We start from the raw sequence: 41,664 nt of genomic DNA on the forward strand, positions 1-41,664 counted from the left end.
GCGGTTCGCCGAGCCGGGTCCGGTGACCTGCTCGACCAATCGCACCTCGTCCACCCGCCGCGGGGGGCGGCGGCGGCGCCCCCCCCCCCCGAGGCCCCCCGGGGGGCCACCCCCGGGCGCCCCCGGGGCGGGGGGCCGCCCCCGCGCCCCCGCCGCGGGTGGACGAGGTGCGATTGGTCGAGCAGGTCACCGGACCCGGCTCGGCGAACCGCACCGATATGCGCTGGCAGGTCGACGGCACCGATCTGGGACTGATGTGGGAGACCGAGCCCGGCAAGGTCGCCGTGGTGTTCGGCGATACCTTCGGCAAGGGCTGGGTGCCCGGCGGGGCCGGTAGCGCCGACGCCGATTGGCGCAGCAATATCCTGGCCTACAGCACCGACCGCGACCTGTCCGACGGCCTGCGCCTGGACACCATGGTGCAGGACAGCCGCTGCCACGCCGCGGAACTGCTGGGTAGCCGCAAGATCAAGAACTGGGAGACCACCACCATCCCGACCTCCGGTTTCGCCCTCGGCGACCGGCAGTATCTGAGCTATATGTCGGTGAATCGCTGGAGCCGGATACCGGGCCTGTGGTGGACCAACTACGGCGGTATCGCCTACTCCGACGACAACGGCAGCACCTGGGTCAAGGATCAGCACGCCAAATGGGAGAACCTGTTCGGGCTGGGCCGGTTCCAGGTCGCGGCGATGGTCCCGCACGGCGACTATGTGTACATGTTCGGCACACCCAACGGCCGGATCGGCGTGATCGGGCTGGCCCGGGTGCCGAAGGACGAGGTGCTGAACAAATCCGCGTACCAATACTGGGTGAACGGCAGCTGGGCACCGGCCGCGGAGAACATTGCCACGCCACTGGTGCCGGGGATCGCCAGTGAGCTCTCCGTGCGGTTCGATACCGAAACGGGGTTGTGGCAGATGTCGTATCTGGATCCGGCGCGGGGAGCGATCGTCCTGCGGACCGCGGCGGTAGCGCAGGGCGTCTGGTCGGAGCCGGTACAGCTGGTGTCCACCGCCGATTATCCGAAGGCGTACGGCGGGTTCCTTCATCCCTGGTCCACGGCGCGGGACCTGTATTTCACGATATCGGAATGGGATTCCTACAACGTGTACCTGATGCACGCCCGGCTGTCACCGGCTCGGCCGGAGATCAAATGAGGCGGCCGCGGCGGAACCGGATCCGCTGACCGGGCCGGGCCTGTGCCATCAGGTCGATATCGGCGTCGAGCACGACGGCGATCACCGGGTAGCCACCGGTGATCGGATGGTCGGCGAGGAAGACCACGGGTTGCCCGCTGGGCGGGACCTGCACCGAGCCGAGCGCCATCCCCTCGGCCGGCAGTTCCGCCGCGCCGGCGCGGCGCAACGGGGGGCCGGCCGCGCGGTCGAGCCGGGCGCCGACGCGGTCGGTGTCCTGGCCGACCGTCCAGTGCCCGGTGAACAGGGCGGCGGGGTCGGTGAACCAATCGGCACGCGGTCCGGGCAGGGCGCGGATCTGGAGGAGCTCCGGGAGATCCGGCTGCGGGGCCTGATCGACGGCCGGCCACGTTCCCGGCGAAGGCCCGACGGGAAGCCGGGTTCCTGCCCGCAGTGGTGGCGGACCGATCCCGGAGAGGGTGTCGTAGCTGCGGGAACCCAGGACCGGCGGGATATCCAGGCCACCGCGGACACCGATATAACTCCGCAGACCGGTGCGGGTGTAACCCAGTCGCAGCACTTGGCCCGGGTCGAGACACAACAGCCCGGCATGCCCGACCGGGGTGCCGTCCACGGTGGCCGGTGCGGGTGCCCCGGTCACCGCCACCAGCACCAATTCCTCGGCTCGCAACGTCAGACCGCCGAGCAGCACCTCGATTCCCGCGTGGGTTTCCGGATTGCCCACCAGCCGATTGGCCAGCCGCAGCGCGGCCCGGTCGGCGGCTCCGGCCGGGCCGACCCCGGAATCGAACCAGCCCGGCCGGCCGAGATCCTGCACGGTGGCCAGTGGCCCGGCCGCTTCGATCACGATCATCGTCCGGCCGCCGCATCGTAGAACCGCACATACGCGCCGGCCCGGATGAGCGCCGGCGGATCGCGGCCGGTATCCCACAGGTCGAGTTCGGTACGCCCGATGAGTTGCCAGCCGCCGGGGCTCTCCCGCGGGTACACCGCCGAATAGCCGCCGGCCAGGGCGACCGAACCGGCCGGGATCCGGGTGCGCGCGCTCGGCCGCCGGGGCACGTCGAGCCGGCCGTCCGGCGACCGCAGGTAACCGAATCCGGGTGCGAATCCGACGAAGGCGCACCGCCACACCGTGCCGGTATGCGCCGCGACGACCGCTTCCGGCGTCGAGTCCACTGCGCGGGCGACCTCGGCGAGATCGGGTCCGTTGTAGTGGACCGGAATCCGCACCGGATCGCCGGAAGGCGATGTTCCACGGGAAACATTGCCGTTTTCGGCCTCGTTCACCGCGGTGACCAACTGCTCCAGCTCGGAATGCAGCCGGGTGGCGGAAGTCGCCGAATCCAGGGTCACCAGAACGGTTTCCGCGGCCGGAAGCAGATCGACCACGCCGGGCAGCGAGCGGGCGGCCAATTCCGTGGCCAGGGCGGCGACCCGATCCGGATGCGGACAGCACAGCAGCGCGCGGTCACCGGCGCGCCGCACCGCCGCCCGGTCCCCTGGCGTTCGCGACAAGCTCACTCACCCCGTTCCGCGCTCGCTCAGGTGAACGACGCTACCGCGATTCCCGCGTCTTCGAGGGCGGTCCGGATCCGCCGGGCCATCTGGACCGCGGCCGGGGTATCGCCGTGCACACAGATACTGTCCGGCGACACCGCGACGGTTCCGCCGCCGCCCGCGACCCGGGCCGTCCCGGTTTCCGCCAGGGTCACCGCCTGGGCCAGTGCCGCGTCCGGGTCCAGTACCGCGCCGGCAGTGTCCCGCGGGGCCAGCCCGCCGGTGGCGGTGTACGCCCGGTCCGCGAAGCCCTCACTCACGAAACGAATACCCGCCAGCGCCGCCGATTCCTGCAGATGGGTGCCGGCCGGGCCGAGTAGCGCCAGCGCCGAATCGAATTCGCGCAGCGCGGCGACCACGGCATCGGCGAGGGCGGGCCGGGCCGCGGCGGCATGGTAGAGCGCTCCGTGCGGTTTCACATAGCGCACCCTGTCCCCCGCCGCTCGCGCGAAACCGTCGAGGGCGCCGATCTGGTAGAGCGTTTCGTCGCGCAGCTCGGCCGGTGCGATATCGAGCGCCCGGCGGCCGAATCCGGCCAGGTCCCGGTAGCCGATATGGGCGCCGATCCGGACGCCCTTCGCGACCGCCAGCGAGCAGGTGCGGCGCATGATCACCGGATCGCCGGCATGGAAGCCGCAGGCGATATTCGCGCTGGTGACGATATCGAGCATGGCGGCATCGTCGCCCATCCGCCACGCCCCGAAACCCTCACCGAGATCGCTGTTCAGATCGAGTCCCACGCCGGCCTCCTTCCGCCTGTCTCCATTGTCCCCGGCCGGCGCCCGGCCGAAACCGGAGGCGTCACGACCGCCGGTTGTTCAGCAGTACCCCGACGGCGCCCGCCCCGTAGCAGACGGCACCCACCAGCACCACCACGATCGAGCGGCCGTCCGCCGGGACCACCACCGCGGTGAGCGCGACCGCCAGCACGAACGCGATATTGAACACCGTGTCCTGCAGGGCGAACACCTGGCCGCGCCGGTCGTCGGCGATATCGATCTGCATGGCGGCGTCGCCGGTGAGTTTGATGGTCTGCCCGGCCAGGCCGAACAGGAAGGCGCCGGCGAGCAGCAGCTGATGGGCGCGCTGGGTCGCGTCGGCCGAATCGGCCAGCGCGGTGGGCGCGACCAATGCGAGCTGGACGAATATCGCGCAGGACAAGGCCAGCAGAACCGTGCGCGCCCGCCCCAGCCGGGGGATCAGGAACGGGGTGATCAACGCAGCGCCGAGCATCCCGGACGCTGTCGCGGTGATCGCGACCCCGAAGCCGATGAGTCCGCTGTCGACGGTGGTGGCGTCCGCGGGCGATTCGCGCAGCACCAGCACCATGATCAGGGTGTTGGCGCCGAAAACGATCCGGTGGGTGCCGATCCCGATCATCGCGGTGGAGACGTCCACCGAATGCCGCACCGCCCGCGCGCCCACCACCAGGCCGGCGAGCACCGCGCGCAGTGCGCCGGCGGTGGCACCGGATATCGTTTCCGGCCCGAGAACCCGCGGCCGGAAGCCCGCGGCCAGCAGCGCACCGGCCACCGACCCGGCCGCGCTCACCGCGACCGCCACCGCCGAGCCCGTATCCCCGGCTCCGATGAGGCCGATCACGGCCACGCCGGCCGCCGCACCCACCGCCGCGCAGGCCGAACCCGCGGTGGCCAGCACCGAGTTCGCCGGCACCAGCCACCGCTGTGCCAGCACCCGCGGCAGCGCCGCGGAGACCCCGGCCGCGGTGAACCGGCTGATCCCGACCACCGCGAGGGCCAGTAGTAGCAGCGGGCTTGCATCGATCCCGGTGAGCAGGCCGGCCGTCACGGCGAGGATGAGCAGCCCGCGCAGGAGATTGGCGATCAGCAGGACCAGCCGCCGATCCCACCGGTCCAGCAGGGCGCCGGCATAGGGGCCGATCACCGAATACGGCAGCAGTAACACCGCGAACCCCGCCGCGACGGCGAGTGGATCGGTTTCCCGTTCCGGGTTGAACAGGATCGCCCCCGAAAGGGCTGCTTGGAACATGCCGTCGCCGAACTGGCTGCTGAATCGCACCAGCGTCAACCGGAGCGCGCCGGGGCTGGTCCGGACCGCGTCGCGGACGGCGCGCAAATCGTGTTTCCGCTCGTCCGGGCCGGCCGCGGGGCCCGGTGCGATGGGTTCGGGCGCGACGCTGGACACGGCCGCGACGCTACCCGTTCGGCGGGCCCGAGCGTATTCCGGCCGGTCCGCGCTCTTCGGTGATCAGCAGGTCGACGGCCTCGCGCATATCCGGGGCCATCGGCAGCGTGCCCAGGGCATCGGCGTCGATCCAGGCGTAGGCATCGTGTTCGTCGGGTTCCAGGGTTATCTCACCGGGTTCGGCCTCGGCCAGGAAACTGAATTTGCGCACCTTGGCCTTGGTGCGGGTCGCGTAGTCGAACCAGCCGAGGAACTCGGTGATCCGGCGGGCCACCAGCCCGGTCTCCTCGTACAGTTCGCGGACCGCGCTCTCGGTGAGCGTTTCGCCGTCCTCGACGCCCCCGCCCGGCAGTTCGTACATTCCGCCGAGATCGGCACCGGGGACGCGACGTACCACCAGCAGTTTGCCGGCTCGGAACACCGCCACGCCGACCACGAGGTCGGTGACACCGTCGCGGCGGGCACCGGCACGTAGCCGCTGCTCGATTCGCGCGAGCGCTTCGGGGCGCATCTGTCACCTCCCGGTCCGGTTTCTCCATTTTCGACGACCGCGTGCCGTACCGCTATGACCGCCCGCCGCTGCTCACCGGGCGTTCACCCCCAGGTCGCTCGCGTAAAATGCCGAGAGCGGACAATCGACGACACGGGGCGCCGGGGTGGCCCCACGGGAAAGGTCATTGTGCCCGAGCCGGAAAGGAGCCGTGTGATGCCCACACCGCCCACGCCGCATATCGACCTCCACCGCGGTGGTGATCGGATGAAGACCCGGGTTTCCTGGCTCGATTCCAAACATTCGTTCTCCTTCGGCGCGCACTACGACCCCGAGAACACCCACCACGGCCTGCTGCTGGTGAACAACGACGATATCGTGCTACCCGGCCAGGGCTTCGATACTCATCCGCACCGGGATATGGAGATCGTGACCTGGGTGCTGGAGGGGTCGCTGGTCCATCAGGATTCGCTGGGCCACAGTGGGGTCATCTATCCGGGTCTCGCGCAGCGGATGAGCGCCGGCACCGGGATCCGGCATTCGGAGAAGAACGACTCCTGGCGGGTCGATCCGGGCCGGGCCGAACACGAACAACCGGTGCATTTCGTGCAGATGTGGGTGCTGCCCGACGAACCCGGCATCGAACCGGGCTACCAGCAGCTCGAGATCGACGACGAACTCGCCGCGGGCGGGCTGGTGACGGTGGCCTCGGGGTTACCGCGGTACCGGGACCGCACCGCGATCGCCATCAACAGCAGTCATTCGGCGCTGCATGTGGCGAAACTGTCTCCCGAAGAGCCGGCCGTGAATCTGCCCGACGCGCCCTACGTCCATGTTTTCGTGGCCCGCGGCGCGGTCGAGATGGAGGGCGTGGGCCGGCTCGATACCGGCGACGCGGTCCGCCTGACCCACTCCGGCGGGCAGCGGTTGTCCGCGGCCGAACCGGCGGAAGTGCTGATCTGGGAAATGCACGCCCGGCTCGGCGGTGCCGCGTAGTCTGCCCCCACCTGGCCGAATCCGGTGCCGCGCGCCGGGACTCGACCCGGACGCCCACCACCCCCGACAATGGTGACGAACTCCGGGTCGCGCTCGAGCGATTCCGCCGATGGTCGTGACCGGCCCAGCCGAGGAGGAACGTATGACCTACCCACCGCCCCCGGGTTATCCCCCGCCGGACCCGTACCCGGGGCACGGTGGTCCGCCGCAGTACTGGCAGGAGTCGTCCCGCAGCCGGGGTATGGCGGTCGCCGCGCTGGTCTTCGCGGTGCTGGCGGTGCTGAGTTTCTGCACCGTGTTCGGCGGGTTGTTCTTCGGGCTCATCGCCGTGGTCCTCGGTGTGATCGCCGCGGTGAAAGCCCGGCGCGGTACCGCCGGCGGTGGGGTCATGGCGGTGATCGCCCTGATCCTCGGGGTCGTCTCGATCGCCGCCGCGGCGGTGTTCGGGGTGATCGGCTGGGGGTTCTGGCAGGATACCGGCGGCCAGGATTTCGTCGACTGCCTCGAACGTGCGGGCAGCGACCAGCAGGCGGTCTCGCAGTGTGAGGATCAGTTCAATCAGCGGATCGAGGACCAGTTCGGGGTGACCATCGCCCCGCCGCCCCCGACCAACTGACCGGACACTCCCCGCTCGAACGTGCCGCGGCGCCGCGCCGGGCACCGGCATACTGGGTTGTGTGACTTCTGACGTGACCAGCCCCTCCGGTATCGATCTGACCCATCTCGCCCCGGCCGTCCGGGTGCAGGACGACCTGTTCACGCATGTCAACGGCGCCTGGCTGGCGGAGTACGAGATACCCGCCGACCGGGCGGTCGACGGCGCCTTCCGCACGCTGTACGACCGGGCGGAACTGGACGTTCAGGAGATCATCCGCAACGCCACGGGCGAACCGGGTAGCGATGCGCGCAAGATCGCCGATCTGTACGCGTCCTTCATGGACACCGCGACCGTCGAGGCGGCGGGTCTGGCACCTGTCGCCGAGGAACTGGCCGCGGTGGCCGGGACCACCGATCGCGGCGAGTTCGCGGCGCTGATCGGCCGGTTGCAGCGGACCGGTGTCTCCGGCGCCGTCGCGATCTATGTCGACACCGACGACAAGAACTCCCAGCGGTATCTGGTCTACGCCACCCAATCCGGGATCGGTCTGCCCGACGAGTCCTACTACCGCTCCGACGACTACGCCGAGATCCGGGAACGCTATATCGCCCATATCGACCGGATGTTCGCCCTGGCCGCCGCCGACCCCGCTCTCGCCGAGGTACTGGACACCGAATCGGCGGGTGCGCGGGTGTTCGAACTGGAACGTACCCTCGCCGCCGGCCACTGGGATGTGGTGCGCCGCCGGGATGCCGAACTGAGCTACAACCTCACGACCTTCACCGAACTCGCCGAGCAGAACCCGGAATTCGATTGGGCTGCCTGGGCCGACGGCCTGGCCGCGGGTGTGCCGGCCGACGGTTCGCTGCTGCTGTCCGAACTGGTCGTCCGGCAGCCCGACTACCTGCGCACCTTCGCGCAGGCCTGGGAATCGGTGCCGCTGTCCGAATGGCGGCTGTGGGCGCAGTGGCGGGTACTGCGAGCCCGCGCGGCCTATCTCACCGAGGCCCTGGTCGAGGAGAGTTTCGATTTCTACGGTCGCACCCTGACCGGTGCCCAGGAGAACCGGGAGCGCTGGAAGCGCGGAGTTTCGCTGGTGCAGGAACTGCTCGGCGAGGCCGTGGGCAAACTCTATGTGGCCGAGCACTTCCCGCCCGAGGCGAAGGCCGCGATGGTGCAGCTGGTGGAGAATCTGCGCGAGGCCTACCGCCGCAATATCGCGAACCTCGACTGGATGACCCCGGCCACCCGGCAGGCAGCGCTGGCCAAACTCGAGAAGTTCACGCCCAAGATCGGGTACCCGGACCGCTGGCGCGACTATTCGGCGGTCATCGTGGATCCGGCCGATCTGGTGGGTAATTACCGCCGCGGCTACGCCGCCGAACACGACCGGGACCTGAACAAACTCGGCGGCCCGGTGGACCGTGACGAATGGTTCATGACCCCGCAGACCGTGAACGCCTACTACAACCCCGGAATGAACGAGATCGTTTTCCCGGCCGCGATCCTGCAGCCCCCGTTCTTCGATATGAACGCCGACGACGCCGCCAACTACGGCGGTATCGGCGCGGTGATCGGACACGAGATCGGGCACGGGTTCGACGATCAGGGCGCGAAATACGACGGCGACGGCAATATGGTCGATTGGTGGACCGATGCCGACCGTGCCGAGTTCGGCAAACGCACCCGCGCCCTGATCGACCAGTACGACGTACTCTCCCCCGCCGATCTGCCCGACGACCACACCGTGAACGGTGAGTTCACCATCGGCGAGAACATCGGTGACCTGGGTGGCCTGTCGATCGCGCTGGAGGCCTACCGGATTTCGCTGAACGGCCAGGAGCCGCCGGTTATCGACGGGCTCACCGGCCTGCAGCGCGTCTTCTTCGGCTGGGCGCAGGTCTGGCGCACCAAGACCCGTCCGGAGGAGGCGATCCGCCGGCTGGCCGTGGACCCGCATTCCCCGCCGGAGTTCCGCTGCAACGCCGTCGTCCGCAATATCGACGCCTTCCACGAGGCCTTCGAACTGAAACCCGAGGACGCCCTCTACCTCGCCCCCGAGGAGCGGGTCAAGATCTGGTGAGTCTCACCCCTGAACAGAAAAGCGGCGATGCACCTGGAACGGTGCACCGCCGTAGTTTGCTGCGCTCTGGCCCAACTCCCGGAGGCGGGGCCCGCCCCTGGTCTGGAGCGACGGAGCGGGGGAGCGAAGCGGAGGAGCGGAGGAGTGAAGACCAGGGGTTAATAGGGCCCCGCCCTCTCGAGGCGCGGAGCGCCTCCGACTACACAGCGTTCCAGTCCCCCAGCCCGTCGCCCGCGTTCAGAGTTCCGCCCTGGGTGTTCTGCACGATCACCGCGTCGCCCTTGCCCACGTTCTCGTAGAACCATTTGGCGTCTTCGGTGCTCACGTTCAGACAGCCGTGGCTGGTGTTCGCATAGCCCTGCGATCCGACCGACCACGGGGCGGCGTGGACGAAGATCCCGCTGTTGGAGATGCGGGTCGCGTACTCGACGTCCAGTTTGTAGCCCTCGGGGGCGTCGATCGGCACACCGTAGGTCGAGGAGTCCATGACCATCTGGCGCCGCTGTTCGCCGACGATGTAGGTGCCGTTCGGGGTTTCGTGGTCGACCTTGCCCATCGAGGTCGGCATCGTGCGCACGACCTCGCCGTTGCGGGTCACGGTGATCATCTTGGTGTTGTCGTCGGCCGTGGCGATCACGGCGTCGCCGATACGGAAGGCGCTGCGGCTACCGCCGGCCTCCACCACCACGTCGGTCTGCGCGGGCCAGAACGCATCCGGCCGCCAGCGCACCTGCTTATCGCTCCACCAATAGAAATGCCCGGGAACCTCGGTCGACGGGGTGATCTTGATGGCCCGTTCGGCGGCGGCCCGGTCCGAGATCGGTTCCTTGAAATTGATGATGATCGGCTGCGCGATCCCGACCTGCTCACCCTCGGCGGGGTTGATGGCCGGTGGCGCGAAATTCGCCTTCGGCGGGGCGGGCTCGGGCGCGGTGATCCCGGCCGATCCGGTGGGGAGATCCGGTAGTGCCGCGGCGGGCGCGGTGGCCACGGTGGTGGCGGTGGCGATCGCGGCCGTCAGCAGGACACCCTGCCGAAGCCGGCGGGCGGCCCGCCGTGCGGCCGGCAGCGACCCGGTGTTCTCGGTGACATACATAAGGTGTTCGTCCGTCCCATCGACTCTGGAGCGTGCGGCGGCCGGTGGGCCACCGGTACGTCCGGCGGAGCACCCCGGCGAGTGTTCCCGGAGTTGTCGAGCGCCTCCACGTCGCCGCGGTCCGCGATGATCCGGCGCGGAGCGCCGCGGTACCGCGCGCGGGTCGTGGAGTTGTGGAGCGGCCCCGACGGGCGTGGTACAGCGCGGCCCGCGTGCCGTCCGCGCTGGCGCGCCTTCCGCTCCGTGTTCATTCCTACTGCCTTCATCTGTTCGTGACCACTCACAGTTTCCGTTACATAGCCGTGATGCATGACCGGTGGCATGGGGCACAGCTGTAGTGCTGCCTGAACTGCCGTGCCCTCGATACCCCCGCCAGCCGCGCGTTTCCACCCTTTCGCCGGGGGACCGCCGATAAATCGATCCGCCGGCGTTCAAACCTCCCGATGACATATGTCACCGGTCACTCGCCGCGGCAGCGCCGGGCACGATCAGGCGGGGCCCTCCCCGCCCGTGTGAGGTCTCACCGAGTCGACGCTCGCGTCGCCATGGTGTATTCATGGCGTGTTGTTCCGAATAAAGCTGTAGTGAGGTACGGATTCGATGGCGGGGGAAGAGTTCGGCGTCGCAGCGGGAGGACTGTGCGTGTCTGGATGGACTTCGTCTCGATGGATGGTGGCGGTGGCGGGTGCCGCAGCCGCATTGGTGATGACCGGGTGCGGTGCCACGATCGACGGCCGGGCGCTGCCGGTGACCGAAACCGGGACAGTGAACGCGGTGGATGTGACGGCCACGCCCGATTCCGGTCCCGGATCGGCGCCCACCACGACGACCGCCGCGCCGACGACCACCGAGGAGAGCGGGATCGTGGGCTTCGAGGCCGAGGTCGGCGACTGCGTACAACTCGGTGGTACGACCACCGACGCCAGTATCGAGGAGGCACCCTGCGGGACCGGCGCGTCGAATTACCGGGTGATCGGGAAGGCCGCTCGCAGCGACGAATGCGTCGGTGACGCCGACAATTACTACGCCGAGAGCCGCAACGGGGTGGAGATGGGCGCGTTGTGCCTGGATATCGACTGGGTGGTCGGCGGCTGTATGGATGTCGGCACCGGGACCACGGGTCCGGAACGTATCGATTGCGGCGACACCACGGCCGTGGACGGCGTGAAAGTGGTCGCGATCGAGCAGAATGCCGACGATGTGAACGCCTGCGGGGCCGGAAGCAGCGGGTATGTGTACTCGGAACGCCGCTTCGTGGTCTGCGTGGAGGAACTCTGAGACCGATCCGGAAACGAAAAACGAGCGGGCCGCAAGTGCCCGCTCGTTTTTCCTTCTGCCCGATGGGCCGGGATCAGATGGGCCGGAAGCCCGCGCCCACGCCGCCCCGGTGGTCGATATCGCCCATGATGGTGGACATATTCGTCCCCACCTCCGGGCCGAAGCAGGCGATGGCGAGGTAGGCGTTCACCATGCCCACCAGCGTCGAGCCCACAACGACCGGCGCACCGGAATCGCCTTCCATCACGCACATCTGGGACCAGGTCTCGATACTGCTGGCAAAGATATCGCCATAGGCGATACCGCAGGTGTTGCCGGTGGTCCGGCCTTCTTTGCAGACGATGTTCGGGAACTGCGCCGGTGCCCCGACGCCGGTGATGCTGAGATTGCCGACCCGGTTGACCGGGGTGACCCGCCCGGCATCGAATTCCAGCACCGCGTAGTCGAGTTCGGAGTTCGAGTAGACGAACCGGCCCAGCGCGCCGGCGCCCGGGTCCTGCTCGGAATACACCTCGTGCCCAGGGGTGCCGCAGTGTCCGGCGGTGAGGCCGACGAGCCTGCCGGAGCGGTCGTGGCCGATCGTGGTGAGCGTGCACTGGATCGCCATATCCGACATATGACCGGGCTCCGAGGAGACGATCAGCCCCGATCCGCCGCCGAGTACGGGCCGGCCGGGATCGGCGGTGGCCGCCGGGGAGCCGAGCAATGCCGCACTCAGTACGACGGTGAAGACGGCACCGGCCGCCTGGGCGATTTTGGTGAACATATCCCTCCAGACCTCGAAGCCCGCACGATATCAATGTGTGGCACCCCATCGTGGCAGCAACGGCCGCGACGCGCGCCCCGAGTCGCCGTTACTCGCGGGTGCCGTTGCGGCACTTGCGAGTTCGGCTTCCCGGTCGAGCATTCGGCCGGATGCGCCACGGGCGGCGCCGGACTGCGCGAAACTCCGGCCACGATACCTTCGAAAGAATAGCCGGACGCTATTAATAATCGCGGATTCGGCGACGCGGGTCGCGTAACAGTCGAATCTCCATGTCGCCGCGAATCGGTAATTTTCAGGAAAATCCTCCGTTATTTAAGTGAACGGCGGTTCTGTCACGATCTCGGCTCGGAACGGGCTTAATCCCCCGGTCAGCTGTAGGTTCTTCCAGAATCGCGGAACTCCCATTGGGATATGCACCAAGACAAGTGCGATAACTCGATGGTCACGCCACGGAGTGATGAACGTCTATGACAGCCCTCACCCGTCTATGGTGTGTTTCGCACTACTACGTAGTAAGGTGCCTCAAGCAAACCAGCCGTCGGGGTAGGTAACCGACGTCGAGAGGGGTTAGTCAGTGCAGTCGACCAAGAGTCCACCAACAGGTTCTCGGTTGAGCGGAGCGGTCGAGTGGACGCGGGACTACTGGCGCGACCACCCCAGACGTTCCCTCGAGACTCTCGGCCGCCAGATGACGATGGCTGTCGAGGCGGTCACCGAGCTCGTGGTCAGTATCTTCCGCGGCCGATTCCCGCTCGACGAGTTCATCCGGCAGTGCGCGTTCATGGCCAGCGTGGCCGCGGCCCCCACACTGCTGGTCGCCATCCCGATCGGTGTCATCGTATCGATCCAGGTCGGGGCCGTCGCACAGCAGGTCGGCGCCACCTCGTTCATCGGCGCGGCAAACGGTCTCGGCATCATCCAGCAGGGCGCGCCACTGGTCACCGTGCTGATGATCGCCGGTGCCGTCGGCTCGGCCATCTGCGCCGATCTCGGCTCCCGCACCATTCGCGAAGAAATCGACGCCATGAAGGTGATGGGTGTCGATCCGCTGCGCCGGCTCGTCGCGCCGCGACTCGGCGCGGCAATGCTGGTCAGCGTGTTGCTCTGCGGATTCGTTGTCTTCGTCGGATTTCTGACCGGCTATATTTTCAATATCTTTGTCCAGGGCGGCACTCCGGGTTCGTATATCTCGACCTTCGCATCGTTCGCAATTTCGCTCGATCTGTTTGTCGCTCTGTTGAAATCGCTGCTGTTCGGTCTGCTCGCGGCGATCATCGCCTGTGATACCGGATTGAACACCCGCGGCGGTCCCGGTGGTGTCGCCAACTCGGTGAATACCGCCGTTGTCATGTCCGCGGTGATGTTGTTCGGAGCTAATGTGATCTTCACCCAGGTGTACAACACCTTGTTCCCGCCCCAGGTGGTGTGAGCAGGTGTCCGCAACCTATGTACCTCCGCTGCTGAAACCGTTTCAGCAGCTGCGTAATGTGGCCGGTGCGCCGGTCGATATGCTCGCCCGGCTCGGGCACCAGGTCTTCTTCTTCCTGCGGTCCATCGGTTCCATGCCGCTGGCATTCAAGCAGTACCCCAAGGAAGTGTGGCGGCTGCTGTCCGACGTCACCTGGGGCAACGGCAATCTCATCGTCGGTGGCGGAACCATCGGCGTCGTACTCATCCTGAGCGCCTTCGGCGGAATCACGGTCGGTCTGCAGGGACATACCTCGCTCGACCTGCTCGGTCTGAGCCCACTGACCGGCGCCATCTCGGCGTTCGCCACCACCCGCGAATTGGGGCCGCTGCTCGCCGCCCTGGCATTCGCGGCGCAGGCCGGTTGCCGTTTCACCGCGCAACTCGGCGCGATGCGTATCTCCGAAGAGATCGACGCGCTGGAATCGATCGCGATCCGGCCGCTGCCCTACCTGGTCAGCACGCGGATGATCGCCGCGATGATCACCATCCTGCCGCTGTACTGCCTGGGCCTCGCGATGGCCTATATCTCCTGCTCGGTCACCGTGCAGCTGATCGGTGGTACGGCCAGCGGAACCTATCAGCACTACTTCTACCAGTTCCTCATTCCGACGGACGTGCTGTATTCGCTGCTCAAAGCAATAATTTTCGTTGCGATCACCACGTTCATCCAGTGCTACTACGGCTTTTTCGCCTCCGGTGGCCCGGAGGGCGTGGGTGTGGCGGCCGGTCGCGCGATCAAGATGTGCATCATCGTGGTCGTTTTCGTCGACCTCTTCATGACCTTGGCCATCTGGGGTGTCGACCCCGGCATCAGGATCTCGGGGTAGCGCAATGATCATCGATCCGAGTGGGCGCGGGCCCACGATGAAGCAATTGCTCATCGCCGGCGTATGCGGCCTGGTCGTTTTCGCCGTGGTACTCACTTTCCTGATGGCCCGCTACCAGGGTTATTTCGTGGACAAGGTGCGGGTGACCGCCAACCTGACCACAACCGGTGACGGCCTGCCGGAGAAGGCGGATGTGAAATTCCGCGGAGTGCTGGTCGGCGCGGTCGAGAAAGTGTCGGTGGCCGCGCAGGGCGAACTCCAGCAGGTGAACATCGAGCTGAAGCCGGAGTTCGTCGAGCAGATCCCGGCGAACGTCACGGCCCGCGTGGTACCCAGCAACCTGTTCGCCGTCACCTCCGTGGAGCTGCTCTACAACGGCCCCACCGAGGGCCACCTCGAAGAGGGCTCGCAGATCGCGGAGGACAAGAGCCAGGGCACCATCGCCCTGCAGGACACGCTGACCACGGTTCAGAACATTCTCGACAAGATCGACCCGATGCAGTTCGGCCGCGTCCTGGGCACCCTGTCCTACGCGCTCGACGGCAGCGGCCGGGCGCCCGGTTCGACCATCGAACGGCTCGACCACTGGCTGACCGCGGTCGACGAATCCATCCCGGACCTCGGCGTCTTCCTGCAGGACTTCGCGGATTCGGCGCACGCGCTGAACGAATCGGCGCCCGAGCTGATGGACGTGCTGGCCTCCTCGGTGCAGACGGCGAGCACCATCGCCGACCGGCGCGAGCAGCTGGTGAACCTGATCAGCGGCGCCGGCAGCACAGTCGATCAGGTCAACGATCTGTTCGCGCGGAACCCGAATATCGGCAAAGAGCTCACTGTCGGCACGAACCAGACCTTCGGCGCGCTGGCCTCGAACCCGGCTGCCATCACCAATGCCATCTCCAACCTGAACAACTCGGCCCGCGCCCTGCGCACGACGTTCAGCTGGGGGCCGCAGCAGCAGATGGTGTGGAACGCCGGTGTCTCGTTCACGCCGTTCAATCCGAACACCGTCGCGGACTGCCCGCGCTACGGCGATCTGGCCGGCCCGAGTTGTTTCACGGCACCCGCCGTGGCCGACCCGGGATACCTCCCCGAGCAGATGAAACCGCGCCGGCTCACCGCGGCCGACGGCCTGCCGGTGCTGCCGCCGATCCCGGGTCTGCCGCCGATCCCCGGTATCACCGCCGAGGCCGGCGCGCCTGCACCGGCGCCCGCGCCGGTGAACAACCCGTTCGCCGGAACCCCGCTGGAAGGTTTGTTCCCGCAGGGCCTGCCGCAGCTTCCGGGTCTGCCCGGTGCTCCGGCGCCCGCGCCGGCCGCGCAGCCCGGTGAACAGCCGGCGGCCCCGCCGGCCGTACCCGGTGCCGCCGCGCCCGCCGCGGACAACGGCACCGCCGGCGCCGCACCCGCGGCCCGGCCGATCAGCTACGAGGGCGACGCTGCCGTGGCGGCTCTGCTCGGCCGGCAGCCGACCTCGGTGGAGTATCTGATGTTGAGTTCGATCCTCGAAGGCGGAACCTTGCGAGTGACCGAGGAGGCCGCGTGAGGAAGGTCCGCAAACCGCTGATCGGGTTCGGCCTGTTCGCAGTGGTATCGGTGCTGGTCACCGTGCTGGTGTGGAATACCCTGGCCCGCACCGTCGACGGCGGGACGAAATCGTATTCCGCGGTGTTCACCGATGTCCTGGGCCTGCGTGAGGGCGACGATGTCCGGATGGCGGGGGTCCGCGTCGGGAAGGTCGAGGACATCGAACTGACCGACGATGCCAACGCCAAGGTCACCTTCATCGTGCAGGACGATCAGACCCTGTTCGGTAACACGAAGGCGCTGGTCCGATACCAGAACCTCATCGGTCAGCGCTATGTGGCGCTGGCGCCGGGCTCCGGCGGGGATACCTCCCAGCTGCCGGAGGACGCCACCATCCCTGTTGATCGCACCGAGCCGTCCTTCGATATCTCGGCGCTGCTCAACGGTTTCCAGCCGCTGTTCGAGGTGCTCGAACCCGAGCAGGTGAACCGGCTCTCGGAGACCTTCATTCTCGCCCTGCAGGGCGACCGGGTCTCGCTGAGTTCGTTCATCACCCAGGCCGCGAGTATGGCCACCGATTTCCAGCGGCGTGACGCCATCCTCAGTGATGTGATCACCAACCTCAGTGGCGTGATGGCCGGCCTGGCCAAACGAGGGGACGAATTGGAGACGCTGATAACCCAGACGAGGGCGCTGATCGGCGGCCTGTACGAGCAGGGGCAATCGCTGCTCGGCTCCACCGAGCAGATCGCCGGCGCCACCACCGCGCTCGTCGGGATGGTCGGCAATATCCAGCCGAAGCTGGAGGCCGTCCAGAATTCGACACGTGACGCTTTGACCCTGTTCCTCGCCAACGGCGCCAAACTCGATCAGGCGGCGATCGACCTGCCCGCCATCCTCGCCGACGCGGGACGATTCACCTCCGAAGGCGCGTACGCGAACGCGTATATCTGCCGGCTGGATGTCTCGCTGTACGGAGTCCTGTTCCCCCGCGGTCTGTTCTCGCAGATCGGCGGCAATTCGCAATCGGCGGTGTGCCGGCCATGATGACCTCACTCAAAACCTGGTTCAACAACAATCGCTATTTCGGCCTCGGCATCATCGGTGTCGTCGCCATCGCTGCGCTGGTGATCGGCTCGTCGGTGTTCAGCAACTTCGGCATCGGACAGCAGTCGATCAAGGCGGAGTTCGTCCAGTCCGCGGGAATCTCCGTCGGCGACAAGGTCGATGTGGCCGGGGTGCCGGTCGGCACGGTGTCGGCCGCCGAACTCGAGGGCGACCACGTCCTGGTGACCCTGCGGGTCAACCGCGATGTGGAACTCGGCCCGGATGCCCGCGCATCCATCAAGATGGCCACCCTGCTCGGCGCGCGCTACGTCGATCTGGAGCCGGGCGACGGCTCCGGACTGCCGGACAACCGGATCCCGAAAACCAATACCGCGGTCCCCTACGATCTCGCCGATGTGATCGACAAGGGCACCCCGGAGTTCCAGGAACTCGATCCCGGCAAGCTCGCCGAATCGCTGAACCTGTTCAACGAACAGTTGAACGGCTCGCCGGAACTGGTCGTCCAGTCGCTGGACAGTATCGGCGCGCTGGCCAAGGTGATCGACAGCCGCAAGGGCGATGTCGAACAGCTGATCAAGGATCTCGACCGGGTGACCACCATCCTGGCCGACAACCGCAACAGCGCCCTGCTGATCATCACCCAGGGTGAGGCCATCGCCTCGCGGGTGGTGGAACGCCAGCAACTGCTGCGCACCCTGCTCGACAATGTGGCCACCCTGACCGCCCAGCTGCAGGCGATCGGCGCGCAGAACAACAACCAGTTCAGCGGCACGCTCGACCAGCTGAACACCATGGCGGCGGGCCTGCAGAAGAACAAGGACAACCTGGACCGGCTGCTGTCGATCATGCCGCCGTCGGTGCGTTACCTCGCCAACGCGTGGGGTAACGGCAACTACGCCGAGGTCGGTATCCCGTGGCTGTTCCCGGACAACTGGTTGTGCTTCGCCCAAGTCGCCGAGGGGTGCCAGGGATGAGGAAACCGGTGAATATCGACCTCGTGAAGAAAACCGCGAAAGCCCTGGTCATCGGTGCGTCCGCGCTGGCGCTCGGCAGCTGTTCGATGGTGAACAGCGCGGTCGGCGGCGATATGTCGATCACCGCGGATTTCGAGAACATCGCCGGTATGTACGAGGGCAATCCGGTCACCGTGCTCGGTCTCGAGGTCGGCAAGGTCGAAAAGATCATCCCGCACGGGGATCTGGTGGAAGTCCATATGAGCATCGACGGCGACGTGGAGATCCCGAAATCGGCCATGGCCGTGGTGGTGTCGCCGTCGATCGTCACCAATCGGCATATCGAGTTCACGCCCCGCTATGTCGAGGGTGAAACGCTCGAGGACGGCGACCACCTCCCGCTGGAGAAAACCGACGTTCCGGTCGAGCTGGACACCATGCTCAAAACCATCGACCAGTTCGCCGACGCGCTCAAACCGCAGGAGGGTCAGGAAGGGGTCGGCCCACTCTCGGGCCGGGTGCTCTATCCGATGCTCAACGGTCAGGGTGAGAAGATGCGCGACACCCTCAACGCGCTGTCCAGCGCGCTGAAGGTCGGTGTCGACAACAAGGGCGCCATCGCCAACATCATCACCAAGCTCAACGAGCTGACCACGATGCTGGCCGAGAACGACCAGGCCGTCCGCGATTTCAGCAACCAGGCCACCCAGATGACGACCATGCTGGCCGAGCAGGCGCCCGGCCTGCAGGCCACGCTGCAACAGCTCTACGACTTCCTCAACAACACCAGTTCGATCTTCGCGCAGCATCAGGATCAGCTCGTGGACACCTTGACCAGGATGAACACGGTGATCGACCAACTGCGGCAGAACGCGCGCGGTGTCACCGAGGTGGTCGATGTCGCGCCGATGCTGCTGCAGAACATCCACCGCTCGATGAACTACGAGCAGGGTTACGTCCGGCTGCACGCGCTGATCGGCACCAATCTCGCGGGCGGTGAGATCGTGAGCCTGTTCTGCGAACGGATTCAGATGCGATCCGACGGCTGCCGGACCGGCCGGCCCGAAGATTTCGGACCGGATTTCGGACTCACCGCCGCACTGCTGGGACTGACGAAATGATGCGAACAATCCGACGCGCCCGCCGCACCGTGGGCGCCCGGGTGGCGGCCGGGTAGGTGGTGGTGGCCTCCGGCGGCGGGCTGACAGTGGAGGACATTCCGCTGCCGAAACCCGGCGCCAGCGGTGAGACCTTCCGCCTACAGGCGGTTTTCGAGAATGCGCTGAACCTGCCCGATCAGGCGAAGGTGAAGGTCGGCGGCTCCGATGTCGGTGTGGTCACCAATATCGAGACCCGGAATTTCCAGGCCATCGTCGATATGGAGATCCGTAAGGATATCGAGCTCCCGGTCGGGACCACCGCCGAACTGCGCCAGGCGACCCCGCTCGGTGATGTGTTCATCGCGGTGGCGAAACCGCAGACCGAACCCGGAACGGCCTTGCTCGAAGACGGGGACACCCTGCCCATCGAGCAGACCTCGGCCGGCGCCACGGTCGAGGAACTGCTGCTCTCGGTCTCGCTGATGTTCAACGGCGGCGGTATCGCCCACCTCACCCGTCTCGGCACCGAACTCGATTCGATCGTCGGCGGGCGCAGCGATCAGGTCGTGCACCTGGTCAACGAGATCACCGGCGTCGTCTCCAGTATCAATGCGAACTCGGCACGAATCGACAGTGTGCTCGGCGAATTCAATGTGCTGGCCGATACGCTCGACGCCCGGCGCAACGAACTCGGCCAGGTCGCCGATACGCTGCCGGATATGATCGGCGCCGTCGCCGAGAACAACCGCGCGCTGGGCGATCTGCTGAGCAAGATCGCCACCACCAGCGCCGCGCTCGGCGACTACGCGAACACCACCGGCGGCGATCTGGCGGGCACCCTCGACAACCTGAACAACCTGATGGCGGCACTCGCGGCCACCGGAGACAAGTTCGGCGCGCTGATGGATATCCTGCACGAACTGCGCGGTCCGGTGGATGCCACCTTCCGTGGCAGCAGCCTGGCCGCCCAGGTCAATGTCACCAATCTCGATATCGCGATGCTGACGGCCCCGGGCACCAGCCACTTCTTCGACGTGCGCGATCTCCAGGATTTCGCGGGCAGCCTGATCCAGATTCTCCAGGTCGTCCAGCAGCGCGTGGGAGGCCAGTGATGTTCAGAAACAAGATCCTGTGGTCGAATCTCGGCATCGTCCTGGCGCTACTCATCGGCGGAACGTATCTGCTGGTCAACGTTATGCGGGTGAATCCGCTGCGCAGCACCTACACGGTGGTCGTGAACCTGGACCGTTCCGGCGGCCTGCAACCCGGTAACGATGTCACCCTGCGCGGCTACCGGGTCGGCGAGGTGAGCAATCTCGAACTGGTCGACAACGGCGCCGGAATCCAGGCCGAGGCCGAGATCGATTCCCGCTGGAATATCCCGGTGGACACCAAGATCGCCGTGCAGGCCCTGTCCGGCGCGGGCGAGCAGTACATCGATTTCCGGCCCGCGGGCAATCAGGGTCCGTATCTGACCGACGGTTCGGAGATCACCTTCGACCCCGAGCGGGTCAGCACGCCGGTACCCATCTCGGCGGTCCTGGAGAACTCCAGTGATCTGATCGCGCAGGTGAACCCGGATCAGTTCTCGGTGATCCTGAACGAGCTCGATATCGCGCTCAGCGGTGGCCCGGATCAGCTGCGTTCGCTGATCGAAGGCGTCAGTCTGGTGACGGCGGGTCTGGAGACCCTGCTGCCGCAGACCACGAACCTGATCGCGAATCTGCGCACCATCGCCGCGACCACCTCCCAGGCCCAGCCGGATCTGGGGACCCTGACCGCGAACTCCCAGGTGCTGTTCGACCAGTTCAACAAGGCGAACGCCGAACTGGTGAATGTGCTGGATCAAGCCCCCGGTCAGTTCGCGAGTGTCACCGCCACCCTGGATGCCACCAGCGACCCGATCACCGCGCTGGTGAACAACTTCGTCGCGGTGACCCGGGCGGCGCAATTGCGTCAACCTGCGCTCGCGGCGCTGTTCCCCGCGCTGGAACTCGGCGGCGCGGCGCTGGGCGTGCCGGCCCACGACAACGAGTTCCACGCGATCCTCGATATCTGGTTCCGGCCGTACTGCCAGTACGCGTCCACACCGGTCAAGACGCAGGTCGTCCAGGACGGCACGCTGCCGAAGTGGAACTACTGCGATAATCCCGGCCCCGGCCAGCAGATCCGTGGCGCGGCCAACGCGCCCCGGCCGAATATCCCGGACAACGGTGCGCAGATGCCGCCCGGGGTGGATCCGAACGAACGAACGCTGCCGCCCGTGCGGTAGTACAGACCGGTCGTCCGGCGCCGGGTGCGACGGTGCATACTCTCGCAGAGATGCCCGCCACACCCGGCGGTCGTTTTCCGGCCGGAATATTACGGCGCGTCCGATGAGGCGCCGGGAAGGTGTGAACAGTACAGATGTCCACAGAAAAACCCGTCTCCGACCCTTTGGAGCCGGAAGGCACTGGTGTGCCAGCGGACGCCGCGGCTGAGCACACCACCTCCGACACCACATCGAGCAGCGATACCGGCAGCACGGCGAAAGCCGAACCGGAGGGCTCCGCCGACACCGCCGACGCCGGGTCGGCGAAATCGGCCGACCCGGACGCGACGGTGCAGGCAGAGAAGTCCGGGGACCCCGACGCGACCGTGAAGGTCGAGAAATCCGCGGACCCGGATACGACGGTGAAGACCGAGAAGTCCGGGGACGCGGAGGCGACCGTGAAGGTCGACAAACCCGCCGACCCGGACGCGACGGTAAAGGTGGAGAAATCCGCTGATCCCGAGGCGACGGTAAAGGTCGGGAAATCTGCCGCCACCGAAAAAGCCGCGAAAGCCGATACGACCGGGGACGAAACGGTAGTGCTCGGCAAAACCGCGGCCGGGAAGGCGGACGGGGCGGATAGCGAAGCGACCGGCTCCGCCGCGGCGAAGAAATCCTCCGGCCTCCGCAAGCGATTCCCGCTGCCCGTGCTGGCCGGTGCCGCGGTGCTGCTGATCGCGGCACTCGTGGCCGTCGGGGTGTTCTTCTTCCTCGCCGGCGAGCGCCAGGACGAACTCGACCGCCGCGCCGCGGCCACCAAGGCCGCCTGCGATTTCGGGAACAGCTTCGCCACCTACACCGGCGACAAGGCCGACGATTACGTGCAGCGGCTCGCACAGACCGCCACCGGGAAGTGGAAGGATCTGGTCTCGCAGATCGGTCCCGATCTGAAGGCCCGGTTCGCCGAAACCAAGGTCAATTCGACCGCCGCCGAGGTGCAGTGCGGTTACGAGTCCGGGTCCGGTGACAAGGCGCGGGTGGTCCTCGTGATCGACCAGCAGTTCACCACCGTGGGTGGCCCGCAGCAGCAGGCGCCCGGCCGGGTCAAGGTTGCGGCCAATGTGGATATGGAAAAGGTCGACGGCACCTGGCTCGTCGCCAATTTCGATACGCCGATGATGCAGCAGTAGCGGCAGCCGCGAGACGAACTCCGAAGTTAGGACTCGAAGCTATGGCGAAGAACGAGACCGCGGCAGCGCAGCGCAGCGACGACAACGGCGGGATGCTTCCCGTGCTGATCGCTTTCGTCACCGGCGTGGTGCTGGTGGCGCTGGTGACCGCGGGCGTGATCTATTTCCGTGCCTTCCAGCAGAATCAGGGCGAGCTGTCCGCCCAGGACGAATCGACCAGGGCGGCCTGCGATTTCGCCCGGTCCACCAACACCTACGACTATCAGGGCGACCTCGACGGTTTCCTGACGGCCATGAAGGACGGTGCCACCGACAATGTGGTGTCGTCGCTGGAACAGAACTGGGATGTCTTGCGCCAGTTGCTCACCGAATCGAAGGTGAAATCCTGGGTCGACGACGCGACCTGCGGTTTCCAGTCCGGTGACGAGAAGAGCGCCAAGGTTCTGGTCAATATCGGCCTGATGAAGACGAATGCCGTGACGCCCGAACCGAAACGGCAGGATATCGCTGTGGTCGCGGGTCTGGAGAAGGACGGCGACCGCTGGATCGTGAACCAATGGGATCTGGCCATGCTGCAGGGCGCGGGCGGCGCCCCGGCCCAGCCGGCCCCGGGTGGCCCCGCTCCGGCGGCTCCCGAGGGCGAGCCGGCGCCGGCTCCGGGCAACTGATTCGGAGCGCTTGCGACGGATGATCCCGGGCGCCTCCGGCGGTGGGTCGAGCCACCACCGCCGGAGGCTATTCGGGTGGTATCCACATATCGGTACTACGGCGACAACAGCGCGGGCGCCGCGCCTGTCTCAGAACAGGTGCAGGGCCTGCGCTGTTGTCGCGTAGTCGGCGGACGCGGCCGCCGGTTCCGCAGCCTTCCCTGCTGCTGCGGAGGTTTCGGGAGCCTGGCGTGCGCCGGCCGGGGATATGCCGGTGGTACCGCGGTGCTCGCGCGAGGCAGTGGCGGCGGCCTTCCGGGCGGCCGCGCCCGCCAGGGCATCGGCCTGTTCGTTGAAGTAGTTGCCGACATGCCCCCGGACCCAGCGGAATCGGACCGGGCCCGGGCGCGCGGCGATGGCATGGTCGATATCCCGGATGAGCTCGACATTCTTCACCGCGCCGCCGCTGGACGTACGCCAGCCGTTGTTACGCCAGTTGGGCAGCCATTCCGAGGCGCATTTGATCGCGTAGAGCGAATCGCTCTCGATCAGCAGGGGATCCGCGCCGGGGTGCGAGCGGATCGCTTCGAGTACCGCGCGTAGTTCGGCGATCTGATTGGTACCCGTTGCCGCGCCGCCGCTTTCGGCACCGCCCGCGTGATCGACCCACGCCCAGCCGATGGCTCCGCCCGGGTTCCGCAGGCATGAACCGTCGGTACTCACGATGATCATGGCAGTACCCTACGCAAGGCGGCCGACAAGATCGGTACCGTGCACTTCTTCGATAGCCTCGCGCAATCGTGACTCGGTGCGGCGCAGTGCGGCGCGCAGCGCAGCGTTACGCGGCCGGTCGCGTAGGAGGGCCGCGAAACCACGTGAGCCCGTGTAGTCGAGTTCGGTGGTGAGCACCGAACGTCCACGGCCCAGCGGATCGAAACGCAGTGTGAGACAAGCATTGAGCGGGCTGCCGCTCAGTGTGTAGGCGATGACGGCGTCCTGCCGGTGCTCGGTGATCTCGCAGTTCAGTACGGGCCGCCAGGGCCCGAGCCGGAACCGGATCGCGTACCGGGCGCCCAGACCGCGATCGGTTTCGCCACGAAGCGTGACCTGTTCCGCGCCGGCGAGCCACTCCGGTACCGCCCGGGGATTGTCAGCGTAAGCGAAGGCCACGGTGACCGGCGCCGAAACATCGCTTGCGTACTTGATGAAGCCCACGGGCCCTCCCTCCACGGCTGCCCGACAAAAATACTATAGCCTTCCGCTTTATTTCCGGCAGTCCGGGATTCGATAGCCGCACCGGCGTAGTTGTGATTTACGACCGAGTCGTGGCGAGATCGTATCACCGCGGTTCGGCCTCCGAGCTGGGACGAAAGGCGATCCGAGCGGTCCGAGACGAGCGTCACAATTGGGCCGTTTCTCGCTCCGCCGGGCTGTCGAGGCGCAGGTTTCCGCGGTGGGTGTCAGGGGTACTCAACGGCAGCCGGCGAGCGCCGTACTCGACTGTCGTGCGCGGGTAGCCCGGCCAACGACGTCCGGCTGTGGCGCGAGAACCCGGTCCGACGCTCGCCGGCCCGTCAGCCGAACAGGCCGGCCGCCCGGCCTTCGCCCGGCGGTCCGGCGAAGGCTTGGGCGATGGTCAGCCACTGCGCCGCGGCGTCGCCGGTCGCTCGTACCGTGAGATCATCCGGATGGCGGCGCTGGGTCACCAGCAGGCAGAAATCGAACGCCGGGCCGGTCACGCGCTGCCGGGCGTTTTCGGGTCCCCAGGTCCACAACGCTCCCGACGGTGCCGTCAGCTCCACTCGGAACTCCTCGGCCGGCGGCGGCAGCTCCCGGACGGCATAAGCGAAATCCCGGGTCCGGACGCCGATATGGGCCACGGCATGCAGCCGGTCGGTGGCGGCGCGGCGGACGCCGAGCGCGTCGGCGACATCTTGCCCGTGCGCCCAGGTTTCCATCAACCGTGCGGTGGCCATCGAGCCCGGGCGCATGGGCGGGCCGAACCAGGCGACCTTGGCGCCGTCCGGTACCGCGCACAATGCCTGCTCCAGCGCCGCCCGGCCGGCGCGCCAGCGCTCGAGCAGTTCCGGGGCCGGTGTCGCGGCGGCCGCGGCGGCGGCTTCGTCGACGAAGGTCGATATCCGGGCCGCGGCCTCGGTCAGCAGCTCGGTGAAGGATGTACCGCCGGTGCGGGCGTCCGTGGCCGCCAGGGTGGCGACCTCGTCGGTCCAGGCGAGGTGCCCGATCTGGTGGGCAATGGTCCAGCCGGCGGCCGGGGTGGGCAGTTCCCACTGTGCGGCGGGTAGTTGTGCGACCAGGCTCTCCAGTTCCGCGCTCTCGGCGCGCAGGTCGGCCAGGAGGGAGTTCAGATCGGCCATCGGTTCGTTCGCTTTCCTACGGCACCGGCTGGTGCGCTGTGCGTCCGCGCACCGCGGCGAATCGGGCGGCCGGGTGATGGGGCCGCCGGCTCGACGCAGTAGCGCTCGGACGGGCGGGTGCCGGTGCCCGGAGGGTATCCAGGACGGGCGCCGGTGGTGTGTGCCCAGCATTCCAGCGGCGCCGGAAAAATACAAGCAAGCGTGCTTGTATTTCCGCGCGCGGGTATCCGCGGGCCTCGGTGACGGCGGAGGTCCCGGCTACCAGCCGAAGATCAGCAGATGGGTGGCACCGACGAACAGGCCGAGCACCGCACCGTGCAGGTACAGCAGCCAGGCGTCCTGTTCCACCGAGGCGTAGAACATCTCCATGAATTCGCCGGGGGTCAGCATCCGGAGTTTGCGGGTCGCGAACTCATCGATCTTCTCGGCCTGCTCCCGGATGAAATCGGCGTCGCCGACCAGTGCCGGCGCCAGCCCGACCGCCGCACCGGCCGCACCGACCTTCAGGTTGTCGAACTGGCGGCGGCCGAAGGCGGCCCGTACCACCGAGGTGGTCCGGCCGAGCTGGCGGTGGATCTCATCGGAGATGAGTTGTTCCAGCAGTAGCCGGGTCTTGTCGCCGTTGGGGCCGTTCAGCAGTTCGTTGGACAGATTCGGCAGGGTGAGCACCTGGTAGGCGAGAATATGCGCCAGATCGGTGGCGGCCTGTGGTTGCCGTTTGGCCAGCAGCGCCTGTTTCCACAGGTACTTGTACCGGGGCTGCGGATCACCGGGGGTGAACACCACCCGGATGGCGATGATATTCACGACCACGCCGATGAGCGCGGTCACCAGCAGGACGATCACCCACGCCGGTACCCAGCCCCACACCGGTATGTCCTGGTGAATATGCAGATACAAGGCGAGCAGCAGCCCGAAGGGCGCGCCGAGCAAACCGATCCGGACCATGAATTTCAGTTCCGGTGCGGCGATGGTGGTGGTGAGATCCTTGAGAATCTGCGGGTTGTCCTGCAGATAGCGGATGACGAAACCTTTGATATCGATCAGCTGGTCGACGTTGTCGCCGAGCGAGGTGAAGGCCTTCGCGCACAGCTCCGGCATCTCCCGTTCCACCCGCTGGTAGATCAGCTGGCGCATCGTCCGCGGCAGGGTTTGCCACAGGTCCGGATTCTCCCGGTTCATCACCTCGTCGACGAGGGGTTTGACCTGTTTACCGGCGAGCGCGGCGACGTAGTCGGCGATACCGGCCAGATCCAGCTCGTGGATGAAATCACGCGGGCTGCCGATCCGCATCAACGCCTTGTCGACACAGATACTGGCCATTTTCTCGGCCCGCGCCGGAATGAATCCCTGGAAACCCAGCCGCGAACCGTCCTCGGAGAAGGTCGGCAGTACCTGGACGCGGCGGGGTAGATAGGGGTAGAGCACGGCGAGGCCGGGAATCCGGACGCCGCGGAAGAGCAGCGGCCAGAAAAGCATCACCACGCCGGTCCAGTTGGTGAACCAGCCGGCCGCGGCGCTGAATATCGGGAAACTGACCAGGTCGACCACGAATTTGGTCTGCCCGGTGAGCTCCTCCCAATCGATCAACACTCCGGACGAGAGTGTGATCATCGTGCGCTCCCCTTGGGCCGGATTGTGGATTCGAGTGCTCACATTGTCACCGGCCCGTCCCGGGTGTCAATCAGCGCCCGGCCCGGCACCGATCCCCGGCGCGGCGCCCACCGCGCAGCCGGCCGCACCAACCGTGCCGCTCGCCGCGAAACCGGCATAAGGTGCCGTTATGACCGATCTCCAGGCCGCCGCGGCGCTGCCGGCCTTTCTCGACGCCGTCACCACCGGACAATTGGAAGTGGTCGACCTGACCACTCCGCTGAGCAGCTCGACTCCCGCGCTGCGCCTGCCCGCGCCGTTCGCGAACCTGATCGATTTCAGTCTCGAAGAGGTCAGCGCCTACAACGAGCCCGGCCCGTTCTGGCGGCACAACAACATCCACACCGGGGAACATATCGGGACTCATCTGGACGCCCCGGTGCACTGGGTGACCGGCCGGGACGGTGACGATGTATCCCAGATCCCGGTGGGACGGCTGATCGGCCGGGCCGCCGTCCTCGACCTCACCGACCGGGTCGCCGGCGATCCGGATTATCTGCTCACAGTCGCCGATGTCGAGTCCTGGGAACAGTCGTACGACCGGCTCACCGCGGGGATGTGGCTGCTGCTGCGTACCGGCTGGGAATCCCGCGGGCACTCCGAAGCCGCCTTCCTCAACGCCGACGACACCGGGTCGCATACGCCGGGTGTGACGGTCGAATGCGCCCGGTGGCTGGCGACCGAACGCGAGATCACCGGGCTCGGAGTGGAAACGGTCGGCGTGGACGCGGGTCTCGCCGGTGGCTTCGACCCGGCCTTCCCGGTGCACCATTACTTCCTCGGCAACGACAAGTACGGGATCACCTCGCTGCGCAATCTCGGGCGGTTGCCGGCGGTCGGGGCGATGCTGGTCGTGAGCCCGCTGCCGATCGTCGGCGGGACCGGCAGCCCGGCCCGGGTGCTGGCCGTGGTCGATCGGGCGGGTGCGCGCGAATGACCTCCGGGCACCACCGCGGCCCGAGCGCTGCGGTCGTAAGGCAGCACGGGGGAGCCGAGCGGGTCTACGGCCCCACGGTCGCCGATGTGGTGGGCCGGGTGCTGGCCGATCTGGGCGCCGGGCATGTCTTCGGCGTGGTGGGAAGCGGCAACTTCGTGCTCACCGAGGCACTGCGCCAGGGTGGCGTGCCGTTCACCGCGACCCGGCACGAGGGCGGCGCCGCGACCATGGCGGATGCGTACTCGCGAATGTCGGGGCGGGTCGGGGTGGTCTCGCTGCACCAGGGCTGCGGTTTGACCAACGCGATGACCGGTATCGGTGAGGCCGCCAAGAGCCGGACCCCGATGATCGTGCTGACCGCCGACAGCCCGGCCGCGGCCCTGCGCGCCAATTTCCGGATCGATCAGGAGGCGCTGGTCCGCAGTGTGGGTGCGGTGAGCGACCGGGTGTACTCGGCCGCGACCGCGGTCGCCGATGTTATCCGGGCCTACCGCACCGCTGTCGACCGGCGGCGCACCGTGGTGCTGAATGTATCGATCGATATCGCGGCCGTGTCCTGTTCGGTGTCCGGGCCGATCGATATGCCGGTTCCGCCGGCGCGGATACGGCCGGAGGCCGGTTCGGTGGCGCGGCTCGCCGAAGCTTTGCGCGGTGCCCGGAAACCGGTGTTCGTGGCCGGGCGCGGTGCGCGCGCCGCCGGCCCCGTGCTCGCCGAACTGGCGAGTGCGTGTGGTGCGCTGCTCGCCACCTCGGCGGTCGCGAACGGATTGTTCGCGGGTGACGAATTCGCTTTGGGGATTTCCGGGGGATTCGCGTCGCCGACGAGCGCGGAACTCATCGCCGGTGCCGATGTGCTCGTCGGCTGGGGCTGCGCGCTGAACGACTGGACCACGCGGCACGGGCGGTTGATCGGACCGCACACCCGGGTTGTGCAGGTCGACGACGAAATCGACGCTCTCGGCGCGTACCGGCCGATAGCTTTCGGAGTACTCGGCGACTGTGGCGAAACCGCGCGGGATGTGCTCGCCGAACTGGCGAATTCGGTGCCGATCGGCGAGAACGGCTACCGCACCGCGGAGATCGCGGCGCGTATCGCGGAATCGGCGCGCTGGCAGGATGTTCCGATCGACGACAGTTCCACCGCGGAACGGATCGATCCGCGGGCGTTGACGGTCGCGCTCGACGGGATCCTGCCGCCGGAGCGGATCGTCTCGATCGATTCCGGGAACTTCATGGGTTACCCGGCGACGCACCTGTCGGTGCCCGACGAATTCGGATTCTGTTTCACCCAGGCATTCCAGTCGATCGGCCTGGGCCTGTACACCGCCCTCGGCGCGGCCTTCGCCCGGCCCGGCCGGCTGCCCGTACTGGGCGCCGGTGACGGCGGGTTCCTGATGGCGGTCGCCGAACTGGAGACCGCGGTACGGGCCGGAATTCCGCTGGTGGCGATCGTGTACAACGACTCCGCCTACGGCGCCGAGGTCCATCATTTCGGAAATGCCGATCACACCACCGTCACGTTCCCGGAAACCGATATCGCCGCCATCGCCAGGGGTTTCGGCGCCACCGGCGTCACCGTCCGCTCGATCGACGATCTGGAGCCGGTCCGCGAATGGGTGCACCGCTACGGGACCGCGGGGCAGTCGAGCCCGCTGGTGATCGACGCCAAGATCGCCAGCGACGGCGGCGCCTGGTGGCTGGCCGAGGCGTTCGCCGGGCACTGACCGCCGCGCTACCCGGGACGGCCCCCGCGATCCATCGTCTCGCAGTCCGATGCGGACTGCTCCAGCACTGTCGGCGACAAGGTGGTGGAGTGCTCGGTCAGGCTCTCCTTTCACCGTGAGTTCAGGCTGCAGTGACCATCCGCACAGGACCGTTCCAGGCGCCCGCGCGATATCGTCTGCGCCAGTCCGATTGCCCAGCACGCGGGGCAGCCGCGCAGAGCCACCACCCCCACCGGCAACAGCAGCAAGCTGAACAGACCGAGGATCGGTACCAACGCGACCGATCCGGCGATCAGCCCGAATCCGATGACTCCCCGCCACAGGTGAACGGGCACGGACTTGCTGGTGAACGATCGATCGCCTTGCACAACTGGACCGTTCATTTCGGTGTGCCCTCCGTCTGCATACCCAGATCAGCGCGCACGGCCGCGCGGGCACGGTGCAGCCGAGACTTCATGGCCGCTGTGCTCAACCCGACAGACTCGGCCACAGCGCTTCCCGGCAGACCCTGGACGTCACGCATGATCAGCACACGCCGCTGGTCGGCAGGTAACGACGCGATAGCCGTGGCCACGCGCTCGATCTCCAGCCTGCCCAGCACTTCGTCCTCGGCCGACGGGGTGATTACCTCGGTAGCCAGTTCGTCCTGGCGCGACACGGTTCGCACCCGCCGCAAACATTCATTGCGCACGATCCGGAACAGCCACGAGGCGAGAGCACTTGCCGCCCGCAATGTGCCGACCTTGCGAAATAAAACGAGCAGGGCCTCCTGCGCCGCGTCTTCAGCGTCCTGGCTGCTCGCACAGAGCGAGAACGCGAAACGCTGAACATGCGGATGCGTACCTGAGACCAATGCCGCGATCGACGCCTCGTCTCCACTCTGGGCCGCAGCGATGAGCTGGTCCCCCGGCCACGAAGACCTGTTGAAGCTAGCCACGGGAACGCGCCCTCCGACGCAGCAACAGCACGCAACTACATATCAACACGGCCGCGACCACCACGGCGACAATGACTACGGTCATCAGAACCTCCTTCGACAAGCCGGCCTCGAGGCCCGCACGTCCATAAGAGCAACCGATCGAGGAAAAGGATTCGGCCACGGCCGGGTTTCGGTGTCACCGGGTCGGAACCCCTGAACCTATCGAGTTGACTCCGCGTACCGGCGAGTTCACCGTCAGTGCGTGGTCTATTGCCCGGGCCGACGGGCGAACTGGAGCTGTCGGTGCGCCACGCCCTTGACCTCAATGGCAGTTGAGGTAGGACGCTGGAGCGGTGCAGCAAGATATCGAACTCGAGGTGCGCGCGCTCCTCGCCGACTACACAGATCTCTGGATCCGCCACGATATGCGCGAGTGGGGCGGCCTGTTCACCGAGGACTCCGGCTTCATCACCCATCGCGGACTCTGGTGGCGCTCACGAGCGGAGAACGTCCGGGGCCACGAGGACGTCCCCGAGACGGTGATCGCGCAGAAGCGGAACTATTCCCAGGAGATTCTCGATATCCAGCACATTGCACCCGATGTCGTGCTGGTCCATACCCGGTGGAATTGGCCGGAGCACCTGCTGCCCACCGCCGAGGCGGCCGAGGACCGCCAGGGCCTGATCACCATGATCCTGGTGCGCCGCGACGATCGCTGGCTCATTCGGGCTGCGCACAACACGCGCGTCAACGGCCTGGACGATTTCGGCCCGCGACAGAACTGATCGGTCCGGCCGGACCGCACCGGTCGATGGTCGTCGCGAACGAGGCGGCACAGGCTTCTTCTTCAGCCGTATAGATTCTCAGTTGACTTGGCGCAAACCATCTGCACATTCTCAGAATCCTGCGGGCAGTATTTATCACCAGCTTGTCGCGGCGCTGATCTGGTGGCCGGCGGTGAGGTGCAGGCGGGTATTCATGTTGATCAACGGTGATTCCGGCCTGATTCGCTGACCGGGTGGTCAGCGGGAAGGTGAGCAGCCTGCACCATTTGTCCCTGGAGCCGAGCACGATACCAACGCACATCGGTCGCTGGCGGAGCAAACTGCGAGTCGACGGGCGATTGGCCAAGATTTCTCAGCCCGAATCACGCTGTGGTGGTTATCGGCCCGGCGGTATGAAGCTCCCTCCTCCCGATGCCTTAGCTCGAAACCGCGGCGGATGTGGTGCGGCGGAAGGCGCGCTCGTACTGAGGGGGGTGCGGCAGCGTCGCGCCGAGCCGATCTGCGGCTCGGTGGATCCATGCCGGATCACGAAGGAGGGCCCTGCCCAGGAAAACCGCGTCCGCCTGTTTCTGTGCAATGATCTGTTCCGCGTGTTCGGGATCGACGATCATGCCAACTGCGCTGGTACGGACCCCGGCTTCGGCGCGTATCCGTGCTGCGAACGGCACCTGGTAGCCCGGCCGCGCCGGGATCGTCGCATCGGGTACGGTGCCGCCGCTGGACACGTCGACCAGGTCCACTCCGAGCCGATCGAGGTGTTGCGCGAGGACCGATGTCTCTTCGACGGTCCATCCCGGCCGGGGGTCGTCGGTGTCGCCCGCGAGCCAGTCGGTGGCAGATACCCGGAAGGACAGTGGTAGTTCCGCCGGCCATTCGTGGCGGACCGCGGCCACGACCTCGAGTGCGAACCGGATGCGGTTGTCGAAACTTCCGCCGTACCGATCGGTGCGTCTGTTGGACTGCGGCGACAGGAACTGGTGAATGAGGTATCCGTGCGCTCCGTGCAGTTCGAGCACGTGGAACCCAGCTGCGGCGGCACGCCGTGCTGCGGCGGCGAAATCATCTATAACAATGCGGATCTCGGTGGTGCTCAGCTCGGAGGGCGCGGGCAGCCGGCCGAACGGCACCGCGCTCGGTCCCACCGTGGGCCAGGTCCGCGGCTCGCGGCCGGGATCGGGCCACGGTCGGCCGGTCGCCGCCTTCCGGCCCGCGTGGACGAGCTGGATGCCGGGCACGGTGCCCTGCGCGCGCAGAAAGTCGGTGTGACGGCGTAGTGCGCGGGCCTGCCGATCGTTCCAGAGTCCGAGATCGTAATCGCTACTGCGCCCGTCGGGGCTGACAGCAGTGGCTTCGAACATGATCAGCGCCGCCCCTGCGGCTGCCCGGGATCCCAGGTGTTGCAGGTGCCAGTCGGTCGCAGTGCCGGTGTCCGGTCCGTCGGGGACGGCCGCGAATTGCATCATCGGTGACATCCATGCGCGATGCGCAATGGTGATATCCCGCAACGTAATCGGGGTGAAGAGCTGACTCATGGCCTGCCTGTCCTGGTGCTTCGTGGAACGCGGGTGGAGCCGCTGGTTGTCACAGCGGTGGGAGGCCGAGAAATTCCCGGGCGGATGCGACGAGCTCGGTCTCGCTCAGGCCGTGGGCGCCGGCGAACCGGACGGGTTCGGCCTCGGCCATATCGAAGGGATAGTCGCTGCCACAAACAATCCGGTCCGTGCCCGCGTGGCTACGGAGCAGGGTCAGTAGGTGAGGATCGTGGGCAACTGTATCGAACCAGAGCATTTCGAAGCCTTCCGCTGGCGGCCGCGCCGATCCGCTTCGGACATCGGCGCGCGCATGCCAGGCGTGCGTCCATCTGCCGAGTAGCCCGGCCGAGCAGCCACCGGCATGGACGAAGCAGATACGCAGGCGTGGTAGTTCTTCCAGAACGCCGCCGAGCAGAGCCGCGGCCACCGCGGTGGCGGTCTCCACCGGGTTTCCGATCAGATTGACCAGGTAGTAGTCCGGCCATTCGGGCCGGGGGAGTTGCATCGGGTGGACCAGCACCGCCAGGTCCAGCCGGGTGGCCTCGGCAAGCACATGGTGCAGCGGACCGCGGTCGAGCGATTCGCTGCCGAGCAGTGGCGGGATCGCGACCCCGGCCATACCCGGCGTTTCGGCGAGTCGTTCGAGCTGCGCGGTGGTCCGGCCGGGATGTCCGAAGGTGACCATGCCGAAGCCCAGCAACGATCCCTGCGACGAGCCGACGACTTCGGCCAGCGCGGCGTTGTAGGCGGCAACGTAGTCCGCGGCTCCGTCCGAGTCGTGCACCGGGAACGCGAATGGGGGTGCGGAGAGGACCCGGACGCCGACTCCGGCGCGATGCATATCCGCGCGGATCGCGGCCACATCGCTCATCGCGGTAGCCCGGATCGACAACGGAACGTTTCCGAGGTACAGCTCGCCATCCCGGTCGTGCATCTGCCCGTACGGCGAACCCGGCGGAAGACCGAAGAGCTCACGAGGCAGCCAATGGGCGTGGATATCGACGACGCCGGGCGCGATATCGAAGTCGATCATGCCCGGCCGTCCTCATGGTGTAGCGGCAGCGGCGGGTTCGCGCTGTCGAGGTGTTCGACGGTGGTGAAGACGAGATCGGTTGTGCCGATGTTCTCGATATCGTGGAGCAGATATTCGCCCGGTCCGAAGTGGAAGTGGCGGGTTTCGCCGGGCGTATAGGACACCTCCCGCACGGTGCCGTCGTGGGTGTGCTGGCGGCTGCGACCGGCCGTCACGGCCGTCCAGAAGTAGTCGAGGACATGCCGGTGGGCGTGCCACCGCTCACCTGGAGCGAGCCGGATCTCCCACACCCGGACCCGAGGTGATTCGCTCAGCAGGGACGAGCCGACATGGCCGTCGTAGGCGTGATCGGCGAATTCGGTCCGCAGCCAATCCGGCCAGCTGTCGAAATCGGTGGCGACGAGCTCACCCGCGAGCGGCAGGTCGTCGAGGAATGTTCTGTCCTTCATTTCTTTTCCTGTCTCGGGTGGGTAGCGGGATCAGTGGCCCGGACCGTAGAGGCCGAAGCGCAGATCGGGGTCGCCGGGTGTCCAGGTATTGGTGAACTGGGAGCGGGCACCCATCGCCTGCACGCGGGCGAGCAGTGACGCACTGAGGTCCAGCCGGCCCGGTTCCCATTTCGCCAGGGCCGCTGCGATATCCCCGTCGGCCTCGGCCAGTGCTGCTTCCAGCGCCCAGGCATCCGCTGCGGCTTTCGCGGTCCCCGCCGCCGCGTGGGGGCGCGCGCTGCAGGCGGCATCACCGATCAGTGCCGCCCTTCCCTGAGCCGTGGCGGCGGAGCGGCAGTCCGAAACCACTTGGAGGTAGGGCAGCTCCGTCGCGGTGACGATCTCCGCGGCGGCCGGCGCCAGCACAGCGGCCGCAGTCTCCTTCATTTCCGCGATGTGGCGGTCCTGCACCTGGCCGGGATGGACCGATACCGGTCCCGCGAATCCGCGCTTGTCGAGCAATAGTTCGGTCAGCTCGGGCCCGGCGGGGACGTTGCGGTACCAGACGTAATTCATCAGCCGGTGTTCCGGGCCGACGCCCTCGTCGCCGGGGATCGGGTAGAGCGTGATGTGGGAGTGCGGAACCACACTGTAGGTGATGGCGTCACCGGTCAGCTCCCGAGTGGCCGGGGTGAGGTCGTGTACGGGGACGGTTCCGCGCCAACCGACGTACCCCGAGTATTGGAGCGTCGCGTCCGGGTCGAAGTGGGCGCGCGCGATCGAGGTGATACCGTCGGCGAACACGACCAGTTCGGCTGTCTCGGTGCGACCGCTGACGAAACGGACGGTGGCCGTGTCGTCGTCCTGATCGAATCCGCAGGCGAATTCGCCGAGGTGATAGTGCTCGGTGCCGAAATCCGCGAGCAATGCCCGGTAGAAGGTTCCCCACGACGTGTAGGTCCAGGTGCGTTCCTCCTGGAAGACGACGGAGTTCGCACGGTCGAGGTACTGCACGTACGAGGTGGATGTGCTCAGGTCGGTGAGTCGCTGGGTGCTGCGCTCGGTGAACCAGCGCACGGTATCGGGTTGCAGGACGATGCCGCTGCCACGGCCGTCCAGGGCGGCGGGGGTGCGTTCGTAGACGTCGACGGAGAAACCGAGATCCCGCAGGAGCAGCGCAGCGGTCAGCCCGCCGATGGATCCGCCGACAACGATCGCCCGGGCGGAGTCGTAGGTGTTCATGAACGGCTCTCTTCTCGGCCCGCGGCCGGTTCGGAGGGAAGTGACGGGTCCGGAGGGCTGGTGGAGTCCGGGGCCGGAGGGTCGATGGGAAGTGGTTTGCCGCGGGTCTCGGTCGCGAAGGCGAGCCCGATGAAGGCGATGAGGCCCAGTGCGGCGATTGCGGCGGTGGCGACGCCGAGGTTGCCGCTGAACCAGGAGGTCGCGATTACTCCGGCGACGAGCGGTCCGGCCGCGGTGATAACCCGGCCGACACTGTTGACCACGGCGAGGGCGGTGGCTCGCACGCTCGGCGGGAAGACCTCGGGTCCGTAGATGAAGGTTCCGGACAGGGCGCCGAAGAGGCCGAAACCGAGCACCGGCATCGCGACGAGGAATCCGGTATAGCTGTGCTCGAGGGGGAAAACGTAGCCGATCGCGATGGCCGACAGGACGAAACTCAGGGTGAAGGTGCGGCGCCGCCCGAGTGCGTCGGCGAGAAAACCCCACGATGCGTAGCCGAGGATTCCGCCGGCGTTGAACAGCATGGAGGCCAGTGCCACGCGGTGATCGGCGGTGCCGGCGGCCACGGTCGTATCGTTCGCGGTCATCTGCCGGATGATCTGCGGGTACCAGGTCGATACGCTCCAGAAGGAGATCAGTGATCCGGTCGCCAATGCGGTACACACCAGGGTGGGACGCAGCAGCGGTCCCGAGAACAGGCGCCGCAGGACGAATATCTCTGTGGCAGTGTCGTCTTCGTGGAGTCTGCGCTGTTTGCGGGCGCGGATGGTTGCTTGAATCTCGGGTGGTTCGGGCACATAGCGGCGGATGAACCAGACCAGTAGTGCGGGAATGACCGCGAGCGCCATCATCATGCGCCAGCCGTGACTGCCGAGCAGGGCGTAGGTGGCCGCGGCGACGAAGAAACCCGCGGCGTATCCGGACATCATGATGCCGCCCGCGCGGGCGCGATAGCGGTTTCGCCAGGTTTCTGCGATGAGGGCGGCGCCGACGGGCGCCTCGACGCCGGAGCCGACGCCGGCGATGAAGCGCAGGATGCCCATCTGCCACCAGGTATCGGCGAACGCGGCGACCGCGGTGAACACCGCGTAGGTCAGGATGCCGAGGGAGAGCACCCGGGTCCGGCCGAAGTAGTCGGCGAGTATGCCGAACAGGATTCCGCCGACCGCCCAGCCGAGGAGGAACAGGGCGACGGTGAGGCCGCCGTAGAAGCCGATGGCCGAGGTATCGGCGGTGATTCCGCTGTGTGGCAGCAGTTCGGTCATTGCCGGTCCGAGGACGAGAACGTAGAGACTGCCGGCGAATCCGTCCAGGCCCCAGCCGAGGGTGGTGCCGAGGAGTACCAGCCACTGCATCCGGCTGATCTCGGTTCGTTCGGTGCCTGCACCGGTCTGATGCGTCGTCATCGACGCTCCTTCCGCGTAAGGTCGCGTGGTCGGAGGGGAGGTGGGCGCGCGGCATCGCCCCGTGCGGGCTTGCCGGGGTGGATGCTGCGCCGGATGGTCAGTTGAGGCGGGTGTTCGCGTCCGGGCTGCCGTACCAGTCGACGTGGTCGTCGGCGGTTCGCACGACCACGGTTTTGATCCAGGAGAAGTCGTCGAAGGATTCGGTTCCGGCGTCCTTGCCGATACCGGATTCCTTGACCCCGCCCCAGGGCAGCGATGGTTCGAGGCGGTGGTGGTCGTTGACCCAGACCATGCCCGCGACGATCCTGTCCGCGACGCGGTGCCCGCGGGCGATATCGCGTGTCCACACGCCTGCGCCGAGTCCGTAGCGGTTGTCGTTGGCCATCGCGACCGCTTCCTGCTCGGTGTCGAAGGGGATGACGACAGCGACCGGACCGAAGATCTCCTCCCGGGACACCGTCATGTCGATGGTGGCGTCGGCGAGAACTGTGGGTTCGAGGAAGAATCCGCCCTGCAGCGACGCGGGCAGGTCGGGAATGTTGCCGCCGGCGACGAGCCGCGCGCCTTCCCCGACGCCGGTGTTGATGAGCTCGCGGACCCGATCACGCTGGCGTGCGCTGATGAGCGGTCCCATCTGGGTATCGGATGCGGCGGGGTCGCCGATCCGGATGGCGCGGGCCCGCTCGGCGAGTGCGGTGACGAATTCGTCGTAGATCGCGCGCTGAACCAGGAACCGGGATCCGGCGACGCAGGATTGGCCCGCGGCGACGAACGCCGCGAAGGCGGCGCCTTCGGCGGCGACGACCGGGTCGATATCGTCGAAGACCAGGATCGGTGTCTTTCCGCCGAGTTCGGCGGTCACGCGCGCGAAGCGAGTCGCGGTTGCGACGGCGGCCGACCGGCCTGCCTCGGTGCCGCCGGTGAGGGTTATCTTCGCGACGTCGGGGTGATGGGTCAGCCGCTCGCCGGCCTCGCGACCGCCGGTGACGACGGTGACGACGCCGTCGGGAAGCCCGGCCTCCCGCAAAATTCGGGCCAGCGCGAGGGTGGTGAGCGGGGTGGTCTCGGAGGGCTTGACCACCACGGTGTTGCCGTTCGCCAGGGCGGCGGACAGGCTGCGCGCGAGGATCAGCATCGGGTGGTTGAACGGCGTGATGATGCCGCACACGCCGAGCGGAGAACGGCGCTGATAGGTCAGATACGGTCCGTCGCTGGGCAGGACGGCGTCCCGCTGGGCGACGAGCAACCCGGCGTTGTACCGGAACCATTCCGGTACGCGGGACAATTGGGCCCGTGTTTCGGTGACCGGCCGGCCGTTGTTGCGGGTCTCGAGCCGGAACAGGTCGGCGGAGGCGGCTTCGACGGCGTCCGCGATCCGCAGCAGCAACCGGGCACGTTCGCTGCGTTGCATGGCGGGCCACGGCCCGGATTCGAATGCTGTGCGGGCGGTCCGGACCGCCTCATCGACGGCCTCGGCGCCCTGTTCGGCGACGATATCGAGTACCGCGCCGGTAGACGGATCCAGGATCTCACGGGTAGGGCCGGTGGCCCGGTCCGCGGCGGCCCCGAGCGGGGATTGGTCGGTCGTGGTATCGGTCATGGCGCCGAGCCCTTCCTATCGCGTCTCGATGGGGACGCCCGGTGTGGTACCGGCTGTGCTCGGTGCGAAGAACTTCGGCACAACAATGGGCGCGAATCGAGTATCGAGTCCGGCGTGTTCCGCATCAATGTCTCCGGATACACAGTATTCGGAAATATATGTCCGTTGACACATAATGTGCCACGCTGGGCCGGTGACCGAACAACAGCGGGGCGGCTATTCCGCCGAGTTGGTGACGTGGTTGGCCAGCCTGCGCACACTGAGTGCGGCCGCAGTATCGGGCGACGGTCTGCGGGAGGTACTCGATCTGGTGGCCGCGACGGCGCGCGCACTGCTCGGCTTCGACTTCTGCGGGGTCCTCACGCCGGGCACCAGCGAAGAAAGCCTTCTCATCGCGGGCTGGAGTGGTTTGTCCGACGACTACGTGGCCCGGATCAACGCCGACCGGCCGGTGGGTCTGGCCAGCGCCGCGCCCTCCACCCGCGCTTTCCGGACCGGGCGGCCGGTGGTGATCCGGGATATCGCCGCCGAACCGCAGTTCGGACCGTGGGGGGATGTTGCCCGTGACCAGGGCTACCGCGCGATGGTGTCGGTTCCGCTCGTTGCGGCCGGACATGTCCTCGGCACCCTCAACGGGTACTACAAGCCGGTTCATACCTTCACCCACTACGAGACCGAGCGGATGTCGCTGCTCGCGAACCACGCGGCGATCGCCCTGACCTCGGCACGCAGGCTAGCGGAACTGAGCCGGCTCAACGCGTCCCTGCGCGAACAGCGTGACCTGCTGACCCGATCGGAACAGATCCACGAACGGCTACTCGATGTGACCCTGCGATCCGGCGGGCTCACGGGCATCGCCGAGGTCCTCGGTGAGCTGATCGCGCGTCCTCTGCTCGTCGAGGACTCCGGCGGAGCCGTGCTCGCGACGGCGGGAGACAACGCGCGACTTCCCGATCCGCGCTACCGCGCCGCCGCCGATACGTCGGCAGCTAATTCGGCGAAACCTGTTGTCGTATCGAATGATTCGATCAAACACTGGGTGTCGGTGGTTCGGCTCGACAACGAGGTGGTGGCCCGGATGTGGTATCCGGGCGACCGCGGTCCGCTCGATGCGCTGGGGGAACGCGCGGTAGAGCACGCGGCGCTGGTCGTTTCGCTCGAGCTCTTTCGCATCCGTACCGGGACAGAAGCCGAGCATCGCCTGCGCGGTGAGCTGCTCGCGGAACTGCTCACCGGCGGCGAGATATCGGAGGAGATGATGCGCCGGGCGCAGCGGCTCGGCCACGACCTGTCCCGCCCGCACCGTGCGATCGTGGGATTGCTGACAGTCGACGGCAAAGAGGCGGATACCCGTACCTATTCGCGCGCCCTCACCGCGGTAACCCAGTTCGCTCGCAGCCATCGTCCCCGACCGCTGGCGGCCATGCACCGTGGACAGCTCGTGGTGCTGTGGCCGCAGGGCGCGCTGGCCGGACCGGGCGATGCAGAGGTGACGGACCGGCGGGTAGCAGAACGCGTCCGGGCAGCGCTGGCGACCGCGGCCCGTGGGGTCACCGCGAGCGTCGCTGTCGCCGGTACCGGCCGCGAATCGTATGTGCAGTCCTACCGCGTCGCCAGGGGTGCACTCGAGGTATCCGTACGGTCGGGGAACCACGGCGCGGTGGTGGAATTGGGCGATCTCGGGTTGGCCGGTCTGCTGCTGCAACTCGACGACCCGGACCAGTTGACGGCCTTTTCCGATCGGACGCTGGCACCGTTGGCCGGCTACGACCGCGAGCATCGGACGCATTTGGTCGATACGCTCGAGGCATTTCTCGGCTCTCGATTGAGCCGACTCGACACGGCAGCAGCGCTGCATATTCACGTGAACACCGTGAAACAGCGCATCCACCGGATCGAAGAGCTCACCGGCTGTGATTTCTCGGATCTCGACACTGTCGTGAAGTTCGCCACCGCCCTCACTCTCCGCGATATCGCGAACGCCGGGCGCTGATACACACTTCGCGGGCCGGGAAGCCTCGTCGTGCTGTCGGCTCGGTACCGCTGTCACCGTGGCAAGAGCCGCGATCGCTCGACCGGGACGAACTCGATCCACATCAGTGGACGCTGCAATTGCACCACGCGATACAGTGCCGTAAAGGGTGACCAAGTCATAGCCCGTATATGAAGTTGAGGAGCCGCGCATGAGCATTGTTCGGCCTCCGTCGCGCATCGACGGAAAGCCGGGACTGGGCCCGCGGTCGAAAGTACGGTGCTGAGGTGCCGCTTCGCGTAGCACTCGCCGATGACGACGTCCTGTTGCGAGAAGGTCTGGCGACTTTGCTCACGAGTGCGGGCATCGAGGTCTTGGGTCAAGCCGGCGATGCGGATGGTCTTCTCGCCGTCGTCGCCGATGGACGCCCCGATCTCGTGATCGTCGATATCCGGATGCCTCCGACCCACACGACGGAGGGTCTCGATGCCGCGCTGCAGATTCGCCGCGGGTATCCCGAGACCGCCATCCTGCTACTGTCGGCGCACGTCGAAGTCGATCAGGCTCTCGAATTGCTCGAGGTGGGCACGGGGATCGGCTACCTTCTCAAGGGCCGGGTCACCGACGTCGGAGACTTCGTCGACACGATGCACCGGATAGCGAACGGCGCGTCGGTGATAGATCCGGCCCTCGTGCAGGAACTTGTCGCGGCGCGGCGCCGCGACAACCCGTTGGAGGCACTCAGCAGCCGGGGGCGCGCGGTGGTGGGGCGCATGGCGGAGGGTGTGTCGGACGCGGGGGTCGGGCGGCGGCGGTGGGTGACCGAGGG

At 67.1% G+C, this 41,664-nt stretch carries 38 protein-coding genes and 1 pseudogene; 20 read left to right on the plus strand and 19 right to left on the minus strand.

Annotated elements, in window-relative coordinates; genetic code table 11:
- Positions 1-26 precede the first annotated feature (26 nt).
- A pseudogene (locus QH276_RS13745) lies at positions 27-1,160 on the plus strand (DUF4185 domain-containing protein); the annotation flags it as partial.
- Here QH276_RS13745 and QH276_RS13750 read toward each other — a convergent pair.
- The 5 genes from QH276_RS13750 to QH276_RS13770 form a co-directional block, all read right to left on the minus strand.
- A complete protein-coding gene (locus tag QH276_RS13750) occupies positions 1,153-2,013 on the minus strand; it encodes a biotin-dependent carboxyltransferase family protein (RefSeq protein ID WP_280406753.1) in 861 nt (286 codons plus the stop codon). The pseudogene QH276_RS13745 and the gene QH276_RS13750 overlap by 8 nt on opposite strands.
- Positions 2,010-2,684 carry a 5-oxoprolinase subunit B family protein gene (locus QH276_RS13755; RefSeq protein WP_280400505.1) on the minus strand — a complete coding sequence of 225 codons (675 nt, stop codon included), beginning with the start codon at positions 2,682-2,684 and terminating at the stop codon, positions 2,010-2,012. The genes QH276_RS13750 and QH276_RS13755 overlap by 4 nt, the downstream gene beginning before the upstream one ends.
- 20 nt (positions 2,685-2,704) lie before the next feature.
- A complete protein-coding gene (locus QH276_RS13760; protein WP_280400504.1) occupies positions 2,705-3,460 on the minus strand; it encodes a LamB/YcsF family protein in 756 nt (251 codons plus the stop codon).
- A gap of 61 nt (positions 3,461-3,521) precedes the next feature.
- Positions 3,522-4,817, minus strand: coding sequence for an MFS transporter (locus QH276_RS13765; protein ID WP_280400510.1), 1,296 nt, complete (start codon positions 4,815-4,817; stop codon positions 3,522-3,524).
- Between the two features lie 79 nt (positions 4,818-4,896).
- Positions 4,897-5,397 (minus strand): NUDIX hydrolase, encoded by a 501-nt coding sequence (locus tag QH276_RS13770; RefSeq protein WP_280400503.1) that lies wholly within the window; start codon positions 5,395-5,397, stop codon positions 4,897-4,899.
- A gap of 195 nt (positions 5,398-5,592) precedes the next feature.
- On the opposite strand from QH276_RS13770, the gene QH276_RS13775 reads away from it, so the two are divergent.
- The 3 genes from QH276_RS13775 (at position 5,593) to QH276_RS13785 (ending at position 9,053) form a co-directional block, all read left to right on the plus strand.
- The gene (locus QH276_RS13775; RefSeq protein WP_280400502.1) at positions 5,593-6,372 is read left to right on the plus strand and encodes a pirin family protein; all 780 of its coding nucleotides are present in this window, start codon (positions 5,593-5,595) and stop codon (positions 6,370-6,372) included.
- A gap of 142 nt (positions 6,373-6,514) precedes the next feature.
- On the plus strand, positions 6,515-6,988 hold the full coding sequence (locus tag QH276_RS13780; RefSeq protein ID WP_280400501.1) for a DUF4190 domain-containing protein: 474 nt from the start codon (positions 6,515-6,517) through the stop codon (positions 6,986-6,988).
- 61 nt (positions 6,989-7,049) lie between these two features.
- On the plus strand, positions 7,050-9,053 hold the full coding sequence (locus QH276_RS13785) for a M13 family metallopeptidase (protein WP_280400500.1): 2,004 nt from the start codon (positions 7,050-7,052) through the stop codon (positions 9,051-9,053).
- A 199-nt stretch (positions 9,054-9,252) separates the two neighbouring features.
- Here the strand turns inward: QH276_RS13785 and QH276_RS13790 are convergent, their stop codons facing one another.
- Positions 9,253-10,149: a L,D-transpeptidase gene (locus QH276_RS13790; protein ID WP_280401873.1), complete on the minus strand. Its 897-nt coding sequence runs from the start codon at positions 10,147-10,149 to the stop codon at positions 9,253-9,255.
- A 669-nt stretch (positions 10,150-10,818) separates the two neighbouring features.
- On the opposite strand from QH276_RS13790, the gene lppU reads away from it, so the two are divergent.
- Positions 10,819-11,427, plus strand: coding sequence for an LppU family putative lipoprotein (gene lppU, locus QH276_RS13795; protein WP_280401872.1), 609 nt, complete (start codon positions 10,819-10,821; stop codon positions 11,425-11,427).
- 73 nt (positions 11,428-11,500) lie between these two features.
- On the opposite strand, the gene QH276_RS13800 is transcribed toward lppU, so the two are convergent.
- A complete protein-coding gene (locus tag QH276_RS13800; RefSeq protein ID WP_280401871.1) occupies positions 11,501-12,193 on the minus strand; it encodes a serine protease in 693 nt (230 codons plus the stop codon).
- A gap of 610 nt (positions 12,194-12,803) precedes the next feature.
- On the opposite strand from QH276_RS13800, the gene QH276_RS13805 reads away from it, so the two are divergent.
- From QH276_RS13805 to QH276_RS13850, 10 genes are all read left to right on the plus strand, one after another.
- A complete protein-coding gene (locus QH276_RS13805) occupies positions 12,804-13,622 on the plus strand; it encodes an MlaE family ABC transporter permease (protein ID WP_280401870.1) in 819 nt (272 codons plus the stop codon).
- Between the two features lie 4 nt (positions 13,623-13,626).
- Complete coding sequence (locus tag QH276_RS13810) at positions 13,627-14,490, plus strand: MlaE family ABC transporter permease (protein WP_280401869.1); 864 nt, start codon at positions 13,627-13,629, stop codon at positions 14,488-14,490.
- Positions 14,491-14,494: 4 nt separating this feature from the next.
- On the plus strand, positions 14,495-16,036 hold the full coding sequence (locus QH276_RS13815) for an MlaD family protein (RefSeq protein ID WP_280401868.1): 1,542 nt from the start codon (positions 14,495-14,497) through the stop codon (positions 16,034-16,036).
- Positions 16,033-17,064 (plus strand): MCE family protein, encoded by a 1,032-nt coding sequence (locus QH276_RS13820; RefSeq protein WP_280401867.1) that lies wholly within the window; start codon positions 16,033-16,035, stop codon positions 17,062-17,064. Before QH276_RS13815 ends, QH276_RS13820 begins: the two co-directional genes overlap by 4 nt.
- Entirely contained in the window at positions 17,064-18,059 is a 996-nt protein-coding gene (locus QH276_RS13825; protein WP_280401874.1) for an MCE family protein, read from the plus strand. The genes QH276_RS13820 and QH276_RS13825 overlap by 1 nt, the downstream gene beginning before the upstream one ends.
- A gap of 8 nt (positions 18,060-18,067) precedes the next feature.
- Entirely contained in the window at positions 18,068-19,159 is a 1,092-nt protein-coding gene (locus QH276_RS13830) for an MCE family protein (RefSeq protein WP_280401866.1), read from the plus strand.
- 56 nt (positions 19,160-19,215) lie between these two features.
- Positions 19,216-20,250, plus strand: coding sequence for an MCE family protein (locus QH276_RS13835; protein WP_280406754.1), 1,035 nt, complete (start codon positions 19,216-19,218; stop codon positions 20,248-20,250).
- The gene (locus QH276_RS13840) at positions 20,250-21,410 is read left to right on the plus strand and encodes an MlaD family protein (RefSeq protein WP_280401864.1); all 1,161 of its coding nucleotides are present in this window, start codon (positions 20,250-20,252) and stop codon (positions 21,408-21,410) included. The genes QH276_RS13835 and QH276_RS13840 overlap by 1 nt, the downstream gene beginning before the upstream one ends.
- Positions 21,411-21,595: 185 nt before the next feature.
- The gene (locus QH276_RS13845) at positions 21,596-22,579 is read left to right on the plus strand and encodes a hypothetical protein (protein WP_280406755.1); all 984 of its coding nucleotides are present in this window, start codon (positions 21,596-21,598) and stop codon (positions 22,577-22,579) included.
- Between the two features lie 41 nt (positions 22,580-22,620).
- A complete protein-coding gene (locus tag QH276_RS13850) occupies positions 22,621-23,247 on the plus strand; it encodes a hypothetical protein (RefSeq protein WP_280401862.1) in 627 nt (208 codons plus the stop codon).
- 129 nt (positions 23,248-23,376) lie between these two features.
- On the opposite strand, the gene QH276_RS13855 is transcribed toward QH276_RS13850, so the two are convergent.
- The 4 genes from QH276_RS13855 to QH276_RS13870 form a co-directional block, all read right to left on the minus strand.
- Positions 23,377-23,958, minus strand: a complete 582-nt coding sequence (locus QH276_RS13855; protein ID WP_280401861.1) for a ribonuclease H family protein — start codon at positions 23,956-23,958, stop codon at positions 23,377-23,379.
- 9 nt (positions 23,959-23,967) lie between these two features.
- Positions 23,968-24,441 carry an SRPBCC family protein gene (locus tag QH276_RS13860; protein WP_280401860.1) on the minus strand — a complete coding sequence of 158 codons (474 nt, stop codon included), beginning with the start codon at positions 24,439-24,441 and terminating at the stop codon, positions 23,968-23,970.
- Between the two features lie 359 nt (positions 24,442-24,800).
- On the minus strand, positions 24,801-25,604 hold the full coding sequence (locus QH276_RS13865; protein ID WP_280401859.1) for a TIGR03084 family metal-binding protein: 804 nt from the start codon (positions 25,602-25,604) through the stop codon (positions 24,801-24,803).
- Positions 25,605-25,862: 258 nt separating this feature from the next.
- Complete coding sequence (locus QH276_RS13870; RefSeq protein ID WP_280401858.1) at positions 25,863-27,218, minus strand: hypothetical protein; 1,356 nt, start codon at positions 27,216-27,218, stop codon at positions 25,863-25,865.
- Between the two features lie 169 nt (positions 27,219-27,387).
- Here QH276_RS13870 and QH276_RS13875 point away from each other — a divergent pair, with 169 nt between their 5' ends.
- Positions 27,388-28,194, plus strand: coding sequence for a cyclase family protein (locus QH276_RS13875; protein WP_280401857.1), 807 nt, complete (start codon positions 27,388-27,390; stop codon positions 28,192-28,194).
- Positions 28,191-29,918 carry a thiamine pyrophosphate-binding protein gene (locus QH276_RS13880; protein WP_280401856.1) on the plus strand — a complete coding sequence of 576 codons (1,728 nt, stop codon included), beginning with the start codon at positions 28,191-28,193 and terminating at the stop codon, positions 29,916-29,918. The genes QH276_RS13875 and QH276_RS13880 overlap by 4 nt, the downstream gene beginning before the upstream one ends.
- Positions 29,919-30,028: 110 nt before the next feature.
- On the opposite strand, the gene QH276_RS13885 is transcribed toward QH276_RS13880, so the two are convergent.
- Together QH276_RS13885 and QH276_RS13890 are read right to left on the minus strand one after the other, a co-directional pair.
- Positions 30,029-30,301, minus strand: a complete 273-nt coding sequence (locus tag QH276_RS13885) for a hypothetical protein (protein WP_280401855.1) — start codon at positions 30,299-30,301, stop codon at positions 30,029-30,031.
- Positions 30,298-30,855, minus strand: a complete 558-nt coding sequence (locus tag QH276_RS13890; RefSeq protein ID WP_280401854.1) for an RNA polymerase sigma factor — start codon at positions 30,853-30,855, stop codon at positions 30,298-30,300. Before QH276_RS13890 ends, QH276_RS13885 begins: the two co-directional genes overlap by 4 nt.
- 335 nt (positions 30,856-31,190) lie before the next feature.
- Here QH276_RS13890 and QH276_RS13895 point away from each other — a divergent pair, with 335 nt between their 5' ends.
- Complete coding sequence (locus tag QH276_RS13895) at positions 31,191-31,622, plus strand: SgcJ/EcaC family oxidoreductase (RefSeq protein WP_280401853.1); 432 nt, start codon at positions 31,191-31,193, stop codon at positions 31,620-31,622.
- A gap of 416 nt (positions 31,623-32,038) precedes the next feature.
- Here the strand turns inward: QH276_RS13895 and QH276_RS13900 are convergent, their stop codons facing one another.
- From QH276_RS13900 to QH276_RS13925, 6 genes are all read right to left on the minus strand, one after another.
- On the minus strand, positions 32,039-33,154 hold the full coding sequence (locus QH276_RS13900) for an NADH:flavin oxidoreductase/NADH oxidase (protein WP_280401852.1): 1,116 nt from the start codon (positions 33,152-33,154) through the stop codon (positions 32,039-32,041).
- Between the two features lie 49 nt (positions 33,155-33,203).
- Entirely contained in the window at positions 33,204-34,187 is a 984-nt protein-coding gene (locus QH276_RS13905; RefSeq protein ID WP_280401851.1) for an amidohydrolase family protein, read from the minus strand.
- Positions 34,184-34,636, minus strand: coding sequence for a hypothetical protein (locus QH276_RS13910; RefSeq protein ID WP_280401850.1), 453 nt, complete (start codon positions 34,634-34,636; stop codon positions 34,184-34,186). Before QH276_RS13910 ends, QH276_RS13905 begins: the two co-directional genes overlap by 4 nt.
- 30 nt (positions 34,637-34,666) lie before the next feature.
- Positions 34,667-35,857, minus strand: coding sequence for an FAD-dependent monooxygenase (locus tag QH276_RS13915; protein WP_280401849.1), 1,191 nt, complete (start codon positions 35,855-35,857; stop codon positions 34,667-34,669).
- Positions 35,854-37,263 (minus strand): MFS transporter, encoded by a 1,410-nt coding sequence (locus QH276_RS13920; RefSeq protein ID WP_280401848.1) that lies wholly within the window; start codon positions 37,261-37,263, stop codon positions 35,854-35,856. The genes QH276_RS13915 and QH276_RS13920 overlap by 4 nt, the downstream gene beginning before the upstream one ends.
- A gap of 97 nt (positions 37,264-37,360) precedes the next feature.
- On the minus strand, positions 37,361-38,863 hold the full coding sequence (locus QH276_RS13925) for an aldehyde dehydrogenase (RefSeq protein ID WP_280401847.1): 1,503 nt from the start codon (positions 38,861-38,863) through the stop codon (positions 37,361-37,363).
- Positions 38,864-39,056: 193 nt separating this feature from the next.
- Between QH276_RS13925 and QH276_RS13930 the strand changes: the two genes are divergently transcribed.
- A complete protein-coding gene (locus QH276_RS13930; protein ID WP_280401846.1) occupies positions 39,057-40,856 on the plus strand; it encodes a helix-turn-helix domain-containing protein in 1,800 nt (599 codons plus the stop codon).
- Between the two features lie 266 nt (positions 40,857-41,122).
- Positions 41,123-41,664: response regulator (locus QH276_RS13935; RefSeq protein ID WP_280406756.1), on the plus strand; the 542-nt coding region annotated here is incomplete at its 3' end.

This window comes from Nocardia carnea (genome assembly GCF_029869215.1).
GTDB lineage: Bacteria > Actinomycetota > Actinomycetes > Mycobacteriales > Mycobacteriaceae > Nocardia > Nocardia carnea_B.

Bases quoted from the DNA above. Each gene is read 5' to 3' on its own strand.
- QH276_RS13870 (WP_280401858.1), bottom strand. From the start codon at position 27,218: ATGATCACACTCTCGTCCGGAGTGTTGATCGATTGGGAGGAGCTCACC.
- QH276_RS13925 (WP_280401847.1), bottom strand. From the start codon at position 38,863: ATGACCGATACCACGACCGACCAATCCCCGCTCGGGGCCGCCGCGGAC.
- QH276_RS13900 (WP_280401852.1), bottom strand. From the start codon at position 33,154: ATGAGTCAGCTCTTCACCCCGATTACGTTGCGGGATATCACCATTGCG.
- lppU (WP_280401872.1), top strand. From the start codon at position 10,819: ATGGTGGCGGTGGCGGGTGCCGCAGCCGCATTGGTGATGACCGGGTGC.
- QH276_RS13800 (WP_280401871.1), bottom strand. From the start codon at position 12,193: ATGTTCACCAAAATCGCCCAGGCGGCCGGTGCCGTCTTCACCGTCGTA.
- QH276_RS13775 (WP_280400502.1), top strand. From the start codon at position 5,593: ATGCCCACACCGCCCACGCCGCATATCGACCTCCACCGCGGTGGTGAT.
- QH276_RS13885 (WP_280401855.1), bottom strand. From the start codon at position 30,301: ATGAACGGTCCAGTTGTGCAAGGCGATCGATCGTTCACCAGCAAGTCC.
- QH276_RS13920 (WP_280401848.1), bottom strand. From the start codon at position 37,263: ATGACGACGCATCAGACCGGTGCAGGCACCGAACGAACCGAGATCAGC.
- QH276_RS13770 (WP_280400503.1), bottom strand. From the start codon at position 5,397: ATGCGCCCCGAAGCGCTCGCGCGAATCGAGCAGCGGCTACGTGCCGGT.
- QH276_RS13855 (WP_280401861.1), bottom strand. From the start codon at position 23,958: ATGATCATCGTGAGTACCGACGGTTCATGCCTGCGGAACCCGGGCGGA.
- QH276_RS13790 (WP_280401873.1), bottom strand. From the start codon at position 10,149: ATGTATGTCACCGAGAACACCGGGTCGCTGCCGGCCGCACGGCGGGCC.
- QH276_RS13825 (WP_280401874.1), top strand. From the start codon at position 17,064: ATGACCTCACTCAAAACCTGGTTCAACAACAATCGCTATTTCGGCCTC.
- QH276_RS13780 (WP_280400501.1), top strand. From the start codon at position 6,515: ATGACCTACCCACCGCCCCCGGGTTATCCCCCGCCGGACCCGTACCCG.
- QH276_RS13865 (WP_280401859.1), bottom strand. From the start codon at position 25,604: ATGGCCGATCTGAACTCCCTCCTGGCCGACCTGCGCGCCGAGAGCGCG.
- QH276_RS13815 (WP_280401868.1), top strand. From the start codon at position 14,495: ATGATCATCGATCCGAGTGGGCGCGGGCCCACGATGAAGCAATTGCTC.
- QH276_RS13880 (WP_280401856.1), top strand. From the start codon at position 28,191: ATGACCTCCGGGCACCACCGCGGCCCGAGCGCTGCGGTCGTAAGGCAG.
- QH276_RS13905 (WP_280401851.1), bottom strand. From the start codon at position 34,187: ATGATCGACTTCGATATCGCGCCCGGCGTCGTCGATATCCACGCCCAT.
- QH276_RS13915 (WP_280401849.1), bottom strand. From the start codon at position 35,857: ATGAACACCTACGACTCCGCCCGGGCGATCGTTGTCGGCGGATCCATC.
- QH276_RS13910 (WP_280401850.1), bottom strand. From the start codon at position 34,636: ATGAAGGACAGAACATTCCTCGACGACCTGCCGCTCGCGGGTGAGCTC.
- QH276_RS13750 (WP_280406753.1), bottom strand. From the start codon at position 2,013: ATGATCGTGATCGAAGCGGCCGGGCCACTGGCCACCGTGCAGGATCTC.
- QH276_RS13840 (WP_280401864.1), top strand. From the start codon at position 20,250: ATGTTCAGAAACAAGATCCTGTGGTCGAATCTCGGCATCGTCCTGGCG.
- QH276_RS13850 (WP_280401862.1), top strand. From the start codon at position 22,621: ATGGCGAAGAACGAGACCGCGGCAGCGCAGCGCAGCGACGACAACGGC.
- QH276_RS13875 (WP_280401857.1), top strand. From the start codon at position 27,388: ATGACCGATCTCCAGGCCGCCGCGGCGCTGCCGGCCTTTCTCGACGCC.